We start from the raw sequence: 53,849 nt of genomic DNA on the forward strand, positions 1-53,849 counted from the left end.
ACTGGCCGCTGCCGACGCGGCCAGCGGTGCGGTCCCCACAGCGGAGGAGCCGTGCGCGCTCGCCGAACGGGTCGCCCGTGCCTCCGGTGCCACCCTCACCGCATGCACGATCCAGGCGTTCGTGGCGACCGTGGAGGCGCAGGCGGCGTACGCTGGTCTGGCTGCCGTCTCCCGCGCCCGTGCCGGGCCACCCGAGGGTCATTGACGGCCGCGCGACCTCACTCACTGTGAACGACCCCACACAGTGGTGTGTATGGTGTGCTTCGAAGAAAGGACGCCCCCTTGGCTGAAGGCAAGAAGCTCGTCATCGTCGAGTCCCCGACGAAGATGCGGTCTATTCAGGGATACCTCGGCGACGGCTATGAGGTGCTCAGCTCCGTCGGCCATATCCGTGATCTCGCCGACAAGAAGGACATCCCGGCCGCCGACAAGGAGGCCTACGGGAAGTACTCGATCGACATCGAGAACGGCTTCGACCCCTACTACGTCGTCTCCGATCGCAAGACGAAGACGGTCGCCGAACTCAAGCGCGCGCTGAAGACCGCCGACGAGCTCCTGCTCGCCACTGATGAGGACCGCGAGGGCGAGGCGATCGCCTGGCACCTTCTCGAGACCCTGAAGCCCAAGGTCCCCGTGAAGCGCATGGTCTTCCACGAGATCACCAAAGACGCGATCGAGGCCGCCGTGGGCAACACCCGCGAGCTCGATCACGACCTGGTCGACGCGCAGGAGACCCGTCGCATCCTCGACCGGCTGTACGGGTGGGACGTCTCGCCGGTGCTCTGGTACAAGGTCAAGACCGGTATCTCGGCGGGCCGCGTGCAGTCCGCCGCCACCCGTCTGATCGTCGACCGGGAACGCGAGCGCATGGCGTTCGTCTCCGCCGAGTACTGGGACGTCGACGCCGACGCCGCAGCGGCCGGCACCTCGTTCAAGATCCGCCTCGTCCGCGTCGACGGCGGGCAGCTCGCCCGCGGCACCGACTTCGACGACACCGGAAAGCTCAAGAAGGCCGTCGTCATCCTCGACGAGGCCACGGCGGCAGCCCTCGCCCAGGCGATCGACGCCGTCGGCGCCGGCAAGGTCACCAAGGTCGAGGCGAAGCCCGGCACCCGCAGCCCCTACGCGCCCTTCACGACCTCGACGATGCAGCAGGAAGCCGGCCGCAAGCTCTCCATGGGAGCGAAGCAGGCGATGGGCGTCGCGCAGCGCCTGTACGAGAAGGGCTACATCACCTATATGCGCACCGACTCCACGTCGCTGAGCACCCAGGCGGTGCAGGCGGCGCGGAGCCAGGCTGTGGCACTCTACGGCGACGCCGCCGTGCCGCTGAAGCCGCGTGTCTACAAGTCCAAGAGCAAGAACGCGCAGGAGGCGCACGAGGCGATCCGCCCCTCGGGTGACAACTTCCGCACACCGGCGTCCCTCTCCAGCGAACTCGACCGCGACGAGCAGCGCCTCTACGACCTCATCTGGAAGCGCACGGTCGCCAGCCAGATGGCCGACGCGAAGTACGAGACGACGACCGTCACGATCGCTGTCGACACCTCCGCCGAGCTCAAGGGCGAAGGAGCCGCCAAGGTCGCCGAGTTCACGGCATCCGGCACCGTCTACACGTTCAAGGGCTTCCTCGAGGCGTACGAAGAAGGTCGTGACGAGAAGCGCGGAGACGCCGACGCGGCCGAGAACCAGTCGCTCCCGGCCGTCGCCGTGGGCGACGAGCTCGCCGTGTCGGATGCCGAGGCCAAGGGCCACCGCACCACGCCGAAGCCCCGCTACACCGAGGCCTCGCTCGTCAAGGTGCTCGAGGAGAAGGGCATCGGCCGTCCGTCGACCTTCGCCTCGATCCCCGAGACGATCCTCGACCGCGGCTATGCCGTCAAGCGCGGCCAGGCGCTCGTGCCGACCTGGCTCGCCTTCAGCGTCGTGCGACTGCTCGAGGAGCACTTCGCCGACCTCGTCGACTACGACTTCACGGCCGCGCTCGAAGACGACCTCGACACCATCGCCCGCGGCGAGCAGAACCGCGTCGAATGGCTGAAGTCGTTCTACTTCGGCTCCGACTCGCGCACCGGACTGCGTCAGGTGGTCGACAACCTCGGCGAGATCGACGCGCGTGCGCTGAACTCCACGCGCATCACCGACACGGCCACCCTCCGCTTCGGAAAGTACGGTCCGTACCTCGAGATCACCGACCCGGAGAACCCCGACGCGAAGCCGCGCATCGTCAACGTGCCGGAGGATCTCGCGCCGGACGAGCTCACCCAGGCCAAGGCGCAGGAGCTCATCGACGCTCCCGTCGCCGGCGACCGCGTTCTGGGGGAGAACCCCGAGAACGGCAAGATCATCGTCGTCAAGGACGGCCGGTTCGGTCCGTACGTCCAGGAGAACGACCCGGTGTCGGAGGACGCCGCCGTCGATGAAGCGACGGGTGAGGTCGTCGAGGCGCCCAAGCCGAAGCGGGGAGCCAAGAAGGAGACGGCGCCCAAGCCGCGCACCGGGTCGCTGTTCCGGTCGATGTCCGTCGACTCGATCGATCTCGAGACCGCGCTGCAGCTGCTGAGCCTTCCCCGCGTGGTCGGCACCGACCCGGAATCCGGTGAGGAGATCACGGCCCAGAACGGCCGGTTCGGTCCCTACCTGAAGAAGGGCACGGACTCCCGGTCGCTCGAGAGCGAATCGCAGATCTTCGACGTCACCCTCGAGCAGGCGCTCGAGATCTACGCGCAGCCGAAGTACGGTGCGGGGCGTCGAGCCTCCAGCGCGCTGGTCGAATTCGATGCCGATCCGGTCAGCGGCAAGCCGATCCGCATCCGCGACGGTCGCTTCGGCGCGTATGTGACCGACAGCGAGACGAACGTCACGATCCCGCGCGGACAGAAGGTCGAAGACATCACGTTCGAGCTCGCGGTCCAGATGCTCGCCGACAAGCGCGCCAAGGGTCCTGCTCCCAAGCGCGGCGCCCGTTCGACGGCGGCCAAGAAGGCCCCGGCCAAGAAGGCCCCGGCCAAGAAGGCTCCCGCGAAGAAGCCGGCGGCGAAGACCGCCGCCTCGAAGTCCACCGCCTCGAAGACCGCGGCGAAGAAGACGGATGCCGCGACCTCTGCAGCACGCTCCGCCGCTGCGAAGAAGGCGGCGGCGACGCGTGCGGCGAACGCGGCAGCGAAGGCGGACTCGTGACCCCAGGTCGCGGTATGTGGATCACGCTCGAAGGCGGCGACGGCTCGGGCAAGACCACGCAGTCGAACCTGCTCGCGTCGTGGCTGACGGATGCCGGTCGCACCGTGCTCCGCACGCGCGAGCCGGGCGGGTCGGAGGTCGGGCAGCTGATCCGCGACATCGTTCTGCACCACCGGGGCGACATCGCCCCGCGGGCCGAGGCCCTGCTGTATGCCGCCGACCGGGCGCATCATGTCTCGACCGTGGTCCGACCGGCTCTGGCGCGGGGCGAGGTCGTGCTGCAGGATCGGTATCTCGACTCCTCCGTCGCGTACCAGGGAGCCGGGCGCGTGCTGGATGCGACCGAGATCCGCGACCTGTCGCTCTGGGCCGCCGAGGGGGCACTCCCCGACATGACGATCCTGCTCGACCTCGACCCGGGCGCAGCTCGTGTACGCCTCGACTCGGCCGACAAGCCGTTCGACCGACTCGAGGCGGAGAAGGCGGAGTTCCACGCCCGCGTCCGCGATGCGTATCTGGCTCTCGCCGACGCAGAACCCGCGCGGTTCCTGGTGGTCGACGCCGCGGCATCCGCTGACGAGATCGCCGCCGTGATCCGCGCCCGCGTCGACACCCTGCTCGCCTCCGACTGAGCGGCGAGAGCGGCGGCGCGTACGCGGTGCGGCGGGCGTCGGTGCTCCCGATTAGGCTGAGCACATGCCCCAGACTGTCGCCGCCCCCTTCCCGTGGGCCGATGTGTGGGGGCAGGACGAGGCCGTCGAGACTCTGCGCGACGCGGCGTCCGATCCGTCCGCGCTGTCCCACGCGTGGCTCATCACGGGCCCGCCCGGATCAGGGCGATCGACGCTCGCGCATGCCTTCGCCGCCGCGCTGATCGCCGATAGACCAGACGATGAGAACACGATGCGCCAGGTCCTCGCCGGCACGCATCCCGACGTCACGGCGCTGCGCACCGACAAGGTCATCATCACGATCGCCGAGGCGCGCGCTCTCGTCGAACGGTCGTATTTCGCCCCGTCCGCCGGCCGCTACCGGGTCATCATCGTCGAAGACGCCGACCGCATGGTCGAGCGCACATCGAACGTGCTGCTCAAGGCGCTCGAAGAGCCGCCGGAGCAGACGGTGTGGATCCTGTGCGCGCCGAGCGAGGCAGACCTGCTGCCGACCATCCGCTCCCGGGTGCGCTCGCTGCGGCTCCGCGAACCCGACGTGGCCGACGTCGCCCGTCTCATCAGCCTGCGCACCGGCGTCGACGAGGTCATCGCCGAACAGGCCGCCCGGCACGCGCAGCGCCACATCGGCATGGCGCAGCGCCTTGCCACCGACGACTCCGCTCGCCGCCGACGCGACGAGACGCTGCGCTCCGTCCTGGGCGTGCGCGGAGTCGGCGACGCCGTCGAGGTGGCCGGCCGGATCATCCAGGCCGCCACCGAGGATGCCAAGGCCCTCACGGCCGAACGTGACGCGACCGAGCGCGCCTCGATGCTCCGCACGGTCGGTATCGCCGAGGGTCAGTCCGTGCCGCCGGCGCTCCGTGCGCAGCTCTCCGCGCTCGAAGACGATCAGAAGAAGCGCGCGACCCGAAGCCTCCGCGACGGCATCGACCGCGTTCTCACCGATCTGCAGTCCCTGTTCCGCGACGTCGTCATGCTGCAGTTCGGCAGAGGCGACGATCTGATCAACAGCGAGCTGCGCACCGAGCTGAGCGCGCTCGCATCCGCCTGGCCCGAGACACGTACTCTTGTCGTACTTGACCACCTTGCCGAGACGCGGCAGTCGCTGGAGCGGAACGTCGCCCCGCTGCTCGCCCTGGAGAGCTTGCTCGTGACGATCACGAGCGGGAGGAAACCGTGAACAATCGATCGACTTCCCGCTTCCGCCGCGCAGCCGCGATCATCGCGGGCCTGGCCGCGGCGACCGTCGCCCTGTCGGGCTGTCTGTACGCGATGATCCCCGAGCAGGCGGCGCCGCGTCCCTCGTCGACCAACGCCCCCGACACCGAGGGCGTCGCCGAAGACCTGCTGCCGTTCTACTCGCAGACGCTGACGTGGACCGAGTGCGGCACCGGATTCGACTGCACCGACGTGCGGGCTCCGCTCGACTGGGAGAACCCGGGGGAGGGGGAGATCACCCTTTCCGTCGTCCGCCACCAGGCCGAGGGCACCGCGATCGGCTCGCTGCTCACCAACCCCGGGGGCCCCGGTGCGAGCGGGGTCGACCTGGTCCAGAACAGCCTCGACTTCGCCGTCGGCGCCGACCTCATCGAGAACTACGACGTGATCGGCTTCGACCCTCGGGGCGTCGGCGCATCGACCGCCGTCACCTGCTTCGATGCCGCGGCGATGGATGACTACCTCTACGGCATCCCGGCCGCACCGCGCGGCACGCCGGAGTGGGAGGCGGAGCTGCTCGACTCGCACAAGGCCTTCGCCGACGCGTGCGACGCGAACAGCGGCGGCATCCTGCCGTACATCACCACGATCAACGCCGCGCGCGACATGGATCTGATCCGCGCGGTGCTCGGCGACAAGCAGCTGAACTACCTCGGCTACTCCTACGGCACGTTCCTCGGGGCGACCTACGCGAAGCTCTACCCCGAGAAGGCGGGTCGGCTCGTGCTCGACGGTGCCATCGACCCCGCCGTCCCCGGGCTCGAGGTCGGCGCCACTCAAGCTCTCGGCTTCGAATCGGCGCTGCGCGCCTACATGCAGAACTGCCTCGATTCCGGCAGCTGTCCGTTCAACGGCACCGTCGACGACGCGATGGCCGACCTCGGAGCGCTTCTCGCGAGCGCCGACCGCACCCCTCTGGCGAGCGGCGACGGACGCATGCTGGGAGCGGACTCGCTGATGACGGGCATCATCGCGGCGCTGTACTCGGAAGACAACTGGGGCATCCTCACCCAGGCGCTCGAGGAAGCACTGCAGGGCGACCCGACGACGGCGTTCCTTCTCGCCGACTTCTACAACGGCCGTGAGAACGGCTCGTACATCGACAACTCCTCGGAGGCGTTCCGTGCGTACAACTGCATGGACTACCCGGTCGAAGACGACCCCGACGCCGAGGCCGCGATCGAGAAGAAGATCGCCGAGGGCGCCCCGACGATCGCCCCGTACTGGAACGGACCCGACTCCTGCTCGGTGTGGCCGTACCCGCCCACGGGCACGCGCGGCGAGATCACGGCCGAGGGTGCAGGCCCGATCGTCGTCGTCGGTACGACCAACGACCCGGCGACCCCGTACGAGTGGTCGGAGTCGCTCGCCGGTCAGCTCGAAGAGGGCGTGCTGATCACCCGCGTCGGCGAGGGCCACACCGGATACAACAAGGGCAACTCGTGCGTCGACGACGCCGTCGAAGCGTTCCTGATCGACGACGTGGTGCCCGAAGACGGCCTGCGCTGCGAGTGACGCGGGCTCGATTCGCGACCGCGGACGAGACAGGGTAATATCGGTGATCGCGCCGCTCACGCGTCGCACGCCGCTTTAGCTCAGTCGGCAGAGCATTTCACTCGTAATGAAAAGGTCGTCAGTTCGATTCTGACAAGCGGCTCCGAAGGCCCCGTGATGCGAAGAACATCACGGGGCCTTTCCCTTTCCCGTGGCGTATTCCCACGGCGTACCCTCGAACCATGAGCAGAGCACTTCTCATCGTCGATGTGCAGAACGATTTCACCGAGGGTGGCGCCCTCGCCGTCGAGGGAGGCGATGCGGTGGCTTCCGCGGTGTCGACTTTCCTGGCCTCGCACGCCGCGGATTACGCCGTGGTCATCGCGTCACGCGACTGGCATCATGCCGAGGGCGACAACGGCGGGCATTTCCACGAGAGCCCGGACTTCGTCGACACCTGGCCGGCGCACTGCGTCGCCGGCACGGAGGGTGCGGACTACGACCCCTTGCTGACGACGGATGCCGTCACGCATCACGTGCACAAGGGCCAGGGGGTTCCCGCGTATTCGATGTTCGAAGGCAAGACGGAGGACGGGTCGACCGTCGGAGCGGTGCTGACCGATGCCGGCGTCGTCACCGCCGATGTCGTGGGCATCGCGACCGACCACTGCGTGCGTGCGTCTGCGCTCGACGCGATCGCGCACGGCATCCGGGTGCGGGTGTTCACGGATCTGGTCGCCGGCGTCGGTGCGGAGTCGAGCGAGGCCGCCCTGGCGGAGCTGGCGCATGCGGGCGCGGAACTCGTCGAGAGCACCGAGGCGTGAGCCGCAGCGTTCTGCTGCTGCGGGCGGTGAACGTCAGCGGCCGCAACAAGGTGCCGATGGCGCGCCTGCGTGAAGTGCTGGACGCGGAGACCGACCTGACCGACGTATCCACGTACATCGCCAGCGGGAACATCATCTGTGCGACGCCGAAGAAGCCTGGCGCCGCGTGCAAGGCCGTCCATGCGGCGATCGTGGCGGAGTTCGGCGTCGACACCCCGGTGATCCATCGCACGCGCGCGCAGCTCGTCGCCTCGGAGAAGGCTCAGCCGTTCCCCGAGGGCGAGGAGAAGTTCGTGCACGCCATGTTCCTGGAGGGCTCGAGCAGGGCCGGCGCGGTGGAGGCGCTCGAACACCGGCTGCTTCCCGGCGAGCGGCTCGCGCTCATCGGCGACGACCTCTGGATCGACTACGGAAGCGGCGGGGTGCATTCGACCAAGCTCACCGGGGCGGTGCTGGATCGCGCACTCGGCGTCGCGGGAACGGCGCGGAACCTCCGCACCGTCCGGAAGCTCATCGAGCTGACCGCATGAGCGAAGCGGATGCCGTCGCGCTGGCGCTTCCCTTCACCGGGCGGTGGCTGGTGCAGAACAGTCCGGCATCCCGCGTACCCAGTAACGGCACCGAGCTCTACGGCACCTCTCATGCGATCGACTTCGTGCCGGTGGGCGATGACGGACGCAGCGCGCCGCGCACTCTCGCGAGCATGTTCACGACCGAGCGCCCCGACGGTTTCGCCGGCTTCGGCCGACCGATCCTCGCGCCGGTGTCCGGCGAGGTCGTCGCCGTCCTCGACGGACAGGCCGACCACGCCGCCCGTCGCTCGGCGTTCGCGCTGATCGGCTACGCGCTCACGCAGCCCTCCCGCATCCGGCGCGGCGCGTCCGCGATCGCCGGCAACCACGTCGCGATCCGCGTGGGCGACGCGCTGGTGCTGCTCGCGCATCTGCGTCAGGGGAGCGTCCGCGTGCGGCCAGGCCAACGCGTCGTCCTGGGAGAGCCGCTGGGCGAATGCGGCAACTCCGGAAACAGCACGGAGCCGCACCTGCACGTGCAGGTCTGCCCGTCCTTCGAGCGGAACGCCCGCGGCATCCCGCTCCTGTTCACGAACCGGGTCGGAGGTCGCTGGGTGCCCCGGAACGGTGAGATCGTCACCGCCTGAGCACGTCGTTCACGGCTGCGGAGCGGAGAATCCGATGCTGACGGCGGCCGGCGGCATCTGCGGATGCGGCTGCAGGTCGACGCGACGCATCGCGCACTCGGCGCACCGCACGTAGAGCACGGTGCCCTCGCTGGTCGGATGCCGCGACTCGACGAGCCACGCGTGCTCATGCGTCGTCGGCTGCGGGATGCGGGGGATGGGGAGGGTGTGCAGTGCGGTCATGGATCCAGCGTGATGTAATGCTCTTATGCATCTCAACCCTTACGGTGAATATGCAGTCCTTCTGGCGGCATCCCTCGCCAACGACTGGCCGGAAGACCGTGCCGGCATCGAGGAGCGCACGCTGCAACTCGGGATGACCCAGACCTTCCCGCCCGCCCCCGACGATCACGCGAAGATCAGAGCGATCGTCGACGACTGGCTGAAGATCGTCGACGAACCGGATGCCGATGCCCGCGCCCGACTGCTGAACGCGGAACTCGCCGCCGCGGCCGCCTATCCGCGGCTGACGAACCACGACGGCGAAGGATGGCACCTGCACTACCGCGACGACGTGAAGTCCCTGCCGTACGTTCTGAGGGCCATCATCAACCTGGGCACGTCACTGCACCTCGTCACGCGGGGGATGAGCCGATTGGGGCGCTGCCAGGCGGTTCCGTGCACCAACGTGGTGGCGGATGTGACGCGGAACGGCCGTCAGCGCTTCTGCTCGGTGCGCTGCGCGAACCGGGCCGCCGTCCGACGGCACCGGGCGCGCAGCGTCTGAGATCGGGCGTTCCGGCCGTCAGGCCGTCTGGCCGGCGTGCGTGCCTTCGCCGATCTCCTCGACGACCTTCGCGTTGAACGCGGGGAGGTCGTCCGGGGTGCGGCTGGAGACCAGGCCCTCGTCGACCACGACCTCTTCGTCGACCCAGGTCGCCCCGGCATTGCGGAGGTCGGTCTGCAGGCTGGGGTAGCTCGTGAGGGTGCGCCCGTCGACGACGCCGGCCTCGATGAGAATCCACGCGCCGTGGCAGATCACTCCCACCGGCTTGTGCTGATCGAAGAACGCGCGGGCGAGGGCGATCGAGGGCTTGTCCATGCGCAGGTGATCGGCGTTCACGACGCCGCCGGGCAGCACGAGCGCGTCGAACTGGTCCGCGGTGGCATCCGCGGCCGTGAGGTCGACCGACTGCTCGTGGCCGTTCTTGCCGGTGATGCGGCCGCTGTCGGGAGCGATCAGAGTCGCACTCGCGCCCTCGGCGGTCACCGCGTCCCACGGGCTGGTCAGCTCGCTGTCCTCGAATCCGTCTGTCGCCAGGAATGCCACTCGGCTGCCGGTGAGAGTCATCGTTCGTCCTTTCGTGGGGAGTCATGTCCCGGCGGGATCACGGGAACACGGTTCGACTCTCTCGCGGAGGGCGGAGATGGTGAAAGGGGGTGGTCGAACGCGGACGGCGGTGCTATACGCGGGTCGAGGCGGCGGGGAGCGCCTCAGGCCAGGTATCGCCCCAGCGCCTCGAGGAGGCCGCGAGTGCCCTGCTCGCGCCCGACCCCGCCCTCCCAGAACTGGTCGAAGAAGACGCCGTGCTCGATGTGCGTGAATCGGGTGCCTCCGTCGATCGCCTCGAACTCGAGAGACGCCACGGAGGTCGACATGTGCACGCCGTCGATCCACATGTCGTAGGTCGTCACGATGCGGACGTGTTCGACGATGTCGGTGTAGGTGGCTTCATAGCGCGAGGTCGGACGGTCATGGAACGCGCTCTCGGCGATGTCGCGTCCGCCGACACGGAAGTCGAAGACCCACTCGCGGGCCTTCATCGATGATCCCGCTCCCCACCAGCGGAGCTTCTCGTCTTCCACGGCGAAGGCGTCCCAGACGCGCTCGACGGGGGAGGGGTAGTCCCGGGTGAGGTCGAACCCGGAGCGGGCGAGCCGGCGCTCTGTCGTCATCGGCTCGTCCTATCGGGTCAGGGTGACGTGGATCTCGCCGCTCTCGGCGACCTCCGTCGTCACGGTGTGGGTGAGGTCGAACCCGCGCAGGTCGTCCCACAGGCGATTGCCGCGACCGAGGAAGATCGGCGCGACCATCAGGTGCAGGTCGTCGACCAGGCCGGCGCGCAGGAAGTCTCGCGCCGTGCGGTATCCGCCGCCGATGCGCACGTCGAAACCGCCCGCGGCCTCGGTGGCTTCGGCGAGCACGTCTTCGATCGCGGCGTCGCGGAAGTGGAAGGTCGTGCCCCCGTCCATGGGGATCGGTGGACGAGGAGCCGTGTGGGTGAGCACATAGACCGGAGTGCCGAACGGAGGGGTGTCTCCCCACCACCCCTTCCAGTCCGCATCGTCGGGGAAGGTGTGGAGGCCGAACATCCCCGCCCCCATGATCTCGGCGCCGATGCCGTCGAAGAACGACCTCGCGTACCTGTCGTCGACGCCGGTCGTGCCGGCGCCGCTGGTGTCGCCGAAGATCTTCTCGCGGAAGGTGCGGGTCGCTGCATACGCGGCGGTGATGCGCCCCCAGTCCTCGCCCATCGGATTCTCGGGCGTGGGCGTCGGGTCGGCAGGCGTGTAGCCGTCGAGTGACGTGAACAGGTCCATGCGAACGCGGGTCATGTCAGTTCTCCTTCGGGGTGGTGCGGGTGAGATGGATGCCGAGGCGATCGGCCTGATGCTCGGCGGGAGTCCGCTGCTCACCCAGCCACAGGTGCAGCACGTCGAGGGCGCCGGGTCGAAGGGTCACGGTGCGGACGCGTCCGTGCTTCTCCGAGGTGATGACGCCCGCGTCTTCGAGCACGCGGAGGTGCTGCATGAGCGACGGCAGCGCCATCGCGAACGGGGCCGCGAGGTCGGACACCACCGCGGGGGACTTCGCCAGCCGCTCCACGACAGCGCGACGCGTCGGATCCGCGAGAGCGCGGAGCACGGCGTCGACGTCATCCTGATAGTTAGGCATTTGCCTAACTGTACGACAAGGCGTCGATGTCGGCAAGGGGCTCGTTCATGGCGAGAGAACGCCAATTCCTTCCCATCCGCTCATAGGTCGCGATCGCATGGCAGTTCCGGCAGCGCACGTCGCACTTCTCGACCTCGGCAGCCACCAGAGGGATGTTGAAACCGTTCCGCACCAGCTGCATGACTCCGTCACGCTTGCCACTGCCCGGACGATGATCGAAATCGAGGACTCTGAGATCGCGCTCTCCGCAATCCACGCAGGGATGACGTCGCAGGTACTCGGAGATGAACGCGATACTCGCTCGTCTCTGTGCGTTCGACCTCTCACGGATCACCGCGATGTGGTGGTCTCGGTTGCGCGCATAGTAGGCGCGAGACGACGCACGGTTGCACTCTCGGCAGACCTCTTGCCGTCCGTCGGTGCGCGAAGACTTCCGATTGAAATCGGAGAACGGCTTGATCTCTCGGCAGGCGCCGCAGCGCTTCCTCGGCTCATCCGGCGCGGATGAAGACGGTGGATCCTGCATGTCGGCCCCAGCTCTCTCGCTGTGGGCACGATAGCGCGACCGTCCGACAGGCGTGAGTGTCGCGCCGGGAGATATACGGGTGGGCCCTGTGGGGATCGAACCCACAACCCGCGGATTAACTTGCCACTTCGGCTTTCGCCGCCGCCGTTACCGGCGTTCGTGGTCTGGACTGTCCCTTCACCAAGGCTCCCGCCGTAGGTGCCACCCGTCCAGTCTCTACACCTTCCGGACCGATGGTCCGGCTTGGCTCGGGATTGCCAACTGGTCTCCCAGGAAGGGTTCCCCGACTTTGAGTGGTGTCATCCTCGAGGTTTCCCCCGAGGCGCTCCTATTTTGTTGAAGTCCGCTGCTCTGCCAATTGAGCTAAAGGCCCGTGCGACAAGTCTAGTGCGCACAGAAGGGGCCGCCGGTGAACAGTGTCACCGACGGCCCCTTCTCCTTCTCACGTTCCTCCCCCGAGACGAGAGAAGGTCGCTTGCCGGGAAAGCCCCTCCCGGCAGGTTCTGTCCCTGATTACATCGGGGGCATCAGGACCGTGTCGATGAGGTACACGGTCGCGTTGGCGGTCTGGACGCCACCGCAGATGACGGTGGAGGTTCCGTTGACCATCAGGTCGTCTCCGCTGCCGGTGACCTCGAGGTCAGCGCCCTGAACGGTCGGGTGCGTGCCGACGATCTCGTCCGGAGCGATCTGGCCGGGGACCACGTGGTACGTCAGGATCGAGCTCAGCAGGGCGCTGTCGGTCTTGAGCGTCTCGATGGTGGCGGGGTCGATCTTCGCGAAGGCGTCGTCCACCGGTGCGAAGACGGTGAACTCGTCACCGTTGAGCGTGTCGACGAGGTCGACGTCGGGGTTGAGCTGACCGCTGACCGCGGCGACGAGCGTCTTCAGGAGGGGGTTGTTGGAGGCGGCCACGGCGACCGGGTCCTTCGACATGCCCTCGACGGAACCTGCGCCGTCCGGGACCTGCTCGGCGTATGCGGCGCAGCCGGCGCCGACGAGGTTCGCGGCCGGGTCCATCGCCTCTTCGCTGGGCGCTGCCGACTCGGAGGTCATCGGCTCCGACGACTCCTCTTCAGCCGGGGTGCTTCCCATCGAACAGGCGGAGAGCAGGAATGCGCTCGCCAGCGTGAGAGTGATTGCCGCAGTGACCTTCTTCTTGGTGCTGAACATCTCGAGCTCCTTCAGATTGAGCCACGGCCTCTCCGTGGCGTCGAGATGTGTTCGGAGCCCCGTCGCGATCGGATGGGGGAAATCTCGGAATCGGTTTTTTCGTCACCAATCCGTGATGTTCGCGGGCCTCGACGATCTCTCTCGCCTATAGGGGAGTATTCGCTCACGATCGGGTGACGCTGCACGAGAACGGGGGCAAGATGCGGCATGCTTGTAAGGATGGTCATCGATGGAATGGAAGTGCCCGAGGACGGGACGGCGAACGATGCCGTCGCCACCCTCCTCGTCCGCACCGCCGCCGGTGATCAGCAGGCCTTCGCGGAGCTCTACGACTCGCTCTCGTCCCGCGTCTTCGGACTCATCCTGCGCGTGCTGGTGAACCGCTCCCAGAGCGAGGAAGTGCTCCAGGAAGTTTTCCTCGAGATCTGGCAATCCGCTTCGCGCTTCGCTCCGAACAGAGGTCAAGGACGAGCGTGGGTGATGACAATCGCACACCGTCGGGCCGTGGATCGGGTGCGTGCATCCCAGTCCAGTGCGGACCGTGATGTGCGGGCGGGTCTCAGGGACATCGGTGTGGCGCACGACAGTGTGGCCGAGCAGGTGGAACTCGGGATCGACGGCGAGAAGGTCGTCGAAGCACTCACAGGACTCCCGGAGGCGCAGCGCGAAGCTCTCGTGCTCGCTTATTACGGTGGTTACAGTCAGAACGAGATTTCGGTGCTCGTGGGAGCACCATTGGGGACGATCAAGACACGCATGCGAGACGGGCTCACCCGTCTTCGAGCAGCCATGGGGGTGACAGCATGAACGAGCAGGAGTTCGCAGAACTCGCGGCAGGAGCCGCCATGAACGCATTGACGCCCGACGACGAGCGTCGCTTCCGCCATGCTCTCGTCGCCCACCCCGAGTGGCGCGGCATCGCCGAAGCCGACGTAGAGACCGCCGAGATGCTCTCCCTGTCGACTGTTCCGGAGACCCCGCCGGCCGGTATCCGGGCCGCGCTACTGGCCCAGATCGCGGAGACCCCGCAGGGCGGGATCCCGGCAGAACCGGCGGAATCTCCCGAATCCGCCGATGAGCTTCCGCGTGCCGATTCCGCGGCGTCCATCACGGCTCCGCGCCGGTGGAGCCGTGCCATCTTCGCGCTCGCCGCGTGCCTCGCGGTGCTCGTCGGTGTGGGCATCGGCGCCGTCGCACTCAACCAGCAGCTGAATCGTCCGGCATCCGTCGTCGCGCTGCAGGAGATCCAGTCCGCGCCCGACGCGCAGAAGGCCACGGTCGAGCTCGCCGACGGCGGCACAGCCACGGCGCACTGGTCGGCATCGGCCGGCGCCGCGGTGCTCGTCACCGACGGCATCCCCGCACCCGCAGACGGAAAGAGCTACGAGCTCTGGTTCGTCCGCGACGAGACGGCGGTTCCTGCCGGCGTCTTCGCGGTCGAGGACGGTCGTGCCACGGCCCAGCTCGAAGGCGACATGCACGCCGGCGATGTGATCGCCGTCACGGTCGAGCAGGCCGGAGGCTCGCCGACGGGAACGCCGACGACGGATCCGTTCATCGTGATCCCGACGGCCTGATCCCGACGGCCTGATCCCGACGGCCTGATCCGCCCGGAACGCGGGTAGCCTGGTTCGATGCCCGAGCAGCATCGCCGTCCCATCCGTCGACCGACCAGCGCCTTCGACAACATCGTCGGCGCGCACGATCCCGCCGAGGAGACGCGCGTCGCCCACGCGACGGCATCCGCTCTGCTCACCCGCGTGCGCGCGGACGAGAGCGGGGCGAGCGCCGAGCGCCTGGTCGCCTTCACGGCTGAGCACGGCATCGACGAGATCGCAGAACTCTGGTCGAAGGCGCCGTCGCGCACGCTGCCCGGAGCTCTGTGGCGGCTCTACGTGCTGCAGCTGGCGATCCACGGCGACCCGCACACGGCGGCCCTGCTGTACGAACGAGGCCGCGTCGAACTGCACTCCGCCGACATCGTCATCGCGGGTGCGCCTGTTCCGGCGGAACCGGACGAACTGGTCGCGCTCATCGACACGATCCTCCGCGGCGCGTTCCGCGGGGACTTCGCCGTCGCACTCGATCGTGCGGCTGCGTTCTGTCGAGTGCAGGCATCCGGCGCGACGCACACGGCCGACGACTACGAGCCGACCGAGCCGGCGCGGGCGAGCGAGCTCACGACGAGAGCCCTGCGTCTCAGCAGCTACGGGCAGGACCTCTCGGCTGCTGCAGTGCTCTGGCGTCTGGGTTCCCTGGCCTAACGGGAACGGGGGCACGAAAGCTCCCGCGCAGAGAAAGACCGGGCCGCAAGAACGCCTCTCGGCGGAAGGCCGCTCAAAGCGGCAAAAATTGGAGCCCGGGGTTATGCGGCCCGGCCATTCGATTATAACGCGAGACCCCGATCGGTATTCCCGGACCGTAGGCTCGGAGGATGAACCGGCGCTTCGCACTCATGATCGATCCCGTCGCGGCCGACGAGGACCGCTCCGACTTCGGCGACACCTTCACCTTGGTGGACGCCGCGGCCCCTGCCCTGAGTGTCGGGGAGCTCAGCACCCAGCGCGGTGACGGCGTCTTCGAGTCCATCGGCGTGGTGGACGGACACGCGCAGGAGGTGGTGCCGCATCTCGAGCGGCTCGCGCACTCGGCGCGACTGTGCGACCTCCCCGCACCGCATCTGCCGCAGTGGAGGCAGGCGATCGACGAGGCCGCCCGCCAGTGCGGGGAGGGCGAGGCGGTCATCAAGCTGATCCTCAGCCGCGGCGTCGAGCACGGACCGACGCCGACCGCCTGGGTCACCGCCGCGCCGGCAGCCGACTTCTCGCGCGTGCGCGCCGAGGGCGTGCGGGTCGTGACGCTCGACCGCGGGTACGACCTGGGAGCGGCGGAGCGGGCGCCCTGGCTGCTCCTCGGCGCCAAGACGCTCTCCTACGCCGTGAACATGGCCGCGCTGCGCGAGGCGCACCGTCGCGACGCGGACGACGCGATCTTCCTGTCGAGCGACGGCTTCGTGCTCGAGGCGCCGACGGCGTCGCTCATCCTCCGCTTCGGCGACCGCTTCGTGACGCCGGCGCCGAACGGCGGCATCCTGCACGGCACGACGCAGCTGAGCGTCTACGAGCACCTGTCCGCGCGCGGGTTCGAGGTCGGATACGACCGCATCCCGGCATCCGATCTCCCTCGGGCGGATGCCGCGTGGCTCGTGTCGAGCGTGCGTCTCGCAGCCGCGATCACCGCTGTCGACGGGGCCTCGCTGCCGGTCGACCAGGCCCTCACCGACGAGCTGAACGCCTACCTGCTCTCACCGCGCGACTGACGCGTCGGTGCACAGCACGGGAAAGGCCCGGAGACCGACGTCCCCGGGCCTTTCTCATGCCAGACCTCGGATCATCCGAAGCGGCCCGAGACGTAGTCCTCGGTGGCCTGCACGGACGGGGTGGTGAAGATCGACGTGGTGTCGTCGTACTCGATCAGCTTGCCGGGCTTGCCGGTGCCGGCGATGTTGAAGAACGCCGTCTTGTCGGACACGCGGCTCGCCTGCTGCATGTTGTGCGTGACGATGACGATCGTGAACTCGTTCTTCAGCTCGCCGATCAGCTCCTCGATCGCGTAGGTCGAGATCGGGTCGAGTGCCGAGCACGGCTCGTCCATCAGCAGCACCTCGGGCGATACGGCGATCGCGCGCGCGATGCACAGACGCTGCTGCTGACCGCCGGAGAGGCCGGATCCCGGGCGATCGAGACGGTCCTTGACCTCGTTCCACAGGTTCGCACCGGTGAGCGACTTCTCGACGAGGGCGTCCTGGTCGCTCTTCGACATGCGGCTGTTGTTGAGCTTCACGCCCGCGAGCACGTTCTCCTTGATGGACATCGTGGGGAACGGGTTCGGCCGCTGGAACACCATGCCGACCTGACGGCGCACCAGCACCGGGTCGACGCCGGGGCCGTAAAGGTCCTTGCCGTCGAGCAGCACCTCTCCCTCGACGCGCGCGCCGGGGATGACCTCGTGCATGCGGTTGAGGGTGCGGAGGAAGGTGGACTTGCCGCAGCCGGAGGGGCCGATGAACGCGGTCACGCTGCGGGGCTGGATGTCGAGCGATACCCCTTCGACCGCGAGGAAGCTGCTGTAGTAGACGTTGAGGTCGTTGACTTCGATGCTCTTGGACACGTGGGTTCCTGTTCTGAGTGGTCGGGCGCTCAGCGGCCGGACATCTTCGGGGCGAACAGCTTCGCGATGAGGCGTGCGAGCAGGTTCAGCACCATGACGATGAGGATGAGGGTGAGGGCGGCGGCCCAGGCGCGGGCGACGGCCGCGTCGGGGTTCGTGCCCTGGTTCATGTACTGGTTGTAGGCGAACACCGGCAGGGTCATCATCTGACCGTCGAAGATGTTCGTGTTGAGGCTCTGAGTGAAACCGGCGGTGAGCAGCAGCGGGGCCGTCTCGCCGATGACGCGCGAGATGGCGAGCATGATCGACGTCGTGATGCCGGCGATCGACGTCGGCAGCACCACCTTGAGGATGGTCAGCCACTTCGGCACGCCCAGCGCGTACGACGCCTCGCGCAGCTCGTTCGGGACGATCTTCAGCAGCTCCTCGCTGCCTCGCACGACGACCGGGGTCATCAGGACCGCAAGGGCGAGGGCGCCCATGAAGCCCATCGAGATGCCGGGCTTGATCAGGAGCGCGAACACCGCGTAGATGAACAGACCCGCGACGATCGACGGGATGCCGGTCATCACGTCGACGAAGAACGTGATCGCCTTCGCGATCTTGCCGCGACCGTACTCCACCAGGTAGATCGAGGTCATGAGTCCGATCGGGACCGAGATGACCGTCGCGGTGAGCGTGATCAGGACCGTTCCCCAGATCGCGTGCACGATGCCGCCGCCGTCACCGACGACGTTGCGCATCGAGAAGCTGAAGAACTCCGCGTCGAACCGCTCGATGCCGTTGGCGACGACGGTCCAGAGCAGCGAGATCAGGGGCAGCAGGGCGACGAGGAACGCGGTGGCGACCAGGGCGGTCATCAGGCGGTCGACGGCCTTGCGGCGGCTCTCGACGATCGAGGAGATCACGGTGATGATCACCATGTAGAGCAGGATGCCGACGATCACCGTGCCGGCGATGTTAAAGTCGGCGAGGTCCGCGCCGGCGGCGGCGACGCCGAAGACCGCGGCGGAGATCAGGAAGGATCCGCCGAGGAGGGCCCAGGGCGCCCACTTCGGCAGCTTGCCGGCGGTGAGGGCGGCCGTGTGCGGCGTGACGGGAGCGGCGGTGAGGGTGGTCATGTCAGTTCGCTCCCGAGAACTCGGCGCGGCGCGCGACGATCCAGCGCGCCAGCGCATTGACCGCGAAGGTCACGACGAAGAGGATGAGGCCGGTCGCGATGAGGGTGTTGACTCCTGTGCCGTGCGCCTCCGGGAAGGCGAGCGCGATGTTGGCCGGGATGGGTGTCGGGTTGGTCGCGGTCAGCACGAGGAAGCTCACGACCGCGGAGGGGGAGAGGACCATGGTCACTGCCATGGTCTCGCCGAGCGCGCGGCCGAGTGCCAGCATCGCGGCCGAGACCATGCCGCCGCGGGCGAAGGGGAGGACCGCCATCCGCACCATCTCCCAGCGCGTGGAGCCGAGCGCGAGCGCCGCCTCCTCGTGGAGCTTCGGCGTCTGCAGGAAGACCTCGCGGCAGATCGCCGTCATGATCGGGATGCACATGACCGAGAGCACCAGTGCCGCGGTGAGGATGGTCTTTCCGGTCGAGGAGACCTGGCCCTGGAAGAACGGCACCCAGGAGGCGTTGGTGTTCAGCCACGCGTAGATCGGCTGCAGCAGCGGGGCGAGGACGAGCCCGCCCCAGAGGCCAAAGACCACCGAGGGGACCGCGGCGAGCAGGTCGATGATGTACCCGAGGAAGGCCGCGAGGCGCCGATGGGCGTAGTGCGAGATGAAGAGAGCGATGCCGATGGCGATCGGCGCGGCGATGAGCAGGGCGATGAAGGATGCCCAGAGCGTGCCGAAGACGAGGGGCCACACGTACACCCAGAACGACTCGCCCTTGAGGATGTGGTTGCCGGTCGTGTCGAGTTCGAAGGCCGGGATGCTCTGGATGACGAGGAACGCGGCGACGAGCGCGAGGACGATGAGGATCACGATCCCCGCCCCGAGCGCGGTACCGGAGAAGACCCGGTCGCCGAGCCGCTGCTTGGCCTTGATCGGTGCGGGCGGCGCCTTGGTCGGTGCCGGTGTCGGCGCCTGCGCGGTCGTGCTCATGATCTCCCTGTTTCGGGCCGGGTCGAGGTGGAGCGGGTGGTGACCTGGCGGAGCCCCCGCGTCCGGTCGGGACGCGGGGGCACCGCCGTCAGTCGGTGGGCGCGATCAGCCGACCTGGATCAGGTCGATCGCGGCCTGGACCTGCTCGCGCAGGCTGTCCGAGATCGGGGCGCTGCCGGCGTTGTCCGCGGCGGCGTCCTGGCCCTCGGCGCTCGCGATGTACGAGAAGTACGCCTTCACGAGCTCCGCGACGTTGGTGTCCTCGTACTGCTCGCAGCCGATGAGGTAGCTGACCAGCGCGATCGGGTAGGCGCCGTCGGCAGCCGATGCCGGGTCGACGTCGAAGACGAGGTCGCCCTCACCGCGGCCCTCGGCCAGCGGCGAGCTCTCGACGAGCTTCGCGGCCGCCTCGGCGGAGTAGGCGACGAAGTCCTCGCCGACGCCGACGTGCACCTGACCGAGGTCTCCGACCTGCGACGCGTCGGCGAAGCCGATCGCACCGTTGCCGGCGGTGATGGCCTGGACGACACCGGAGGTGCCCTGAGCGGCCTCGCCGCCCTCGATCGGCCACACGTCGGCCGGCTCGTAGGTCCAGACGTCACCCGCGGTGGCGCTGAGGTACTTGGTGAAGGTCTCCTGCGTGCCCGAGGGGTCGGAGCGGTGGACCGGCGAGATCGCCAGGTCGGGGAGCTCGACGCCGTCGTTCAGGGCGGCGATCTCCGGAGCGTTCCAGTTGGTGATCGTGCCCGCGAAGATGCCCGCGATGGTGGCGGCATCCAGGTTCAGGGTGTCGACGCCCTCGAGGTTGAACGCGACGGCGACCGGCGAGATGTAGAGCGGGACCTCGACGATGTCGTCGGATGCGCAGGCGCCGAAGCCGCCGGCGGCGATCTCCTCGTCGTTGAAGGCGCGGTCGGAGCCGATGAAGTTGCTGCCGCCTTCGAGGAAGTTCTCACGACCCGTTCCGGAACCGGTGGGCTCGTAGTTGACGGTCACATCGGGGTTGGCGGTCTGGAATGCGGCGACCCAGGCCTCCTGGGCGGCGGTCTGCGACGACGCGCCGGTGGCGTCGATGGTGCCGGAGAGCGTGGACTCCGAGGGCTCCTCGCTGGAGCCGCCGGTGCCGCCTTCGTTCGCGGCGCAGCCGGCGAGTGCGAGAGCAGCGACGGCGCCGATGGCGCCGATGCGAGCGATTCGGGAGATCTTCACTGTGGATCCGTTCGATCGTGGAATGGGTAGAGGCCCGGTGCAGGGCACACAGTGACGCTAGGTGCGGCGGTTAACGAGACTCTCCCGCACAGGTGAACGGCAGGTGAACGACGGACGACTCTCTGGGGTGGACCCAGGCGATCACTGGGGACGCGGAGGCGTCAGACCTTGGGGATGTGCGTCTCGATCGAGATGATGCCGGAGCCGGGATTGGTGGCCGAGAGGTGCACGACGGAGAACGCCCCGGGCTCGAGGTCGGCGGCGCTGCTGAGGTAGGACCCCTGGATGGTGCCGGTGGCGAGGGCGATCTCGGAGAGCAGGCCGGGCAGGACCGGCCCATGGCTGCAGAGCACGGCCGGCTTGCCCGCGCGGACTCGGCGTCCGACGACCGCGCGCAGGTCGGACGTGCCGTCCTCCCAGGCGTCCTGGCTGATCTTCGAGGTCTTCACGATCTTGCGGTCGAGTTCCCGGGCGAGCGGCGTGACCGTCTCGACGCACCGCACGGCGTCGCTGGTGACGATCTTGCGCGCGCCGAAGGCCCGCAGGGGACCCACGATCGACCGCGCCTGATTCCGCCCGCGCACGGCCAGCGGACGTGCGGCGTCCGCGCCGTCCCATTCCGAGCGGGAGAGCGCCTTCGCGTGCCGCAGGGCGATGACGGGGAACGTGCGCAGCACGCCGTCGTCGACGAGGTTCGTGAAGAAGTCGAGGATCTCCAGATCGACGGGGTAGCTGAGGCGCTCACGGGCCTTCTTGGCGCTCACCCATTCGACGGCGGCGATCTCGCGGTTCGGCACGAACGTGGATGCGCGGATCGCGTCATCGGTCGCCTCGGCCGCCCAGTAGTGCACGACCTTCTGCTTCTGCGAGGCGAGGTGGTAGCGGCTCACGCCGACCGGAACGCCGAGGGAGACCCGGATGCCGGTCTCCTCGTGCACTTCGCGCACAGCCGTCTCGGCGAGCATCTCGCCCGGATCGACCTTGCCCTTGGGCAGCGTGACGTCGCGGTACTTCGTGCGGTGGATCAGCAGGATCCGGAGCTTCCCGTCGACGAGGCGCCAGACGACGGCCCCCGCGGCGTAGACCGCCTTGTCGTTCCACTTGGAGGCGGGCGGCGGCGTGCGCGCTGCGCGGGCGTGCTGCTCCTGACGGACGGTCATCGCACCGCCCGTGCGCGACGGCGGCGCTGGATCAACCCCATGGTCTTATCCTGCAGGTCGACGAGCGGCTTGCCCTCGGCATCCTCGGCGTGCCGCGTCCACACGCCCTCGGCTCCGAGATGCCATGAGGTGGTCCCCGCATCCATCGCGAGGTCGAAGAACGACAGGAGCTCCTTCAGGTGAGCCGGGTCCGAGACGCGTACCAGTGCCTCGACGCGGCGGTCGAGGTTGCGGTGCATCATGTCGGCGCTGCCGATGTACACCTGCGGGTCGCCGTCGTTCTCGAAGGCGAAGATGCGGGAGTGCTCCAGGTAGCGGCCGAGGATGCTGCGCACCGTGATGTTGTCGCTGATCCCGTCGAGGTCGGTGCGCAGGCTGCAGATGCCGCGCACCCACACCTCGACCTTCACGCCGGCGGCGCTGGCACGGTAGAGCGCGTCGATGATCTCCTCGTCGACCATCGAGTTGACCTTGATGCGGATGTGCGCGGGTCTGCCGGCCTCGGCGTTCTTGCGTTCGGCGTCGATCTGGCGCACCAGGCCCTTGCGGAGGTGCAGCGGCGCGACGAGGAGGCGCTTGAACTTCTTCTCGATCGCGTAGCCGCTGAGCTCGTTGAACAGGCGCGTGAGGTCTTTGCCGACCTGCGCATCGGCGGTGAACAGCCCGAAGTCCTCGTAGATGCGGCTGGTCTTCGGGTTGTAGTTGCCGGTGCCGACGTGCGAGTAGTGCTGCAGCTTGCCGTCCTCCTCGCGGATGACGAGGGCGAGCTTGCAATGGGTCTTCAGCCCGACCAGGCCGTAGACGACGTGCACGCCGGCCTTCTCGAGCTTGCGCGCCCAGACGATGTTGTTCGCCTCGTCGAACCGGGCCTTCACCTCGACGAGCGCGAGCACCTGCTTGCCGGCCTCGGCGGCGTCGATGAGCGCCTGCACGACGGGGCTGTCGCCCGAGGTGCGATACAGCGTCTGCTTGATCGCGAGCACGTGCGGGTCGCGGGCGGCCTGCTCGAGGAACGCCTGCACGCTCGTCGTGAACGACTCGTAGGGGTGGTGCACGAGCACGTCGGACTTGCGGATCGCCTTGAAGATGTCGGCGCGGCTGTTCGATCCCGTCGGCTGGAAGGCGACGGCGGTGGTCGGCAGATGCGGCGGGTAGCGCAGGTCGGGCCGGTCGATGCGGGAGAGGTCGAACAGGCCGCGCAGGTCGAGCAGGCCGGGGAGCCGGTAGACCTCCAGGTCGGTGATGTCGAGCTCGCGCACGAGCAGGTCCATCGTGACCTCGTCCATGTCGTCGGTGATCTCGAGGCGGATCGGCGGGCCGAACCGACGACGCAGGAGCTCGGCCTCGAGCGCCTGGATGAGGTTCTCGCTCTCGTCCTCCTCGATCTCGACGTCTTCGTTGCGGGTGAGCCGGAACGCATGGTGGTCGAGCACCTCCATGCCGGGGAAGAGGTCGCCGAGGTGGTTGGCGATCAGTTCCTCCAGACGCAGGAACCGCTTGATCTCGCCGTGGCCGGGCACCTCGACGAAGCGCGGGAGCATGGGCGGCACCTTGAGGCGCGCGAACTCCTGGCGACCCGTGCGGGCATTGCGGATGCGGATCGCGAGGTTCAGCGAGAGGCCCGAGATGTACGGGAAGGGGTGGGCGGGGTCGACCGCCAGCGGCATCAGCACGGGGAAGACCTGGGCGCCGAAGTAGTCCGAGAGGGCGGAGCGCTCCTCATCGGTGAGCTCGGACCAGTCGGTGATCTCGATGCCGGCATCCGCCAGGGCGGGACGCACCAGATCGGTCCAGGCGGCGGCGTGACGCAGCTGCAGGGCGTGGGCCTCGCGCGAGATGTCGGCGAGGGCGTCGACGGGGGAGCGCCCGATGTTCGTGGGCACCGCAAGGCCGGTCATGATGCGGCGCTTCAGTCCGGCGACGCGGACCATGAAGAACTCGTCGAGGTTGCTCGCGAAGATCGCCAGGAAGTTCGCCCGCTCGAGCTCCGGCAGCGACGGGTCCTCCGCCAGTTCCAGCACGCGCTGGTTGAACGCCAGCCAGCTCAGCTCACGATCGAGGTACCGGTGGTCGGGAAGCTGGGCATCGGGCGACTCGATGGCATCGAAGTCGTCGTCTTCGGCATCACCGAGACCGGCGTCGGTGAGAGCGGGATCGATCATGGCTACATCTAAGCACCGAGAGGTGACGCGCGTGTGAACGGACCCGATCCGTTACCGCGCTGCGGCTGTCGCCGAGACGGTCTCTTCCTCGTACACGTTGAACCGGTAGCCGACGTTGCGCACCGTGCCGATGATTTGCTCCTGGTCGCCCAGCTTCGCCCGCAGCCGGCGCACGTGCACGTCGACCGTGCGGGTGCCGCCGAAGTAGTCGTACCCCCACACCTCGCTGAGGAGCTGCTCGCGGGTGAACACGCGCGAGGGGTGCGTCGCGAGGAAGTGCAGCAGCTGGAACTCCTTGTACGTGAGATCCAGGGGCTTGCCCCGCAGTTTCGCGGAGTACGACTGCTCGTCGATCGTCACGCCGGACGCCTGCACCCGCGAGGGCTCTGCGACCTCGTCGCGCCGGGCGAGCCCGAGGCGGACGCGCGCGTCGATCTCGGCCGGTCCGGCCGTGGAGAGCAGGACGTCGTCGATGCCCCAGTCTCCCGAGAGCGCACTCATGCCGCCCTCGGTGACGACGAGCAGCAGCGGTGCATCCTGCCCGGTCGCCCGGAGAAGTCGGCACAGCGACTTCGCGCCGACCAGGTCGTGGCGGCCGTCGACGACCACGACGTCGTAGTCCGGAGCGCTGACGAGCTGAGCGGGTTCCGCCGGGATCTGGCGGACGCGATGGCTCAGCAACTCGAGCGCGGGAAGGACCTGCTCCGAGAGCGGAGCGTTGGTCAGAACCAGCACCAGGGCCACGCGCACTCCTCACCGGCGCGGAGGTCGACGCCGTGCCGCCATGATACCGGCAGCGGATGCGCAACAATGGTGTCATGTCCGAACCAGCACTCGCACCGCGTAATGCCTTCGTCGGCGTGATCGTCGTGTGGGCCACGGCATTCGTCGCGACCGTGGCCGTCGGCATCTTCGTGGCCGAGGAGTGGCGGGTGCCCTGGATGCTCGTCGCGTTCGGATGCGTCGTGCTGCTCTCCTTCGCCGTGCAGCTCTGGTACGGACGGACCCAGGGGTTCATCTTCCGCGTGGCCGGCAGCGTCGTCGGGTCGCTGCTGCTGATGGGGCTGATCTCCATCGGATTCGGCATCGCCGCACTGCTCCCCTCGTAGGCCGGAGCGCCTCACCCGGCGGTAAGGTGGAGGCATGGATCTCATCGCGCTCGAAATCTTCTACATCGGCCTGCTGGGCCTCGCGAGCCTCGCCATCGTCTTCGTCGCGGCCGTGGTTCTGCGCAACCTCTTCCGCGGCCAGCGCTGACGCACCGTGATAGAGCTGCCCACAGACCTCCCCGCGGAGCTCGTCCCGCTCTCGTGGCTCATCGGCGTGTGGGAGGGGACCGGCGTCATCGACTATCCCTTCGGTGACGAACGGCTGCAGGGCGAGTTCACCCAGCGGGTGAGCTTCAGTCACGACGGCGGTCCGTTCCTCAACTACTCCGCCACCGCGACGTTCACGGGCGACGACCACGCGGTGTCGATCCCGCTGACGGCCGAGACCGGATTCTGGCGTCTGGCGCGTCCGGCGTCGGCGGCGGATGCCGGTCCGGCGCTGCTGCCCCCGCAGGAACCGACCGTCACCCGCACCGTCGACGACGTGGAGAGTCTGCGGGCCGCGAACGGGGGCTTCCCGATCGAGGTCTCGCTCGCCCACTCCGACGGTCTGCTCGAGTTCTACGTCGGCGAGATCAACGGCCCGCGCGTCGACATCGCCTCCGATGCCGTGGTCCGCGCGTCAGGCGCCAAGGAATACGGCGCCGCATCCCGCATGTACGGCCTGGTCGACGGCCACCTGCTCTGGGCGTGGGACATCGCCGCCCTCGGCACGCCGCTGCGCGCGCACGCGTCCGCGCGACTGGCCAAGGTCTGAGACGGACGGCATCCGACATGAGCGTGTTCCAGAGTCTTCCCGGGGCCGTCGCCGACGAGCACGGCATCGCACATTTCGGTGATCCCTTCCGCGAGCAGCGTCGGCTCGCCGCCGGCGACGCCGTGGTCGCCCTCGACGATCGCACCGTCATCGAGGTGGCCGGTCCTGAGCGGCTCGGCTGGCTCGACTCGATCACCTCGCAGTCCGTCGGACGGCTGAGCGCCGGCGACAGCACCGAGCTCCTGGTGCTCGATCCGCAGGGCCGCGTCGAGCACGCCGCGGGCGTCGTCGACGACGGCACCTCGACCTGGCTGATCGCCGACGCAGCGGATGCCGATGCTCTCGCGACCTGGCTGACCCGGATGAAGTTCCGCACGCAGGCGACCGTCGACGTGCGCCCCGAGCTGGTGCTCGTCGGTTTCGTCGACGGAGGCGCCGCCGCGCGGTCCGTGCATGCCGCGGCCGCTGCCGAAGACCGCGTCCCGCTCGTGTGGGAGGACCCCTGGCAGCATGTCGCGCTCGGCGGACACCAGTACGCCGAGGTCGTCGATCACCCCGGTGCGGCCCTCGCCTGGCGCGTCGCCATCCTCTCGCCCGAGGCCGCCGACGCGCTCGCCGCAGGCCTGGATCCCGAAGCGGCCGCGGGTCTGCTCGCGGCCGAGGCGCTCCGCATCGCGGCCTGGCGTCCTCGATGGGCGGCCGAGGTCGATGACAGATCCCTCCCGCACGAGTCCGACTGGATCCGCACGGCCGTGCACCTGAACAAGGGGTGCTACCGCGGTCAGGAGACCGTCGCCAAGGTGCACAACCTCGGCCATCCGCCGAGGCGGCTCGCCGCCCTTCAGCTCGACGGCAGCGACGCCGTGCTGCCGGAGCCCGGAGCTCCGGTGTTCGCCGGCGACGACGAGATCGGCCACGTGACCTCGGTCGCGCGTCACCACGAAGACGGACCGATCGCGCTCGCGATCCTCGCGCGGCGCGCTCCGATCGGCGACCTGCTCGTGCGTGCGGAGGGCATCGACATCGCCGCGTCGCAGCAGGTGATCGTGCCCGCGGATGCCGGAGCGACGGCAGACATCCCTCGCCTCACTCGGCTGTCCCGCCGTCCCTCCGCACCGGACCCGCGCAGCGCCTAGCCCCCGCAGAGAATCAGGGCGTGAGCCTGTGCAGGTCGCGCGGGAAGAGTGTCACCTCGCGGATGTTCGACGCTTCGAGCAGCCGTGCGACCCACCGCTCGAGGCCGATCGCGAATCCCCCGTGCGGCGGCATCCCCTGTGCGAACGCGTCGAGGTATCCCGCGTACGCGGAAGGTGATTCGCCGCGCGCCTCGATGGCCGAGACGTAGTCGGAGTGGCGGTGAAGACGCTGCCCTCCGGTGACGAGTTCGAGGCCGCGGAAGAGCAGGTCGAAACTGTTGCTCCACCGGTCGTCGTCGGGCTGCGGATGCGTGTAGAACGGGCGCTTGCGCATCGGGTACCCCTCGACGGCGAGCACGTCGCTGCCGTGCTTCTCGAGGGCCCACTCCCCGAGCGCGCGCTCGTGCACGGGCGCGAGGTCCGGTTCCTCGTCGGGGGCGCCGACGATGCGAAGAGCGTCCGTGAAATGGATCACGGGGATCTCGTCCGGGATCACCGGCATGTCGACACCGAGCAGGTCCACGGCGGCGGCGCTCTCGGTCCGCACGCACTCGAGCATCCCGGCGAGGACCTCGTGGAGCTGGGCGAGGACGTCGCGATGGTCTCGGATGAAGCCGAACTCGACGTCGAGCGAGACGTACTCGGCCAGATGACGGACCGTGTCGTGCGGCTCGGCGCGGAAGACCGGTCCGACCTCGTAGACGCGCTCGAAGACGCCCACGAGCTGCTGCTTGTAGAACTGCGGACTCTGCGCGAGGAAGGCGGTCCTGCCGAAGTAGTCGACCGGGAACACGTTCGCCCCGGACTCCGTGATCGTGTCGACGATCTTGGGGGTGTGGATCTCCGTGAACCCTGAGGAGTCGAGCGTACGGCGGAATCCGCGCAGACTCGCGGCCGTCAGCTCCCACTTCGCCCGCTGCGAGGGGTGGCGCCACGTCACGGCGGCGTGGTCGAGCAGGGTGGGGAGCGCCGCGTCGAGCGTCGGGCGCCAGAGTTCCACGACCGGCGTGCGCGCCGGTTCGGAGAGCAGCTCGATCACGGGGGAGACCACCTCGACCCCGCCCGGGGCCTGCGTGTTGGCCGCCACCGTGCCGGTGACCCGCACGACGGTCTCTTCGCTGGGGATGCCGTCGACCGGGATGTCCTGCGGCCGCAGCACGATCTGGGCGAGCCCCGAGCGGTCGCGCAGGATCAGGAAAGACACCTTCGACAGCTCTCGACGGCGGTGGACGTGCCCCTCGAGCATGATGCGACGGCCGAGAGAAGCCTCGGCGAGTTCGGCGGCGAGGGTGCGGGCGGGGTCGGGTGATCTCATGATTCCTCCAGGATGTGGAAGCCCTGGAGGTGCGGGCGGGGGCTAGATCGCGGTGCCACCACACCTTCGCCGATGATCACCGGCCTCTCGTCGATCCGCTGGACGCGCGGGCCTCGCCTTCCCGAGGGGCGGGGGCGTCACTCCCCGGCGATGGCCGATGTCAGTGTATCGCCTCGCTCGATCATGGACCGGCGACGGGCGCGACGGCCTCCCACGGCAGCGTGAGCTCGCCGAGGCGCCAGCGGGTGCGCCCGCCGAGCACCGGCCAGCCCTGCTCGCGCAGCGCCGAGACCGTGGCCAGGAATCGCTGCGTGGCGCCGAAGGTCGACAGCGACGCCGCGCGGTCCCACTCGCGGTCGAGGTCGGTCAGCAGCGCATGGATCCGTTCGCCGGGCACGTTGCGGTGGATCAGCGCCTTGGGCAGTCGTTCGGCGACGATGCTCGGGTGCTCGAGCCCGGCCAGGCGCAGCGAGATCGTGAATCGCAGGGGCGAGCCGTCCGGCCGCACGTCGACCCAGCTCGCCACCCGGCCGATCTCGTCGCAGGTGCCCTCCACGAGCAGGCCGTCGGGAGCGAGGCGCGTGGCCATCGTCCGCCAGGCCGCCGCCACGTCCTCCTCGTCGTACTGCCGCAGCACGTTCATCGCCCGGATGACGGCGGGCCGTCGCCCGTCGGCCAGCGGCACCTCGAAGCCGCCGCGCGCGAACGACACCCGGAGATCGCGGGGGAAGGGCGTGCGGCCGGCGCGGACCTCGGCGAGCTGGGCGTCGGCGGTCGCGACGCGCACCGGATCGATCTCGAGGCCGCGCACCTCGGCATCCGCTCTGGTGCGGCGCAGCCGTGCGGTCAGCTCGAAGGCGGTGACGCCGCTGGCTCCATAGCCGAGGTCGACCACGAGCGGGTCGTCGGCTCGGCGGAACGCCGCGCTCGCCGCGATCCATCGGTCGTTGCGGCGCAGTCGGTTCGTCCCGGTCGTGCCGCGCGTGGGCCGGCCGAGGGGAGATGACGCCATGCGTCAATCCTCGCGCCTCGATGCGCCTCGGGACCAATCCGGAGCGGCCGGCGCGGATAAACTGGCGGCATGACTGCGACCCGCACTTTGATCCTGCTCCGCCACGGCCAGAGCGAGTGGAACGAACTGAACCTCTTCACCGGCTGGGTGGACGTCCGCCTGACCGAGCAGGGCAAGGGCGAGGCCCGCCGAGGCGGCGAGCTGCTCGCCGAGGCCGGCATCCTCCCCGACGTCCTGCACACGTCGCTGCTGAGCCGTGCGATCCAGACCGCGAACATCGCGCTCGACGCCGCCGATCGCCTGTGGATCCCGGTGACCCGGTCGTGGCGCCTGAACGAGCGCCACTACGGGGCGCTGCAGGGCAAGGACAAGGCGCAGACGCTCGAGGAGTTCGGTCCCGAGCAGTTCCAGCTGTGGCGCCGCTCGTTCGACGTGCCCCCGCCCCCGCTCGACGACGCCAGCGAGTTCAGCCAGGTCGGCGACGCCCGCTACGCCGACATCGACGGCGAGGTGCCGCGCACGGAGTCGCTCAAGCTCGTGATCGACCGTCTGCTTCCGTACTGGGACAGCGCGATCGTGCCCGACCTCGAGGCCGGCAAGACCGTGCTCGTCACGGCGCACGGCAACTCGCTGCGCGGCCTCGTCAAGCACCTGGAGGGTATCGGCGACGACGACATCGCCGAGCTGAACATCCCCACCGGCATTCCGCTGGTCTACGAACTCGACGAGAACAACGCGCCCACCGGCCCCGGCCGCTACCTCGACCCCGAGGCTGCTGCCGCCGGTGCCGCCGCGGTCGCCGCGCAGGGCAAGAAGTAGGTCCTCGGACCGATACGAGAAGGGGCGGATGCCGACAGCATCCGCCCCTTCTTCCGTGTGAAGGGCTCAGGCGTGCCCGAGCTCCTGCTGCTGCTCGACCGCGAGAGCGATCTCGGCCTCGGAGACCTGCCAGTCGCCCGTCGTGAGGTAGACCATCTTTTTCGCGATCGCGACCGCGTGGTCCGCGAAGCGCTCGTGGTACCGGCTGGCGAGCGTGGCATCGACCGTGGCGGTCGTCTCACCCTTCCAGTTGTCGCTGAGGACCTTCTCGAACACGTTGGCGTGCAGCTCGTCGACGTCGTCGTCCGCATTGCGGATCGCGTCGGCGAAGCGCAGGTCGCCCGTGCGCAGCAGTTCGGAGAGCGTGCGTGAGATCTCGACATCCAGCTCGCCCATCTTCACGAACGTGCCCTTGAGGCCCTTCGGGATGGCGCGCTCCGGGAAGCGGAGCCGAGCCAGCTGGGAGATGTGCTCGGCCATGTCGCCCATCCGCTCCAGCGACGCGCTCACGCGCAGCGCCGTCACGACGATGCGCAGGTCGCGGGCGACCGGCTGCTGGCGGGCGAGGATCTCGATCGCCTGCTCGTCGAGCGTGACGGCCAACGCGTCGATCTTGGCGTCATCGGCGATGACCTCCTCGGCCAGGGCGACATCGCTGGTGGCGAAGGAGCGGGTGGCCTTGTCGATCGCGACCGTGACGAGGTCCGCGATCTCCACGAGCTGGGACTGCAGGTCCTCGAGGGACTGGTGGAAGACTTCGCGCATGGTGGGGCGCAACCTTTCATTCGGATCTCGGCTGTGTGCACGGCACGAGACGGCGGTTCGTCCGCACGGGAGCGGGTCTGCGCTCCCGCGCAGGCCCGAAGAGATTGTGTGCTCCGAAGGTTAACGAACGGTGCCCAGCACGTGAATAGTACTTCTCGCGTTGCCGCCAGGGCGCAGAAACCCGCCGGATGGGCGGTGAACGCACTCTACGCTGGTGTCATGACCTTGCCGCAGCTCGCGCTGTCTTCGCTCGCCATCGGGCTGGTGATCGGCATCGGCCTCTCCCTCCTGGTGGTGTGGGCGTACCGGGCACGCGCCAGGGCCGAGGAGGAGACCTCGCTCGAGATCCCGGCCGGCATCAACGACGTCCTCGGCAGCATGGACGACGCGGCCTGCGTCGTGGATTCATCCGGACTCGTCCTTGCGGCATCTCACGCGGCGACGCGCTTCGGCATCGAGGTGGGGTCCACTCTCGACAATCCGGAGCTGCGTCAGCTCGTGCGCGGGGTGAAGGCGGCCGGCGGTTCGCGGACCGAGTCGTTCCGGATCACCCGCGGCGGTCTGAGCCTGGACCCGCGGCTCGTCTCTGCCCGCGCGAGCGTGATCGCCGCACGGCTGGTGCTGCTGATCATCCGCGACGTCACCGAGCAGGAGCGCCTCGACCAGATGCGGCGCGACTTCGTGGCGAACACCAGTCATGAGCTGAAGACGCCGGTCGGCGCGGTCAGCCTCCTCGCGGAGGCCATCGAATCCGCCGCCGACGATCCCGCGCAGGTGCGCATCTTCGCCGCGCGGATCTCTGCCGAAGCCGGACGCCTCGGGCAGCTCACCGGACGGATCATGAGCCTTTCGCGCCTGCAGGCCGAGGACGGACTCACCGAGGTCGCGCCCCTGGCCATCGACGAGGTGATCGCCTCGTCGATCGAGGCGCACGTGGTGCAGGCCGATTCGGCGGGGGTCGAACTCGCCCGAGGCGGCGATCGCGGCGTCTGGGTGCGCGGCGACGCCCAGATCCTCGTCGAGGCGGTCGGCAACCTCATCGCCAACGCCATCGTGTACTCGCCTCGCGGATCGCGCGTGGGTGTCGGCGTCAAGGTCGACGGAGAGATCGTCGAGATCGCCGTGTCCGATCAGGGCATCGGCATCGCAGAAGGCGACCGGGAGCGCATCTTCGAACGCTTCTACCGCGCCGATGAGGCCCGCTCACGACGCACCGGCGGCACCGGCCTCGGGTTGTCGATCGTCAAGCACGCCACGCAGCGACACGGCGGCGAGGTGCGCCTGTGGTCGCGTCCCGGCCGCGGCTCGACGTTCACCATCCGGCTTCCCCGGATCGAGACTCCCGGGCACGTCGACTCGGACAAGAAGAGCAAGAAGAAGCGCGCACGGAAGGCGGCCAAGGCCGCAGCATCCGCCCGCGTTCGAAACGGAGAGAGAGCATGACCCGCATCCTTCTGGTCGAGGACGAGCCCGACCTCGCCGACCCGCTCGCCTATCTGCTCCGCCGCGAGGGATACGACGTGGAGATCGCCGAGGACGGCCCCGGGGCGCTCACGGCGTTCCGCGAGCGCGGCGCCGACATCGTCCTCCTCGACCTCATGCTCCCCGGGATGCCGGGCACCGAGGTGTGCCGTCAGATCCGATCGACGTCGGCCGTGCCGATCATCATGCTCACGGCCAAGGACTCCGAGGTCGACATCGTGGTGGGACTCGAGCTCGGGGCCGACGACTACATCACCAAGCCGTACTCCTCGCGTGAGCTGCTCGCCCGGATGCGGGCCGTGCTCCGTCGCGTCGTGCAGGCCGACAGCGAGCTCGACGAGCGCGTGCTCGACGGCGGACGCGTGTCCCTCGACATCGACCGGCACACCGTCTCGGTCGCGGGCGCGCAGATCAACATGCCGCTCAAGGAATTCGAGCTGCTCGAGGTGCTGATGCGCAACTCGGGTCGCGTCCTGACCCGCGGGCAGCTGATCGACCGGGTGTGGGGGAGCGACTACTTCGGAGACACGAAGACGCTCGACGTGCACATCAAGCGCATCCGCTCCCGCATCGAGGAGAACCCGAGCGAGCCGGTGATGCTCGTCACCGTGCGCGGCCTGGGGTACCGCTTCGAGGGCTGAGTCCCCCTGAGGACGAGAGAGGCCGGCACCCCGTGGATGCCGGCCTCGTCGTCTGCGTCAGCGACGGATCACTCCGCGGGTGCGGGTGCCGCGGTGTCGGTCGGGGTGGGCTCCGGCGTCGGCTGCGATGCGCGCTCGCTGACGTCGGGGACCAGGTCCGCGTAGTAGGGGAGGGCGCCGTCGAGGACGGGCACCTGCGTCTTGACGCCGGTGGAGTCGCCCGACTGGAAGTGGACCTCGATGGTCGCACCCGGCTTCGTGTCGAGGTCGACGACGCGCAGCGGCTCGGCGTCGGCGCCGAGGCTGACGGTCTCGCCGGCCGGCACCGTGACGGTGAACGAGTCGATGCCGTCGACCGAGAGCGTCAGCGTGGCCTTCTCGTCGGTCGGGTTCACGATCGCGGCGATGAAGTTGCCCACGGAGCCGTCTTCGGTGGCGACGATGAACGCGTTGCGGATGTCGAGCGGCCCGTCGGCGTCGGAGACGTTCACTCCGTCGGACGCGGGGTACTCGATCTGCGTCGACTGCGGGGTGATGAACGTGCACCCGGTCGCACCGAGCAGAACGAGGGCGCTGAGCGCGGCAGACGCAACAAGGCGCGATTTCACGGGTCCTCCTGAGGTCCGGCGGGGTATCCGCATCCATTCTACGGGTAAGCGGCGACGGCCTCCGAGCCTCCGAGGCGCGAACCTTAGCGCATATTCCCTGTGGTATCCTTGAGGTTGCCGAAAGGACACGTTTTTATGCTTTTTGAGGTTGGCGAGACTGTCGTCTATCCGCACCATGGCGCTGCGACCATCATCGAGGTCAAGGAACGCATCATCAAAGGTGAGACGAAGAAATATCTGAAGCTCAACGTCACGCAGGGTGATCTCATCATCGAGGTCCCGGCTGAGAATGTCGACCTCGTCGGCGTTCGCGACGTGATCGGCAAGGAGGGCCTCGACCACGTGTTCGAGGTTCTGCGTGCGCCGTTCACGGAGGAGCCGACCAACTGGTCGCGTCGTTACAAGGCGAACCTCGAGAAGCTCGCCTCCGGCGATGTCATCAAGGTCAGCGAGGTCGTGCGCGACCTGTGGCGTCGTGATCAGGACCGTGGCCTCTCCGCAGGAGAGAAGCGGATGCTGGCGAAGGCTCGTCAGATCCTCATCTCCGAGCTCGCGCTCGCGGAGAAGACCGACGAAGACAAGGCGGGCGCTCTGCTCGACGAGGTCCTCGCGTCCTGAGTGCTTTTCACGAAGGGGCGGATGCTGCGGCATCCGCCCCTTCGTCGTCCCCGCCCACGCGGTAGCGTGAGACGGTGACCCTGCTCCCTGTCCCCGACACCGCGATCATCGTCGTCGCCGCAGGCTCCGGCACCCGTCTCGACGCCGGAGCACCCAAGGCGCTGGTCGGCATCGACGCGCATTCGATCCTCCGGCACGCGCTCGACGGCGTCTTCGCGGCCGCCCCGGCCCAGGTGATCGTGGTCGCCCCGGCCGGACACGAGGGCGACGCGGAGGCCGAACTCGAAGCGGCGGCCGGTGAGCGCCGGGATCTCGGTCGTGTCGTCACCGGCGGTGCGACCCGCCAGCAGTCCGTCGCCGCAGGGCTCGCGGCGCTCTGGGGCGATGTGACGACCGTTCTCGTGCACGATGCGGCCCGTGCCCTGACGCCGCCCGCTCAGATCGATGCCGTCGCCGCCGCGGTGACGGCGGACACGGGTGTCATCCCCGCGCTCCCCGTCGTGGACACTCTCAAGCGGGTCGAGGCCGACGCGGTCGTCGGTCCGGTCGACCGCGCAGAGCTGGCCGCGGCGCAGACTCCGCAGGGATTCCCCCGGGGTCTCCTCGAGGAGGCGTATGCGGCGGCCCTCGGCTCCGGCATCGAGTACACCGACGATGCAGCGCTGTTCGCGGCATCCGGTCATCCCGTGCGACACGTCGACGGTTCCGAGCTGGCGTTCAAGATCACGACGCCCGCCGACCTCGAACGCGCGCGGCACCTGCTGACAGCATCCGGCGGCGCGACACCCGCGCCCTCCGAAGCTCGACCCCGCATCACCGGGCTGCCGCGGGTCGGCCTCGGCACCGATGTGCACGCCTTCGGAGGCGAGGGCCACCTCTGGCTCGCCGGTCTGGAGTGGCCGGGGGAGCCGCCGCTGTCGGGTCACTCCGACGGGGACGCGGTCGCGCACGCCATCGTGGATGCCCTGCTCGGCGCCGCCGGTCTCGGCGACATCGGCGAGCACTTCGGCACCGCGCATCCGGAGTACGCGGGGGCGCACGCCGAGGTCTTCCTGGCCCGCACCAGAGAACTGCTCGATGCCGCGGGGTTCGTGATCGGCAACGTGTCGGCGCAGTTCCAGGGGAACCGGCCGCGATTCAGTGCCCGCCGGGCCGAGGCCGAGGCGGTGCTGTCGAGGGCTCTCGGCGGGGCACCCGTGTCGGTCACGGCCACGACGACCGACGGCCTCGGTTTCCCGGGACGGGGCGAGGGCATCTCGGTCACGGCGGTCGCCCTGGTCGTGCCCGACGAATCACGGAGAGTGTGACGTTTCGCGGAGGATTTCGCCCGATCGGTCCGTGATTCGTCACATCGTCCGCGATTCGTCACCCGGCGGCGGGCGTTCAGCCGTGCCCGAGTAGGCTTGAGCGGTGACACTCCGCCTCTACGACACCCGCGCTGCGACCCTGCGCGACTTCGTGCCTCTCGACTCCGAGAACATCACGATGTACGTCTGCGGACCCACCGTCCAGTCGGGCCCGCACATCGGGCACATCCGCGGCGCTCTGAGCTTCGACCTGCTGCGCCGGTGGCTCGCGCACCGGTACGGCCGCGTGACCTTCGTCCGCAATGTCACCGACATCGACGACAAGGTGCTCGCCAACGCGAAGGATGCCGAGCCGTGGTGGGCTCTGGCGTATCGGATGGAGCAGGAGTTCACCGCGGCATATGCCGGTATCGGCATCCTCCCTCCGACGTACGAGCCGCGCGCCACGGCATCCGTCCCTCAGATGCAGGAGCTGATCGCGCTGCTCATCGAGCGGGGGCATGCGTACCCGGCTCCGGACGGCTCGGGCGACGTCTACTTCGACGTGCGGTCCTGGTCGGAGTACGGCGCGCTCACCCACCAGTCGATCGACGCCATGGAGCCGGCAGAGGACGCCGACCCGCGCGGCAAGCGCAACCCGCAGGACTTCGCCCTCTGGAAGGGGGCCAAGCCCAACGAGCCGGCCGACGCGATCTGGACGTCTCCGTGGGGGGCCGGTCGCCCCGGATGGCACATCGAGTGCTCCGCCATGTCGAAGCGGTATCTCGGCGCGGACTTCGACATCCACGGCGGAGGCCTCGACCTGCGCTTCCCGCACCACGAGAACGAACTCGCGCAGTCGACCGCCGCAGGCGACGGCTTCGCCCGCTACTGGGTGCACAACGGCCTGGTGACGGTGAACGGGCAGAAGATGTCAAAATCGCTCGGCAACTTCACGCTCGCCGCCGATGTGCTGGCCGCGCACGACCCGCTCGTCGTGCGCTACGCCCTCGCCGCAGCGCACTACCGCTCCAGCCTCGACCTCTCGGAGTCGTCGTGGGCGGAGGCGGAGGCGGCGCTCGGGCGCATCAGCACGTTCCTGCAGCGTGCCGCGCGCACCGCCGGAGGCGGCATCGGGTTCTTCGCCTCGCAGAGCCTCCCCGAGGCGTTCACCGCCGCGATGGACGACGATCTCGGTGTGCCGCAGGCGCTCGCCGTGCTGCACGAGACGGTGCGCGCGGGCAACTCCGCGCTCGACGCAGGGGAGACGGATGCCGCGCTCGACGCGCTGCGAGCCGTGCTGGCGATGACCTCTGTGCTCGGCCTCACCCCCGCATCGGATGCGAACGCCGGCGCCGAGGCATCCGCTCTGGACTCCCTCGTCCAGACGATGATCACTCAGCGCGCCCAGGCGCGGGCTGACAAGGACTGGGCGGCGGCGGATCGCATCCGTGACGCGATCGCCGCCGCAGGAATCACGCTGGAGGACTCTCCGGCCGGAACTCATTGGAGTATCGATGGCTAAGCCAGGGCGCCCCGGCGCGAGCAAGGGAAACAAGAAGGGCCCGACCAAGGGCACCGGAGGACTCGGACGCAAGGCCCTCGAGGGTCGCGGACCGACCCCGAAGGCGGAGGACCGCGCCTGGCACCCCGCCGGCAAGCGCAAGGCCGCGGCCGAGCGCTACGCGGCATCCGGCGGGAAGGGCAAGCCGAACCAGCGCCAGGCGTCGGGCGGCAACCCCAACCGCTCTGCGCGCGCGAAGGACAACACGTCCGAGGCCGAGACGGTCACCGGCCGCAACTCGGTGCTCGAGGCGCTCCGCGCCAAGATCCCGGCGACCGCGTTCCACATCGCGCAGCGAGTCGAGATGGACGACCGCGTCAAGGAGATGTTGTCGATCGCGACCCACCGCGGCATCCCGGTGCTGGAGGTCACCCGCCAGGAGCTCGACCGCATGGCGGGCTTCGACGGCGTGCACCAGGGCGTCGCCATCAAGGTGCCGCCCTACGAGTACGCGCACCCGCAGGACCTGCTCGAGCAGGCGATCGATCGCGGCCAGGTGCCGCTGTTCGTCGCCCTCGACGGCATCACCGATCCGCGCAACCTCGGGGCCGTCATCCGCTCGGCGGCGGCATTCGGCGCCCACGGCGTGATCCTGCCGCAGCGTCGCTCGGCCGGCGTCAACTCCGCGGTGTGGAAGACGAGCGCCGGTGCGGTCGCGCGCACGCCCGTCGCGCTCGCGACGAACCTCACGACGCAGCTCAAGGAGTTCAAGAAGCAGGGCGTCTTCATCCTCGGGCTCGCCGGCGACGGCGACGTCTCGCTGCCGGACCTGCAGCTCGCCGATCGGCCCGTGGTCATCGTCGCCGGCTCCGAGGGCAAGGGGCTCTCCCGCCTCGTCCGCGAGACGTGCGACCAGATCGTCTCGATCCCGATCTCGGCGTCGACCGAGTCGCTGAACGCGGGTATCGCGACGTCCGTCGCGCTGTACCAGGTCGCGACCGTCCGCGGCGCGAAGAAGAAGTCCTAGGAGGACGCGCATGGCTCGCATCACGGTTCTCGGAGGCACCGGCTATGCCGGACGTCACATCGTCGCGGAAGCCGTGGCCCGCGGGCACGCGGTGATCGCGGTCTCGCGTTCCGAGCCCTCCGACCCGGTGGCCGGTGCGGCGTACGTGCAGCGTTCCGTGCTCGATGTCGACGACGTCGTGGCGACCTTCGACGGAGCGGATGCCGTCGTGTGGGCGCTGTCGCCGCGCGGCGACATGGAGGACAAGGTTCTCGGGGCGCTGCAGAGCGTCGCCGGGGCGCTTGTCGGCACAGAGACCCGCCTCGGAGTGATCGGCGGTGCCGGCGGCAGCCTCGTCGCTCCCGGCGGTCCGCGGCTGTTCGACCAGGGCTTCCCCGAGGAGTACAAGGCCGAGGCGCAGGTCGGCATCGACTCGCTCGCCTTCCTGGAGAGCACGGATACCGGCCTCGACTGGTTCTTCGTGCACCCGGCGGAGGAGTTCGGGGCGTGGGCCGAGGGCGAGCGCACCGGTCACTACCGCGACGGCGGTGACGTGATCGTGCGGGATGCCGAGGGCAGGTCGCGGATCTCCGGCGCCGACCTCGCGGTCGCGGTCGTCGACGAGATCGAACAGGGCAGACACCACCGCGAGCGGTTCACCGTCGGCTACTGAGGCCGGCCGCGGTCACACCAGATCGCGCCAGTCGACCTCGTCTTCGTCGTCGGCGAGCGACAGATTGCCGGTGATGACCGGCAGGCTCATGGTCTCGGTGGGCGGGCCCATGATCGTGGCCTCGTCGCGCCGGTGACGCAGCACCTCGTTGATGTAGCTCGTCAGCACCTCGGCGAGGGGCACGGAGCGCCCCTGAGCCTGTGACAGGTACCAGCGGTGCTCGAGCACCTGGTGGAAGACCTCGGCCGGCTCGAGCTTGGTGCGCAGCTCGTAGGGGATGGCGCGCACGACCGGCTCGAAGACGCGCGTCAGCCACTCGTGCGCGTACATCTCCTCGTCGGCCCACTGCTTGGTGGAACGGGCGCGGAACTCGTCGAGGTCGTTGAGCAGACGCCGCGCCTGGTTCTCCTCGACATCGAGGCCGGTGAGACGGATGAGGCGGCGCTGGTGATGCCCGGCGTCGACGACCTTCGGCTGGATCTCGACCTCCGTGCCGTCCGCGGTGGTCGACATCGACATCTCGTCGATGTCGAAGCCGAGAGCGTTGAGGCGCTCGACCCGCTCGGTGATGCGCCAGGTCTCCGCGGTCGAGAACGACTCCTGGGCGGTCAGCTCCGCCCACAGCGAGCGGTACGACGACACGATGCCGTCGGCGATCGCCACGGCATCCACGCCGTGCTCCAATCGTCCGCCGGCGGCGAGGTCCATGATCTCGCCGGCGATGTTGGTGCGGGCGAGGTCGAGGTCGTAGGCGCGCTGGCCGTCGGTCAGCCCCTCCTCGTGCAGTTCGCCGGTCTCGGCATCCACCAGATAGGCGGCGAAGGCGCCCGCATCGCGACGGAAGAGGGTGTTGGAGAGCGACACGTCGCCCCAGTAGAACCCCACGTTGTGCAGACGCACCAGCAGCAGCGCGAGGGCGTCGACCAGTCGGGTGGCCGTGTCGGGGCGCAGCACCCGGGTGAACAGGGCGCGGTAGGGCATCGAGAAGCGCAGGTGCGACGTGACCAGGGCTGCGGGCAGCGGTTCGCCCGCGGCGTCCGTCCGTCCGGCGATCACCGCCACCCGGTCGACGCAGGGAACGTCGAGGCGCGCGAGGTTGCCGAGCATGTCGTACTCCCGCTGGGCCATCTCGGCGGTCGTCTCCTTCACGGCGATGACGCGGCCCGACAGGTCCGCGAAGCGGACCAGATGGCGGGAGAGCCCCTTCGGAAGCGACACGATGTGCTCGGAGGGCCATTTCGCCAGGGTCGTCGACCAGGGGAGCGACAGCAGCCCGGGGTCGACCTTGCTGGCGGTGATGCGGAGGGAATCCTGCATGGCGCTCCAGGGGCAGTCGGCGGGAAAGCAGAAGCGGCGCGGGCGACCCGAAGGTCGACCCGCGCCGCATCTCGTGGAATTACGAGGCCGAGACGACCGGCTTGTCGTTCAGGCGCTCGCCCGACTCGATGTCGAAGGCGTGCACGTGACCGGCCGACGCGGCGAGCGTGACCGTCTCGCCGGCGTTGGGGTGGTTGCGGCCGTCGACGCGAGCGACGAGGTCGGCGCGCTTTCCGTTGATCTCGGTGTGGCCGTAGAGGTAGCCGTCAGCGCCGAGCTCCTCGACGAGGTCGACCGTGACCGTGAGGCCCTTGCCGTCGGCGGGGCCGACGACGATGTCCTCCGGACGGACGCCGACCGTGACCTGCGAGCCATTGGCACGACCCACGGTGTCGCGGTCGAGCGGGACGACCTCGCTGCCGAAGCGGATGCCGCCCTCGGCGAGGTCCGCCGAGAACAGGTTCATCGCAGGCGAGCCGATGAAGCCGGCGACGAACACGTTGTTCGGCTTCTCGTAGAGGTCGCGAGGCGTTCCGACCTGCTGGAGCAGACCGTCCTTGAGGACCGCGATGCGGTCGCCCATGGTGAGGGCCTCGGTCTGGTCGTGCGTGACGTAGACCGTGGTGACGCCGAGACGACGCTGCAGCGACGCGATCTGCGTACGCGTCTGCACGCGCAGCTTGGCGTCGAGGTTCGACAGCGGCTCGTCCATGAGGAACACCTGCGGCTGACGGACGATCGCGCGGCCCATCGCGACGCGCTGACGCTGACCACCCGAGAGGGCCTTCGGCTTGCGGGTCAGGTAGTCCTCGAGGTCGAGGAGCTTGGCGGCCTCGAGAACGCGGGTGGCGCGCTCCTCCTTGTTGACGCCGGCGATCTTGAGCGCGAAGCCCATGTTCTCGGCGACCGTCATGTGCGGGTACAGCGCGTAGTTCTGGAAGACCATCGCGATGTCGCGGTCCTTCGGCGGCACGTCGGTGACGTCGCGATCGCCGATGAGGATGCGGCCGGCGTTGACCTCTTCGAGGCCGGCGAGCATGCGGAGCGAGGTGGACTTACCGCAACCCGAGGGGCCGACCAGGACGAGGAACTCGCCGTCTCCGACCTCGAGGTTGAGCTTGTCGACTGCAGGACGCGTTCCGCCGGGGTACAGGCGGGTCGCGTCGTCGAAAGTGACAGATGCCATTTTTGTTTCTCCTCACCGGCAGGTACGTGCCGGACGATCCGTAGTGATGGAAGTGGCGGAACAGGCCGCCATGACCCGTCTTTGGGTCGGGATCAGTATGACACGAACCCCGGCACCTGGGTATTTCTCAGCCTGGCTGGTTAACATCGAACTTGGCCGCGCATCGCGGCGATCGTCGCCCCGAGCGATGGTCGGGGCCAACCCGGACCCCCTCAGACTTTCAAGAGGAACGATGTCGAGCGACGAAACGCCGAACGTCCCCACGCCTCGCAATTCCCGCGAGGCCGTGCGGGAGAAGGCCCAGCAGGTGCACGCGCAGCAGTCCAGGGCGCGACTCATGCGACGGATCATCATCGGCGCCGTCGCGGTCGTGGCCGTGGGTGCGATCGGCACAGCGGTCACCCTCGCCGTCTCCGCGCAGGTGTCCAAGCCGCAGCTCACCCCGACGGGGATGGAGTCGGACGGTGTGGTCGTCAACGACATCGCCGCCGTCGCCGCTGCCGGTGACGCGCTCACCACTCCGAGCCCCGAGCCCACCGAGGCCGGCGCGACCGAGACCCCGGCACCGGAGCCGACGGCGCCCGAGCGCGTCGAGATCCATGTGTACGTCGACTACCTCTCGCCCGACGCGGGAGAGTTCGAGCGTGCGAACTCGCGCCAGCTGGCGAGCTGGATCAGCGAAGGAGCCGTCTCGGTGAGCTATCACCCGGTCGCCCTGCTGACGGCCAGCTCGAACGGCACCAAGTACTCGCTGCGTGCGGCGGCCGCGGCGGCATGCGTCGCGACGCACTCGCCCGACAAGTTCTACGCGTTCAACCACGATCTGCTCGACAACCAGCCCAAGGTCGGCAGCGACGGTCTCTCCGACGCGCAGCTGGCGAATGCGGCCGCAGCCGTCGGCGTGGACAACGCCAAGGCGGTGCGCTCCTGCATCGAGGGCGGCGACTTCGTGACCTGGGCGAAGGATGCGACGACGCGTGCGCTCGACGGTCCTCTCGCCGGATCCGACGACCTGGTGCTGTCCTCGGCGCCGATGATCGTCGCGAACGGCGAGGCCTACGTGGGTGCGCTCGACGACCCGCAGGAGTTCTCGCAGTTCGTGCTCACCGTCGACAACGACGCCTCGCAGCAGTCGAACGAGACCCCGACGCCGTCCGCCAGCCCCACCGCGACGCCCACCCCGTAGTTCGTCGTGGGGATGATGCCATCGGTAAGCTGGTGGCGTCCGCCGACTTGGCGCAATTGGTAGCGCACCGTACTTGTAATACGGGGGTTACGGGTTCGAGTCCCGTAGTCGGCTCCGTACACGAAGGCCCTGCATCCGCATGATTCCGCGGGTGCAGGGCCTTCGTCGTGTTCAGGCGAGGAGGGCTGCCCACGTTCTGCCCACACTCTGCGCGCGGGCGGCCTCCTCCAGCTTGCTCGAGACGGCGCTCAGGTCGTCATCGAACAGGTCAGCATAGACGTCGAGGGTGATGGCTGCGGACTCGTGGCCAAGCATCCGCTGCAGCGCTTTCACGTTCGCGCCAGACGCGATGGCGAGGGATGCCGCGGTGTGACGAAGGTCGTGCGCGGTGATGCGTGGGAAGCTCGGGTCGGCGCTCTGAACCCGCGAGACTGCACCCTCGAACCATCCGTTGCCGAAGCGCGGCGGTCGTAGGTGCTGGATGCCGTCGCCGAAGAGGAGATCGTCGGGCCCTTTCCCGCGTGCCGAGCGCTCGAGCAGCGGCGCGATGAACTTCGGGAACGGCACCGAGCGGATCTGCCAGGTCTTCGGGGTGCCGACGTGTATCACGCCGTCGACCTGCACGGCGTTCTCTTCGACGTGCAGGCGTTGGCGGAGGAGGTTGACGTTCCGTACGCGGAGCGCTGCCGCCTCGCCCCAGCGCAGGCCGGTGTAGGCAAGCGTGAGCACGAGCTCAGGTCGGGCGGACTCGGCCGCGAGCGTGTGCACCTGATCATGGGAGAGATAGACGCGCCCGGCCTTCCGCTTCGGCTTCCGCGGAAGGTTCTTGATGCCGCGAGCGGGGTTACGCGCGATGCGCCGATCGTCGACGGCGGAATCGAGGATGCCGGCGAGCACGCCGAGCGCGCGCAGGGCGACGGTAGCGCTGCGGCCCTTCGTGCCGTCGGGCTTGTCCTGGGTCAGCTCCATCACCCACGCCTTCACCTCGGAGGGGACGATGCCGCCGACTTCGCGCTCGCCCCATTGAGGCTCGACGTGAAGACGCCAAGCGATCGGCAGCTGCGCGAGTGCGGACGGCTTCAGTGAGGCCTTCCCCGCGATCCACGTTGCGTACAGCTGGCCGACGGTGACACGTGCGAGCGACGGGTCGAGGTACTCCCCGCGGGCCTTCGACACGGTGACTGAGGCGAGGAACAGCTCCGCCTCTTTCTTCGTGCGGAAGCCGCGCTTATCCGTCTGCGACTTGTCCGGCTTCCGGTAGCGGACTCGATACCGCTTGCCGCCGGCGGTCTCGTAGGCGCTGACGGTTCCGCTCATCAGTGCACCTCGACGCGATGGGCGAACTGTCCGCTTCCCATACGGGGATCGACGTAGACCGCGGTGTCTGTGCGCAGGAGCGTGCTGCGATAGACGACGACGAGCTCGTCAGGCACGTTCAGGTCGATCGCCATGGCGGTCACGTGACCGTCGCGGTGCCGCTCGGCCTCGGCGTAGGCATCCGGAGTGATGAGCGTCTGCGCCGCCCAGATGTTCGCCGCGGCCTCCTGGCGCTTCCGGATGAGACCGAACTCGGTCGGGCGGTGTCCGAGCACGTGGTGGCCGATTTCGTGACACATGACGCCGCGGAGGATGCGGCCGCGCATCCCCGGCGTGAGTTCGATGTGGCTCGAGCCAGGAGCGTAGCCGCTCCGGTGAGTGCCGCGGTGCTCGCGGACTGTCAGGCCTAGATCGGCTGCGAGATTCCAGATGTCCATGCGGTACCCCCTCGGTGAAGCATGGTTATGCGTTGTCAAAGTCTGTGTCGTGGCCGGCGGGGAACTCATCGATTGACTCGTTGGCGACCAGGTCGTAATCCTGCTGCCGACGTGCGACATAGTCGGCTCGCTGGATGAGTTCGATCTCGGAGATTCCGAGAGCCTTCGCGATGGACGAGATGTCCCAGACGTTGAGGATGACGCGGCGCCCTGTCTTCGTGTTGCCGCCGTCGAGCCGGTCGGACATGTACTGGGACGACTTGCCGATGAGTCGCCCGAGGCCGCGGGACGACAACGATTGGCGTCCCATCTCGGCCTTGATCTCAGATACAAGGGCGGCAGAGAAGAGCTCGGCGAACTCGGTTTCGGTCATGGGGCAATCATGGCAGAATGCATGAATTTTGCACAAGTCGCATGACGAGGTTGACAGTGCATGGATTTCCATGCGACGTTAACTGCATGGAACTTCATGCATCTACTCCCGAGGATGCGAACACAGCTCGACGCTTCGCCGATGAAGTCCGCGCTGAACTCGCTCGCCAACGTCGAACCTTCGCGGAACTCGCGCTCGCTCTCGGCACGACACCGCAGACCGTCGGTCGTCGACTGAACGGAGACACCCCGTTCAACGCGATCGAGATGGCGCTCGCGGCTCGCTTCCTCGGCATCGGCCTGCCGGTGCTGTGGGAGCGCGCGACCGCCCCGCAACCAGAGGCGGTGGCTTCGTGAGCAACGTCACGGCCATGAAGCCGCGCACCGCGCCGGCACCGGCCGAGTGGCTTTCGCCCTCGCAGGTATGTGACGTCATTCCCGGTATGACGGTGACGCTGCTGCAGCGGATGCGCGATGCCGGCAAGGGCCCGCGCTACGCGAAGCCGTCCGCGAAAACCGTCGTCTACTCCCGGTCCGACGTCGACGCGTGGGTGCGCTCGACGCTCGTGACGACGAGGGCGCAGTCATGAACTCCCGGTCTGGGGACCGGGTGCCCGCTGGGGTATCGGGCCAGGCGGGTCGGGGCACCGTGGGGACGGATGCCCCGACCGCTCGGAGCGGCGTGGCGTTGTTCAGCCCTGTGCTGCGCGCTGTCGCCGCAGGGTACGCCGTTCTCCGCATCGCCCTCATCTGGGTGTCACTGCTGCTCGCCCCGTGGGGTCTCCTGATTCTCCTGCTGGCGTTCGGGGCGCTGCTGGCCGCGGCGATGTGCGCCTTCATGGCAGCCGGGATCTCCGAGCTCGAGGCGGCCGAGTCATGAGCGTGCTCGAGGTGTTCCACTACGCCGACCGCGAAGTCCGCACGGTCACGATCGACGGCGAGGTGTGGTTCGTGCTCGCCGACGTGTGTCGCGTCCTCGAGATCGCGAACGTCGGCAACGTGTCCGCCCGCCTCGACGAGGCTGACATCCGTCAGACGGACATCAGCTCCGGCGGTCAGCGCCGCGCAGTCACCATCGTCTCCGAGTCCGGCATGTACGAGGTCGTGATCCGGTCCGACAAGCCCGAGGCTCGACAGTTCCGCTGGTGGGTGACGCACGAGGTGATCCCGGTGATCCGCCGCACCGGCACCTATGCCGTCGAGACTCCCGAACAACTGATGGCGCGCGCCGTCGTGCAGGCGCAGGAGATCATCGCGCGGAGGGACGAGCAGATCGCGGTGCTCGCGCCTCGCGCGGAGGCGTGGGACGAGATCGCCGACGCCGGGACGGACTACGCGGTGCGCGACGTCGCGCCGATGCTCTCCCGCGCCGGCATCGAGACCGGACCGCAGCGCCTGTTCGATTCCCTGAGCGCGCTCAACTGGATCTACCGCGGCGAGAAGCAGCGCTGGACGCCGTACGCCCGCGTCGTCGACGCCGGATACCTGAAGGTCCGCGCGATGCCCCCATACCGCGATCGCGACACCGGCGAGCTGAAGCCCGCCGCCCCGCAGGTGCGGATCACCCCGCGCGGTGTCGAGCGCCTCCGAATCGTCCTCGGCGCCGGCACGCTCACCCACTGACCCCACACACGAAAGCAGGGCGCCCGCTGCCACGGACGCCCCGCCAGAAAAGAAAGGCAAGCACATGCCTCAGACACAGGATAGCGACGAGAACGTCGCTCCGCTGGGCGACTTCGCCCCGCGGGCCGCGGACACGCATCTCAGCGTGATCATCCGCACCGCGCCGGTCGTCCCTGAGAGGTCGACCATCTGGCCGCTCGCACCCTGGCGGATGACCCTCATCGCCGTCGCGATCTTCATCGCGATCCCGTGCGGCATTGCGGCCGCCCAACCTCCGATCAACGGCGCCGAACTCGGCTGCCTCATCAGCCTGGCGATGTTCGTCGCCGCGTTCACCCCTGGGAAGGACTGATCATGACCGTGAAGCTGTCGGCCACGCTGCCGAAGGAGTTCGATGCCAACGGGATGGAGCGACTGCACTCGCAGCTCGTGAAGCACCCCGAGCGCCGCCACGTCGTCGTTATGGTCGTCGACTGCGTCCGCACGACCGTCGACCACAACGGCGACGAGGACCACTACACACCGACGGTCGGCGCGCTGTTCGTCGAGCCGATCGCCGACGCCGAAGACGTCGAGACGATCACCGACATCATGGGCCGCGTCCGCGCCGAGCGCATCGGCGACGGCACCCTCGACTTCGACTTCGGCGTAGCGCAGCCCTCCGGGCCGGTCGCGTTCGGCATCCGGAAGGAGGACGTGTCGTGAGCCAGTCGCTCGACGTCATCACCGCGCTCGTCGCCGAGGGCATCCGGAAGCAGATGGCCGCGAACAAGCAGCGCTACATCGTGCCGCGCGATCGCCGGGAGATCGCGGAGGACGCAGCCGCCGTTGCGATCGCTGTGCTCGTCGACGTCACCGGCGGATACGACCACATCGTGCGCGCCGAGGGCGACACGTTCACTCTGCAGCACCCGCTCGCCGAGCGCCTCACCGGCGACCTCTTCGACTGCGAGATCCACCAGCACATCGCAGCCGGCGAACCGCTCGAGTCCGGCCGCTACAAGGTCGTGCCCGCCGACTCCCAGACATTCGACCTCATCCCCGTGAAGGACCAGCCATGACCCCTCAGATCACCGAGGCACGCGTCGTCGTGCCCGAGGACGCACCCCGCACCGTCTGGATGATGGAACGCGGCGAGGGCGTCACCGCGTCCGAGGCATGGGCCGTCGCCCGTGCCGGCATCCGAGCCCGCCGCCGCATCGTCGAGTCGAAGATGAACGGATCGACGTTCAAGGGCAGCAAGGCGACCAACGCCGGTCACGCCCGTGAGGCCGCGCTGCTCGACGAGGCCGCCGAGCGCATGGCGACCCTCACCCCGAACGGAGCGCTCTGGGCATCGGTCGACAACGACCTGCACCGCGCGACCCCGGACGCGATCGCCATCGACCCCGACGGCGCGCTCGTCGTCGTCGAGGTGAAGTCCCACGAGACCGGATGGAAGAACGACGACATCCCGATCGAGCACCTCGCACAGATGCAGTGGCAGATCCACGTGCTCGGCGCCGACTACGCCCTCTACGGCTTCGAGGTCCGCGACGACGACGACATGCCTCCCGTCGATGGCGCGACCTGGATCCCCGTCCCGCGCGACGCCGAGATGATCGCTTGGCTCGTCGAACGTGCCGACGACTTCATCGCATGGCGCGACGCCGGATGCCCCGTTATCGACCTCCTCCCGGACTACGTGCACGCCGCACTCGCCGAATGGGCTCCTCTGAAGCGCGCGCTCGACGCCGCCACCGCCGCGGAGAAGCCCGCGAAGGAGAAGCTCGCCGCGGCGATCGCCGAGATCCCGCACGCGAACCGCTTCGGCGCGGTCGGGATGAGCGAGCACGGCGGCTTCCAGGCCACGGTCTCCGAGACCGTCTCGATCGACGAGGCCGCGTGGAAGGCCGACGCCCCCGAGGTGCACGCCAGCGTGCAGCAGCTGCGCGCCGACCTCGCCATCCTCGAGGCCGCCGCCAAGAAGGTCTACCCGCTGACGATCCGTAAGGCACCCGCGCTGCGCTTCCAGGAGGCCGAGAATGTCTGACCCCATCACGGTTCCCGAGGTGAAGACGATCGCCGAGGTCGAGCGCATCGTCAACGGTTCCGGCCTCTGGGACGGCACCGGCGTCATCGAGTTCTCCGATGACGGTGTCACGTGGACTCCGGCATGGTCCCCGACCGACGAGATCGCACACCCGCAGTTCGCGCGGGTCGCGGTGCACCGCAAGGACGTGCGGATCCCGACGACGGCGATCATCCGCTGGGATGAGCAGTTCCCGCAGGCGTCAGAGGAGTGGGCGGGGAAGTGGTTGCGCTCGCCGATGCGTCACTTCGGCCGCACGGTCCGGATGGTCGCCTATCGGCAGACGTTCCGCGAGCTCCTCGGTGACGTCCGCATCGAGGACGAAGCCGACGACCGCACCCTGCCCGCCGAGGTGACGGATGCCGTGCCGGCCGCAGAGCGCGACTGGGCGGCCGAGATCGCCGCCGTGCAGTCCGTGCCCCTGCTCGATGCCATCGACCGCGAAGCACGTGCCGCCCGCGTCTTCACCCCCGACGCGAATGGCACCGCACTGCACCGCGCGCTCCGCACCCGCCGCACGGAGCTGCTCGCCCGTACGTGGGATGCCCCGCCCGCCGAGGCATCCGCGCCTGCGATCGTCGACGAGGTCGCCCCGACGCGCGCCGAGCCCAAGGACTACCTGCCGCCGCAGAACCGCGCCGAGCGTCGCAAGGCCGCCCGCAAGAAGGGTGGCAAGCGATGAACGTCGACCCCGTCACCGGCGAGGTTGACGACGATGAGACAGGCACGGACATCGAACTCGTCCCGCTGAACCTCGCGGACCTCTCCGAAGACGAGCTGATCAGGATGCTCCCGACGCCGATCCAGTGCGCCGGCGCCCTGCAGTACGCACGCCAGGTCACCGCGCGCGCCCCGAAGGCACTGAACCGCCTCCGCAACTCGCTCACCGAGCGCGAACGCGAACTGACGATCGCTGTCGCTCTCGGCGCCCGCGACATGCTCTCCGAGTACCCGCGCCTCCCGATGAGCGAGCGCCGCGACCTCGCCCGAGCCACCGACGACCGCGTCAAGGCCGCACAGGAAGCCCGCGACACCGCCTGGCTGCTCCTCGAGTACGCCCGCGACTACGACCGCGCCATCGGCCGCGACATCGACATCCTGCGTTCCCTTAACGCCAACTTCCGAGGAGAGCACCGATGAAGCGGACGCTACAGCTCTGCAGTGAACGAATCGACGTCCCTGTCTCCGCGCTGCCAGTTCAGAAGTTCCTGAGCGGCATCTGCCGCGATCTTCGCAGCTTGCGAACGGAATCGTCCGACTCCTGCGGATCCGGTGACCTCACCACTTGCGCGGTCGACTGCGTCCTGAACCATCTCTCGCTGCTGACCGACCCACCGCACGACGTCGTGTTCTTCCGGGGGGAGCAGCGCATACGCCCGGATGAACTCTTCTCCGTTGGCGAACCGGAGGAAGGCCCGCTGCATCCACAGGTCCAGGTCGCGAGAGAGCTCAACCTCCCTGTACAGCATCCGAGTGAGCGCCATTACGGCATCCGCTCTACGGTCCGCCGCGCGGTGAAAGTCCGTCTGCTGGAGTCGCGACTCGGCAGCCGTTGCCTGGCGAGTGGCGGAGGAAGCGGCGTCAACAGCGGCGCCCGCTTGCACCTCGGCTGCACCCGCTTGCACCTCTGCGGCACTCGCTTGCTGCTTCGCGGCTTTGGCGGACTTCTTCGCTGCCTTGAGAGCGCCCTTCGCTCCCGTTTCGGCATCGCGAGCAGCGACTGCTTGCCGAACGGCGGCGGCGGCTGCGACTCCAGTGAGGATCAGCAGGCCGATCTGCACCGTGAGCATCAGGGGATCTTCCATGCGCGCACTCTATCGGGGGTGACCCGATGAACGCCGAGGTCGGCTACGCGAAGCCCGACGTGGCCTGGAACGGACTCACGGTGACGGACCTGTTCTGCGGTGCTGGTGGATCATCTTCGGGACTGGTCGAAGTCGGGTACCGCGTCGTCATCGCAGCGAACCACTGGGCCCTCGCGATCGAGTCGCACCAGATCAACCACCCCGAGACCGACCACTCGCAGGCGGACATCTCGCAGGTCAACCCCGCCTACTTCCCGAAAACCCACGTGCTCTGGGGATCGCCCGAATGCACGAACCACTCGATCGCGAAGGGCATCAAGCGTCAGCGCCAGCAGGACCAGGCGCTGTTCGAGATCGACGGCACCCGTCCGCTGCCCGACGAGGCCGCCAACCGGTCCCGCGCGACGATGTGGGACATCCCGCGATTCGCCGAGCACCACCGCTACATGGCGATCATCCTTGAGAACGTCGTCGACGCATACCGGTGGGATCAGTTCGAGGCGTGGCAGATGGCGATGCGTTCGCTCGGCTACCGGATGCAGTTCGTGTGGCTGAACAGCATGCACGCACAGATCGGCGGTCTCCCGGCGCCGCAGTCCCGCGACCGCATGTACATCGTGATGTGGCGTGAGGATCTCGCGACGAAGGAGCTGCAGGGTCCGAACGTCTCAAAGTGGACGAGCCCGATGGCGGTCTGCCAGGAGCACGGCGAGGTGCAGGCGGTCCAGGCGTTCAAGAAGGCCGAGCATTGGGGCCGCTACCGTGCCCAGTACCTCTACCGGTGCCCGAAGTGCTTCCAGGTCATCGAGCCCGGCTGGCTGGCCGCCGAGTCGATCATCGACTGGTCGCTGCCTGCGCAGCGGATCGGCGATCGTGCGAAGCCGCTCGCCGAGAAGACTCGTGAGCGGATCCGTCGCGGCATCGAACGCCACTGGGCGCCAATCATCGCGAAGGCCGCCGGCAACACGTACGACGGTGTAACGACGGGATCGAACTACCTGCGGGTGTCGGACCTCGATTCGCCGATGCCGGCGCAGATGGGCACCGCCGAGCACGGTCTCGCGATCCCGCCGTTCCTCGCGCAGTTCCGTCAGCGTGAGCGGACGCAGACTCTCGACGACGCGCTGCCGACGGTCGTGGCGGACGGCGCGAACCACGCGCTGATCGTGAACAACCTCAGCGGCAACGACGAGTCCCGGTCGAGGCCCGTGGCCGACGTGCTGCCGTCGATCGTCGCGGGCGGCCTGCATGCTTCGCTACTCGTGCCCGTCGAGGGCCGCGAAGGGAAGAGCGCAGCATCCGTCGCTGACCCGATGCGCACCCAGTCAACGCGCAACGAGACCGGGCTGCTCGTGCCGCTGCGAAACCACGGCGTCGCGAAGCCGACCTCGCATCCGATCGACACGGTCAGCGCCGAGGGCAACCATCACGCGCTCGTCATGCGGAACAACACCGCACGCGGCGACGGCGGGCAGATGTCGACGCCCGTGCACGAACCGCTGCGGGCGCTCACCACGGCCGGGCATCAGTCCCTCATCGGGGCGCCCGAACCGCTCAGCCTCGACGTCGACGACGCCGGATTCCGGATGCTAGAGCCGCACGAGATCCAGGCGGGCATGGGCTTCGCTCGCGACTACGTGCTGCGCGGATCGAAGCGCGACAAGGTGAAGCAGGCAGGCAACGCGGTCACACCACCAGCTGCGCGCGACCTCGGTCATGCGGTCGCAGAGTTCCTGCTCGCGGTGGCATCGTGACCGCGCCGACGGACGAGGTGCGCGGCGGCGTGTACCTCCGCGACGGATACCGCTGCGTGATGTGCGGCGCACTCGAGAAGACGTTCCAGCACCGCCGCGCAGTGGGCATGGGCGGATCTCGCAACGTGCCGACCGCCGTCGACGGACTGACCCTGTGTCTGACCTGCAACGGTGCATGCGAGGCCGAGCTACAGACGAAGGCGCTCGCCAACGGGTGGAAGGTGCGCCGCTGGGTGACCTCGCCCGAACGCGTACCGGTCTACTTCCCGCACGAGTTCGCCTGGTACCGCCTCGACGGCACGCGCCGTATCCGAATCTCGGCCGCGGTCGCGATGGAGATGGGCTGCTCGGTCTACGGAGACGAGTGGATGCAGTGGCGACTCCAGGCAATCGGAGGTGCACGATGAGTGACACGAAGGAGACCATGGGAGCGGTCGCCAGGGCCGAACTCGATCGAGCGATCACCGACCTTCGACACGCGGTCGACACCCTCGAGAATCCGTTCGCGGTCGACTTCTACGGCGACGCGGTTGTGCGCTTCGACGCCGTCGACGCCGACCAGCTACGCGAGGCCATCCTCGTCGCGATCTCTCACCTCGAGGTGATCTCGTGAAGCGCCCTGCGTTCGGCACGGTTTACGCCGTGTACTGGCCTGCCGAGCAGGTGCTGAAGGTCGGCATCATGTGGCGCGACTCCCGCATCCGGTACATGGTCGAGACCGGCGGCGAGGTGCTCATGATGATGCGCGATAGCCCCGCCGCCTGGGAGCCGTACGCGCTCCGCGAACTCGCGAAAACCTGGCCGCGCGCCTTCGCCACCGCCGACGACTCCGAGATCATCCTGCGCCGCGGCCGCGGGTACACCGAGTGCTACCGGGTGCAGCTCAACGAGCTCCCCGCAGCAGTAGACGCAATTCTGAGGGGCACGATTCGCCATGACGCTGACCAGACCAAGATCGATGACGGTCGAGGCGTTCCAGCAGATCCGACGGCTGCCGCCGGCGCTGAGAGCGACCGCCGAGGGACTGCGGATGCATGCCGACGACCACGGCCGCGGCCGCGTCGAGCTGCGACAGATCCTCGCCGACGTGTACCCGGAGCAGTCCGACGTGACGGAGTCCGTGCTGGTGGATCATCTGCTCGAGCTGGACGACGCGGGTGTGCTGGTGCTCTACGAGGTCCGAGGGATCTCGCTCTACGAATTCACGCAATGGGGACGAATCGACCGCCCCACACGCTCGGAACTCCCGGAACCGCCCCCGCCACTCGCGAGTCGCTCGCGAGTCACTCGCGAGTCACGCCTGGCGGGGGAGAGAGAGGGCGAGCGGGAGAGCGAAAGCGGGGGAGCGAGCGAGAGTGCGGGCGAGCGCGAGACTCCATCCGCCCGGATGTCGCGAGAAGTGCTCCCACCGAATCCATTCTGCGAAGACCACGACGGGGGAGTGCTGGAACCGTGCATCGCCTGCCAGAACGCACGCCTCCGGAACAAGCAATTCCTGGATCTCCGGCGCTGGGAAATGAGACAGGACGGGGAGGTCTGGGGCAATGAATTCTGAAAACCTGAGCGGGCCGGTCACCCGGGGGCGGGCCGTGTTCATCCCTGAAGCCATCTGGGGCCGACTGGCAACCGTCGCGGACGATCGCGGCGTGACCGTGGAAGACATCCTGGTCGCCGCGATCACCGACATCACCTCCCCGGCCACCGTCGAGGAGCGCATCGTGCAGCTGGTTCGTTCCGGCCTCACAGACGCCACCATCGCCGGGCGCACGGGAGAAATGCTCCCCCGAGTCAGGGCCGTGCGTCGAGCGGCGCACCTTCCCGCGAACCGATTCATCCGTGGAGCGATCCACGACCACGAGAGGAAGACAGCATGAGCACAATCAAGGAGCTGCAGCAGCAGATCGGCGAGATCAACGCCGCGAACGGCTGGCGCACGACGAACGAGGCCGACCTCGACGCCAAGGCGCGGGTGAACGCGCAGATCACTCGTCTCGCACTCATCACCACGGAGGTGGCCGAGGCGATCGAGGAGATCCGAAACGGCCGAGACGCAGATGAGAGGTACT

The 53,849-nt window shown here is 68.6% G+C and carries 64 protein-coding genes, 2 tRNA genes and 1 pseudogene (1 of these 67 running past the window's edge); 43 read left to right on the plus strand and 24 right to left on the minus strand.

The features are described 5' to 3' along the window. From DW306_RS14230 to DW306_RS14270, 9 genes and pseudogenes are all read left to right on the plus strand, one after another. Positions 1–205: pseudogene (locus tag DW306_RS14230) on the plus strand (helicase); the annotation flags it as partial. A 77-nt stretch (positions 206–282) separates the two neighbouring features. After that, a complete protein-coding gene (topA, locus tag DW306_RS14235; RefSeq protein ID WP_136056255.1) occupies positions 283–3,180 on the plus strand; it encodes a type I DNA topoisomerase in 2,898 nt (965 codons plus the stop codon). A gap of 14 nt (positions 3,181–3,194) precedes the next feature. Beyond that, positions 3,195–3,812 (plus strand): dTMP kinase, encoded by a 618-nt coding sequence (gene tmk, locus DW306_RS14240; RefSeq protein WP_136056256.1) that lies wholly within the window; start codon positions 3,195–3,197, stop codon positions 3,810–3,812. Between the two features lie 64 nt (positions 3,813–3,876). After that, on the plus strand, positions 3,877–5,034 hold the full coding sequence (locus DW306_RS14245) for a DNA polymerase III subunit delta' (protein ID WP_136056257.1): 1,158 nt from the start codon (positions 3,877–3,879) through the stop codon (positions 5,032–5,034). Further along, entirely contained in the window at positions 5,031–6,587 is a 1,557-nt protein-coding gene (locus DW306_RS14250) for an alpha/beta hydrolase (protein ID WP_136056258.1), read from the plus strand. Before DW306_RS14245 ends, DW306_RS14250 begins: the two co-directional genes overlap by 4 nt. A 69-nt stretch (positions 6,588–6,656) precedes the next feature. Then, positions 6,657–6,729, plus strand: a tRNA-Thr gene (locus tag DW306_RS14255). A 79-nt stretch (positions 6,730–6,808) separates the two neighbouring features. Then, a complete protein-coding gene (locus DW306_RS14260) occupies positions 6,809–7,390 on the plus strand; it encodes an isochorismatase family protein (RefSeq protein ID WP_136056259.1) in 582 nt (193 codons plus the stop codon). After that, a complete protein-coding gene (locus DW306_RS14265; protein WP_136056260.1) occupies positions 7,387–7,920 on the plus strand; it encodes a DUF1697 domain-containing protein in 534 nt (177 codons plus the stop codon). The genes DW306_RS14260 and DW306_RS14265 overlap by 4 nt, the downstream gene beginning before the upstream one ends. Continuing rightward, the gene (locus DW306_RS14270; protein WP_136056261.1) at positions 7,917–8,549 is read left to right on the plus strand and encodes a M23 family metallopeptidase; all 633 of its coding nucleotides are present in this window, start codon (positions 7,917–7,919) and stop codon (positions 8,547–8,549) included. The genes DW306_RS14265 and DW306_RS14270 overlap by 4 nt, the downstream gene beginning before the upstream one ends. A 9-nt stretch (positions 8,550–8,558) precedes the next feature. Here DW306_RS14270 and DW306_RS14275 read toward each other — a convergent pair whose 3' ends face one another. Continuing rightward, entirely contained in the window at positions 8,559–8,771 is a 213-nt protein-coding gene (locus DW306_RS14275; protein WP_136056262.1) for a hypothetical protein, read from the minus strand. 25 nt (positions 8,772–8,796) lie between these two features. Here DW306_RS14275 and DW306_RS14280 point away from each other — a divergent pair, with 25 nt between their 5' ends. Next, the gene (locus tag DW306_RS14280; RefSeq protein ID WP_136056263.1) at positions 8,797–9,315 is read left to right on the plus strand and encodes a CGNR zinc finger domain-containing protein; all 519 of its coding nucleotides are present in this window, start codon (positions 8,797–8,799) and stop codon (positions 9,313–9,315) included. A gap of 18 nt (positions 9,316–9,333) precedes the next feature. On the opposite strand, the gene DW306_RS14285 is transcribed toward DW306_RS14280, so the two are convergent. From DW306_RS14285 to DW306_RS14310, 6 genes are all read right to left on the minus strand, one after another. Beyond that, the gene (locus tag DW306_RS14285; RefSeq protein WP_136056264.1) at positions 9,334–9,879 is read right to left on the minus strand and encodes a type 1 glutamine amidotransferase domain-containing protein; all 546 of its coding nucleotides are present in this window, start codon (positions 9,877–9,879) and stop codon (positions 9,334–9,336) included. 143 nt (positions 9,880–10,022) lie between these two features. Then, on the minus strand, positions 10,023–10,484 hold the full coding sequence (locus tag DW306_RS14290; protein ID WP_136056265.1) for an SRPBCC domain-containing protein: 462 nt from the start codon (positions 10,482–10,484) through the stop codon (positions 10,023–10,025). A gap of 9 nt (positions 10,485–10,493) precedes the next feature. After that, complete coding sequence (locus DW306_RS14295; protein WP_136056266.1) at positions 10,494–11,144, minus strand: dihydrofolate reductase family protein; 651 nt, start codon at positions 11,142–11,144, stop codon at positions 10,494–10,496. A gap of 1 nt (position 11,145) precedes the next feature. Then, positions 11,146–11,484, minus strand: a complete 339-nt coding sequence (locus DW306_RS14300) for a metalloregulator ArsR/SmtB family transcription factor (protein WP_136056267.1) — start codon at positions 11,482–11,484, stop codon at positions 11,146–11,148. Positions 11,485–11,488: 4 nt separating this feature from the next. Continuing rightward, the gene (locus tag DW306_RS14305) at positions 11,489–12,010 is read right to left on the minus strand and encodes a hypothetical protein (RefSeq protein WP_136056268.1); all 522 of its coding nucleotides are present in this window, start codon (positions 12,008–12,010) and stop codon (positions 11,489–11,491) included. Positions 12,011–12,523: 513 nt separating this feature from the next. Continuing rightward, entirely contained in the window at positions 12,524–13,183 is a 660-nt protein-coding gene (locus DW306_RS14310) for a fasciclin domain-containing protein (protein ID WP_136056269.1), read from the minus strand. A gap of 207 nt (positions 13,184–13,390) precedes the next feature. Here DW306_RS14310 and sigK point away from each other — a divergent pair, with 207 nt between their 5' ends. The 4 genes from sigK to DW306_RS14330 all read left to right on the plus strand — a co-directional run bounded on the left by sigK (position 13,391) and on the right by DW306_RS14330 (position 16,502). After that, positions 13,391–13,990, plus strand: coding sequence for an ECF RNA polymerase sigma factor SigK (sigK, locus tag DW306_RS14315; RefSeq protein WP_205814187.1), 600 nt, complete (start codon positions 13,391–13,393; stop codon positions 13,988–13,990). Next, the gene (locus DW306_RS14320) at positions 13,987–14,760 is read left to right on the plus strand and encodes an anti-sigma factor (protein WP_136056271.1); all 774 of its coding nucleotides are present in this window, start codon (positions 13,987–13,989) and stop codon (positions 14,758–14,760) included. Before sigK ends, DW306_RS14320 begins: the two co-directional genes overlap by 4 nt. A gap of 57 nt (positions 14,761–14,817) precedes the next feature. Then, positions 14,818–15,447 carry a DNA-directed RNA polymerase subunit beta gene (locus DW306_RS14325; protein ID WP_136056272.1) on the plus strand — a complete coding sequence of 210 codons (630 nt, stop codon included), beginning with the start codon at positions 14,818–14,820 and terminating at the stop codon, positions 15,445–15,447. Positions 15,448–15,617: 170 nt separating this feature from the next. Next, on the plus strand, positions 15,618–16,502 hold the full coding sequence (locus DW306_RS14330) for an aminodeoxychorismate lyase (protein WP_136056273.1): 885 nt from the start codon (positions 15,618–15,620) through the stop codon (positions 16,500–16,502). A 71-nt stretch (positions 16,503–16,573) separates the two neighbouring features. On the opposite strand, the gene pstB is transcribed toward DW306_RS14330, so the two are convergent. The 7 genes from pstB to DW306_RS14365 all read right to left on the minus strand — a co-directional run bounded on the left by pstB (position 16,574) and on the right by DW306_RS14365 (position 24,728). After that, complete coding sequence (gene pstB, locus DW306_RS14335; RefSeq protein ID WP_116635803.1) at positions 16,574–17,353, minus strand: phosphate ABC transporter ATP-binding protein PstB; 780 nt, start codon at positions 17,351–17,353, stop codon at positions 16,574–16,576. Positions 17,354–17,382: 29 nt separating this feature from the next. Further along, the gene (gene pstA / locus DW306_RS14340; RefSeq protein ID WP_136056274.1) at positions 17,383–18,474 is read right to left on the minus strand and encodes a phosphate ABC transporter permease PstA; all 1,092 of its coding nucleotides are present in this window, start codon (positions 18,472–18,474) and stop codon (positions 17,383–17,385) included. A 1-nt stretch (position 18,475) separates the two neighbouring features. Next, the gene (gene pstC, locus DW306_RS14345; RefSeq protein WP_136056275.1) at positions 18,476–19,453 is read right to left on the minus strand and encodes a phosphate ABC transporter permease subunit PstC; all 978 of its coding nucleotides are present in this window, start codon (positions 19,451–19,453) and stop codon (positions 18,476–18,478) included. A gap of 105 nt (positions 19,454–19,558) precedes the next feature. Further along, a complete protein-coding gene (locus tag DW306_RS14350; protein WP_136056276.1) occupies positions 19,559–20,662 on the minus strand; it encodes a phosphate ABC transporter substrate-binding protein PstS in 1,104 nt (367 codons plus the stop codon). Positions 20,663–20,823: 161 nt separating this feature from the next. Further along, positions 20,824–21,822 carry an NUDIX domain-containing protein gene (locus tag DW306_RS14355; protein WP_136056277.1) on the minus strand — a complete coding sequence of 333 codons (999 nt, stop codon included), beginning with the start codon at positions 21,820–21,822 and terminating at the stop codon, positions 20,824–20,826. Continuing rightward, positions 21,819–23,984 carry an RNA degradosome polyphosphate kinase gene (locus tag DW306_RS14360; RefSeq protein WP_136056278.1) on the minus strand — a complete coding sequence of 722 codons (2,166 nt, stop codon included), beginning with the start codon at positions 23,982–23,984 and terminating at the stop codon, positions 21,819–21,821. The genes DW306_RS14355 and DW306_RS14360 overlap by 4 nt, the downstream gene beginning before the upstream one ends. 51 nt (positions 23,985–24,035) lie before the next feature. Then, positions 24,036–24,728, minus strand: coding sequence for a response regulator transcription factor (locus DW306_RS14365; protein ID WP_136056279.1), 693 nt, complete (start codon positions 24,726–24,728; stop codon positions 24,036–24,038). A gap of 74 nt (positions 24,729–24,802) precedes the next feature. Here DW306_RS14365 and DW306_RS14370 point away from each other — a divergent pair, with 74 nt between their 5' ends. From DW306_RS14370 to DW306_RS14380, 3 genes are all read left to right on the plus strand, one after another. Further along, complete coding sequence (locus tag DW306_RS14370; RefSeq protein WP_168429342.1) at positions 24,803–25,093, plus strand: hypothetical protein; 291 nt, start codon at positions 24,803–24,805, stop codon at positions 25,091–25,093. 154 nt (positions 25,094–25,247) lie between these two features. Next, positions 25,248–25,850 (plus strand): FABP family protein, encoded by a 603-nt coding sequence (locus tag DW306_RS14375; protein ID WP_136056281.1) that lies wholly within the window; start codon positions 25,248–25,250, stop codon positions 25,848–25,850. 17 nt (positions 25,851–25,867) lie between these two features. Further along, positions 25,868–26,986, plus strand: coding sequence for a glycine cleavage T C-terminal barrel domain-containing protein (locus DW306_RS14380; protein WP_136056282.1), 1,119 nt, complete (start codon positions 25,868–25,870; stop codon positions 26,984–26,986). Between the two features lie 13 nt (positions 26,987–26,999). Here DW306_RS14380 and aspS read toward each other — a convergent pair whose 3' ends face one another. After that, positions 27,000–28,301: an aspartate--tRNA(Asn) ligase gene (aspS, locus tag DW306_RS14385; RefSeq protein WP_136056283.1), complete on the minus strand. Its 1,302-nt coding sequence runs from the start codon at positions 28,299–28,301 to the stop codon at positions 27,000–27,002. 181 nt (positions 28,302–28,482) lie between these two features. Continuing rightward, entirely contained in the window at positions 28,483–29,313 is an 831-nt protein-coding gene (locus DW306_RS14390) for a class I SAM-dependent methyltransferase (RefSeq protein WP_136056284.1), read from the minus strand. Between the two features lie 69 nt (positions 29,314–29,382). Here DW306_RS14390 and DW306_RS14395 point away from each other — a divergent pair, with 69 nt between their 5' ends. Next, positions 29,383–30,132 (plus strand): phosphoglyceromutase, encoded by a 750-nt coding sequence (locus DW306_RS14395; protein ID WP_136056285.1) that lies wholly within the window; start codon positions 29,383–29,385, stop codon positions 30,130–30,132. A gap of 66 nt (positions 30,133–30,198) precedes the next feature. Here the strand turns inward: DW306_RS14395 and phoU are convergent, their stop codons facing one another. Beyond that, positions 30,199–30,897, minus strand: a complete 699-nt coding sequence (gene phoU / locus DW306_RS14400) for a phosphate signaling complex protein PhoU (protein WP_136056286.1) — start codon at positions 30,895–30,897, stop codon at positions 30,199–30,201. Positions 30,898–31,116: 219 nt separating this feature from the next. Between phoU and DW306_RS14405 the strand changes: the two genes are divergently transcribed. Beyond that, positions 31,117–32,340 (plus strand): ATP-binding protein, encoded by a 1,224-nt coding sequence (locus DW306_RS14405; protein WP_136056287.1) that lies wholly within the window; start codon positions 31,117–31,119, stop codon positions 32,338–32,340. Further along, a complete protein-coding gene (locus DW306_RS14410) occupies positions 32,337–33,020 on the plus strand; it encodes a response regulator transcription factor (RefSeq protein WP_136056288.1) in 684 nt (227 codons plus the stop codon). The genes DW306_RS14405 and DW306_RS14410 overlap by 4 nt, the downstream gene beginning before the upstream one ends. Positions 33,021–33,088: 68 nt before the next feature. Here DW306_RS14410 and DW306_RS14415 read toward each other — a convergent pair whose 3' ends face one another. Next, on the minus strand, positions 33,089–33,628 hold the full coding sequence (locus tag DW306_RS14415) for a DNA modification methylase (RefSeq protein ID WP_136056289.1): 540 nt from the start codon (positions 33,626–33,628) through the stop codon (positions 33,089–33,091). A 135-nt stretch (positions 33,629–33,763) separates the two neighbouring features. On the opposite strand from DW306_RS14415, the gene DW306_RS14420 reads away from it, so the two are divergent. The 5 genes from DW306_RS14420 to DW306_RS14440 all read left to right on the plus strand — a co-directional run bounded on the left by DW306_RS14420 (position 33,764) and on the right by DW306_RS14440 (position 38,715). Further along, on the plus strand, positions 33,764–34,246 hold the full coding sequence (locus DW306_RS14420; RefSeq protein ID WP_136056290.1) for a CarD family transcriptional regulator: 483 nt from the start codon (positions 33,764–33,766) through the stop codon (positions 34,244–34,246). Between the two features lie 74 nt (positions 34,247–34,320). Then, positions 34,321–35,553, plus strand: a complete 1,233-nt coding sequence (gene ispD, locus DW306_RS14425; RefSeq protein ID WP_136056291.1) for a 2-C-methyl-D-erythritol 4-phosphate cytidylyltransferase — start codon at positions 34,321–34,323, stop codon at positions 35,551–35,553. Positions 35,554–35,656: 103 nt separating this feature from the next. Continuing rightward, positions 35,657–37,057, plus strand: coding sequence for a cysteine--tRNA ligase (gene cysS, locus DW306_RS14430; protein ID WP_136056292.1), 1,401 nt, complete (start codon positions 35,657–35,659; stop codon positions 37,055–37,057). Further along, positions 37,050–38,063 carry a 23S rRNA (guanosine(2251)-2'-O)-methyltransferase RlmB gene (gene rlmB, locus DW306_RS14435; protein ID WP_136056293.1) on the plus strand — a complete coding sequence of 338 codons (1,014 nt, stop codon included), beginning with the start codon at positions 37,050–37,052 and terminating at the stop codon, positions 38,061–38,063. Before cysS ends, rlmB begins: the two co-directional genes overlap by 8 nt. Before the next feature lie 10 nt (positions 38,064–38,073). Next, positions 38,074–38,715, plus strand: a complete 642-nt coding sequence (locus DW306_RS14440) for an NAD(P)H-binding protein (protein WP_136056294.1) — start codon at positions 38,074–38,076, stop codon at positions 38,713–38,715. Positions 38,716–38,727: 12 nt separating this feature from the next. On the opposite strand, the gene DW306_RS14445 is transcribed toward DW306_RS14440, so the two are convergent. Beyond that, complete coding sequence (locus DW306_RS14445; protein ID WP_136056295.1) at positions 38,728–40,032, minus strand: DUF4032 domain-containing protein; 1,305 nt, start codon at positions 40,030–40,032, stop codon at positions 38,728–38,730. 79 nt (positions 40,033–40,111) lie between these two features. Then, positions 40,112–41,218, minus strand: a complete 1,107-nt coding sequence (gene ugpC / locus DW306_RS14450; protein WP_136056296.1) for a sn-glycerol-3-phosphate ABC transporter ATP-binding protein UgpC — start codon at positions 41,216–41,218, stop codon at positions 40,112–40,114. A gap of 232 nt (positions 41,219–41,450) precedes the next feature. Here ugpC and DW306_RS14455 point away from each other — a divergent pair, with 232 nt between their 5' ends. Both DW306_RS14455 and DW306_RS14460 read left to right on the plus strand, forming a co-directional pair. After that, a complete protein-coding gene (locus DW306_RS14455) occupies positions 41,451–42,404 on the plus strand; it encodes a thioredoxin domain-containing protein (RefSeq protein WP_136056297.1) in 954 nt (317 codons plus the stop codon). Between the two features lie 41 nt (positions 42,405–42,445). Continuing rightward, positions 42,446–42,518, plus strand: a tRNA-Thr gene (locus DW306_RS14460). Between the two features lie 57 nt (positions 42,519–42,575). On the opposite strand, the gene DW306_RS14465 is transcribed toward DW306_RS14460, so the two are convergent. From DW306_RS14465 to DW306_RS14475, 3 genes are read right to left on the minus strand one after another with little or no spacing between them, the layout of a single operon-like run. Beyond that, positions 42,576–43,721: a site-specific integrase gene (locus DW306_RS14465; RefSeq protein ID WP_136056298.1), complete on the minus strand. Its 1,146-nt coding sequence runs from the start codon at positions 43,719–43,721 to the stop codon at positions 42,576–42,578. After that, on the minus strand, positions 43,721–44,158 hold the full coding sequence (locus DW306_RS14470) for an ImmA/IrrE family metallo-endopeptidase (RefSeq protein ID WP_136056299.1): 438 nt from the start codon (positions 44,156–44,158) through the stop codon (positions 43,721–43,723). The genes DW306_RS14465 and DW306_RS14470 overlap by 1 nt, the downstream gene beginning before the upstream one ends. A 25-nt stretch (positions 44,159–44,183) precedes the next feature. Continuing rightward, complete coding sequence (locus tag DW306_RS14475; protein WP_136056300.1) at positions 44,184–44,531, minus strand: hypothetical protein; 348 nt, start codon at positions 44,529–44,531, stop codon at positions 44,184–44,186. 86 nt (positions 44,532–44,617) lie between these two features. Between DW306_RS14475 and DW306_RS14480 the strand changes: the two genes are divergently transcribed. The 10 genes from DW306_RS14480 to DW306_RS14525 all read left to right on the plus strand — a co-directional run bounded on the left by DW306_RS14480 (position 44,618) and on the right by DW306_RS14525 (position 49,364). Beyond that, a complete protein-coding gene (locus DW306_RS14480) occupies positions 44,618–44,887 on the plus strand; it encodes a helix-turn-helix transcriptional regulator (protein WP_136056301.1) in 270 nt (89 codons plus the stop codon). Then, complete coding sequence (locus DW306_RS14485; RefSeq protein ID WP_136056302.1) at positions 44,884–45,120, plus strand: helix-turn-helix domain-containing protein; 237 nt, start codon at positions 44,884–44,886, stop codon at positions 45,118–45,120. The genes DW306_RS14480 and DW306_RS14485 overlap by 4 nt, the downstream gene beginning before the upstream one ends. Next, entirely contained in the window at positions 45,117–45,410 is a 294-nt protein-coding gene (locus DW306_RS14490; RefSeq protein WP_136056303.1) for a hypothetical protein, read from the plus strand. Before DW306_RS14485 ends, DW306_RS14490 begins: the two co-directional genes overlap by 4 nt. Then, positions 45,407–46,153, plus strand: a complete 747-nt coding sequence (locus DW306_RS14495) for a phage antirepressor KilAC domain-containing protein (protein WP_136056304.1) — start codon at positions 45,407–45,409, stop codon at positions 46,151–46,153. Before DW306_RS14490 ends, DW306_RS14495 begins: the two co-directional genes overlap by 4 nt. Positions 46,154–46,217: 64 nt before the next feature. Then, entirely contained in the window at positions 46,218–46,505 is a 288-nt protein-coding gene (locus DW306_RS14500; protein ID WP_136056305.1) for a hypothetical protein, read from the plus strand. A gap of 2 nt (positions 46,506–46,507) precedes the next feature. Continuing rightward, entirely contained in the window at positions 46,508–46,858 is a 351-nt protein-coding gene (locus tag DW306_RS14505) for a hypothetical protein (protein ID WP_136056306.1), read from the plus strand. Next, positions 46,855–47,214, plus strand: a complete 360-nt coding sequence (locus DW306_RS14510; RefSeq protein WP_136056307.1) for a DUF6085 family protein — start codon at positions 46,855–46,857, stop codon at positions 47,212–47,214. The genes DW306_RS14505 and DW306_RS14510 overlap by 4 nt, the downstream gene beginning before the upstream one ends. Beyond that, positions 47,211–48,185: a YqaJ viral recombinase family protein gene (locus tag DW306_RS14515; protein WP_136056308.1), complete on the plus strand. Its 975-nt coding sequence runs from the start codon at positions 47,211–47,213 to the stop codon at positions 48,183–48,185. Before DW306_RS14510 ends, DW306_RS14515 begins: the two co-directional genes overlap by 4 nt. Next, complete coding sequence (locus tag DW306_RS14520) at positions 48,178–48,906, plus strand: hypothetical protein (protein WP_136056309.1); 729 nt, start codon at positions 48,178–48,180, stop codon at positions 48,904–48,906. Before DW306_RS14515 ends, DW306_RS14520 begins: the two co-directional genes overlap by 8 nt. Further along, positions 48,903–49,364, plus strand: a complete 462-nt coding sequence (locus DW306_RS14525; protein ID WP_136056310.1) for a hypothetical protein — start codon at positions 48,903–48,905, stop codon at positions 49,362–49,364. Before DW306_RS14520 ends, DW306_RS14525 begins: the two co-directional genes overlap by 4 nt. Before the next feature lie 8 nt (positions 49,365–49,372). On the opposite strand, the gene DW306_RS14530 is transcribed toward DW306_RS14525, so the two are convergent. Further along, on the minus strand, positions 49,373–50,029 hold the full coding sequence (locus DW306_RS14530; protein ID WP_136056311.1) for a hypothetical protein: 657 nt from the start codon (positions 50,027–50,029) through the stop codon (positions 49,373–49,375). 26 nt (positions 50,030–50,055) lie between these two features. Here DW306_RS14530 and DW306_RS14535 point away from each other — a divergent pair, with 26 nt between their 5' ends. From DW306_RS14535 to DW306_RS14560, 6 genes are all read left to right on the plus strand, one after another. Beyond that, complete coding sequence (locus tag DW306_RS14535) at positions 50,056–51,783, plus strand: DNA cytosine methyltransferase (RefSeq protein ID WP_136056312.1); 1,728 nt, start codon at positions 50,056–50,058, stop codon at positions 51,781–51,783. Next, positions 51,780–52,190: a hypothetical protein gene (locus DW306_RS14540; RefSeq protein ID WP_136056313.1), complete on the plus strand. Its 411-nt coding sequence runs from the start codon at positions 51,780–51,782 to the stop codon at positions 52,188–52,190. Before DW306_RS14535 ends, DW306_RS14540 begins: the two co-directional genes overlap by 4 nt. After that, positions 52,187–52,396, plus strand: a complete 210-nt coding sequence (locus DW306_RS14545) for a hypothetical protein (RefSeq protein WP_136056314.1) — start codon at positions 52,187–52,189, stop codon at positions 52,394–52,396. The genes DW306_RS14540 and DW306_RS14545 overlap by 4 nt, the downstream gene beginning before the upstream one ends. Positions 52,397–52,741: 345 nt before the next feature. Beyond that, positions 52,742–53,338, plus strand: a complete 597-nt coding sequence (locus DW306_RS14550) for a hypothetical protein (protein WP_136056315.1) — start codon at positions 52,742–52,744, stop codon at positions 53,336–53,338. Positions 53,339–53,429: 91 nt separating this feature from the next. Further along, positions 53,430–53,657: a hypothetical protein gene (locus DW306_RS14555; RefSeq protein WP_136056316.1), complete on the plus strand. Its 228-nt coding sequence runs from the start codon at positions 53,430–53,432 to the stop codon at positions 53,655–53,657. Continuing rightward, positions 53,654–53,849: the 5' end (the start) of a hypothetical protein gene (locus tag DW306_RS14560; RefSeq protein ID WP_136056317.1), read on the plus strand. 227 nt of this gene lie beyond the right edge of the window; only the first 196 of its 423 coding nucleotides appear in the window; its start codon is at positions 53,654–53,656; its stop codon lies beyond the right edge, outside the window. The genes DW306_RS14555 and DW306_RS14560 overlap by 4 nt, the downstream gene beginning before the upstream one ends.

The sequence above is a fragment of the Microbacterium sp. K24 genome (assembly GCF_004794465.1).
GTDB lineage: Bacteria > Actinomycetota > Actinomycetes > Actinomycetales > Microbacteriaceae > Microbacterium.

Excerpts from the sequence above, each read along its gene's own strand:
- tmk (WP_136056256.1), top strand. The coding sequence starts at position 3,195 with ATGTGGATCACGCTCGAAGGCGGCGACGGCTCGGGCAAGACCACGCAG.
- DW306_RS14275 (WP_136056262.1), bottom strand. The coding sequence starts at position 8,771 with ATGACCGCACTGCACACCCTCCCCATCCCCCGCATCCCGCAGCCGACG.
- aspS (WP_136056283.1), bottom strand. The coding sequence starts at position 28,301 with ATGAGATCACCCGACCCCGCCCGCACCCTCGCCGCCGAACTCGCCGAG.
- DW306_RS14500 (WP_136056305.1), top strand. The coding sequence starts at position 46,218 with ATGCCTCAGACACAGGATAGCGACGAGAACGTCGCTCCGCTGGGCGAC.
- pstC (WP_136056275.1), bottom strand. The coding sequence starts at position 19,453 with ATGAGCACGACCGCGCAGGCGCCGACACCGGCACCGACCAAGGCGCCG.
- DW306_RS14285 (WP_136056264.1), bottom strand. The coding sequence starts at position 9,879 with ATGACTCTCACCGGCAGCCGAGTGGCATTCCTGGCGACAGACGGATTC.
- DW306_RS14535 (WP_136056312.1), top strand. The coding sequence starts at position 50,056 with ATGAACGCCGAGGTCGGCTACGCGAAGCCCGACGTGGCCTGGAACGGA.
- DW306_RS14280 (WP_136056263.1), top strand. The coding sequence starts at position 8,797 with ATGCATCTCAACCCTTACGGTGAATATGCAGTCCTTCTGGCGGCATCC.
- DW306_RS14290 (WP_136056265.1), bottom strand. The coding sequence starts at position 10,484 with ATGACGACAGAGCGCCGGCTCGCCCGCTCCGGGTTCGACCTCACCCGG.
- DW306_RS14490 (WP_136056303.1), top strand. The coding sequence starts at position 45,117 with ATGAACTCCCGGTCTGGGGACCGGGTGCCCGCTGGGGTATCGGGCCAG.
- DW306_RS14245 (WP_136056257.1), top strand. The coding sequence starts at position 3,877 with ATGCCCCAGACTGTCGCCGCCCCCTTCCCGTGGGCCGATGTGTGGGGG.
- DW306_RS14480 (WP_136056301.1), top strand. The coding sequence starts at position 44,618 with ATGGAACTTCATGCATCTACTCCCGAGGATGCGAACACAGCTCGACGC.
- DW306_RS14325 (WP_136056272.1), top strand. The coding sequence starts at position 14,818 with ATGCCCGAGCAGCATCGCCGTCCCATCCGTCGACCGACCAGCGCCTTC.
- DW306_RS14515 (WP_136056308.1), top strand. The coding sequence starts at position 47,211 with ATGACCCCTCAGATCACCGAGGCACGCGTCGTCGTGCCCGAGGACGCA.
- DW306_RS14300 (WP_136056267.1), bottom strand. The coding sequence starts at position 11,484 with ATGCCTAACTATCAGGATGACGTCGACGCCGTGCTCCGCGCTCTCGCG.
- DW306_RS14310 (WP_136056269.1), bottom strand. The coding sequence starts at position 13,183 with ATGTTCAGCACCAAGAAGAAGGTCACTGCGGCAATCACTCTCACGCTG.
- DW306_RS14295 (WP_136056266.1), bottom strand. The coding sequence starts at position 11,144 with ATGACCCGCGTTCGCATGGACCTGTTCACGTCACTCGACGGCTACACG.
- DW306_RS14505 (WP_136056306.1), top strand. The coding sequence starts at position 46,508 with ATGACCGTGAAGCTGTCGGCCACGCTGCCGAAGGAGTTCGATGCCAAC.
- pstA (WP_136056274.1), bottom strand. The coding sequence starts at position 18,474 with ATGACCACCCTCACCGCCGCTCCCGTCACGCCGCACACGGCCGCCCTC.
- DW306_RS14495 (WP_136056304.1), top strand. The coding sequence starts at position 45,407 with ATGAGCGTGCTCGAGGTGTTCCACTACGCCGACCGCGAAGTCCGCACG.
- DW306_RS14470 (WP_136056299.1), bottom strand. The coding sequence starts at position 44,158 with ATGGACATCTGGAATCTCGCAGCCGATCTAGGCCTGACAGTCCGCGAG.
- DW306_RS14320 (WP_136056271.1), top strand. The coding sequence starts at position 13,987 with ATGAACGAGCAGGAGTTCGCAGAACTCGCGGCAGGAGCCGCCATGAAC.
- DW306_RS14475 (WP_136056300.1), bottom strand. The coding sequence starts at position 44,531 with ATGACCGAAACCGAGTTCGCCGAGCTCTTCTCTGCCGCCCTTGTATCT.
- DW306_RS14380 (WP_136056282.1), top strand. The coding sequence starts at position 25,868 with ATGAGCGTGTTCCAGAGTCTTCCCGGGGCCGTCGCCGACGAGCACGGC.
- DW306_RS14270 (WP_136056261.1), top strand. The coding sequence starts at position 7,917 with ATGAGCGAAGCGGATGCCGTCGCGCTGGCGCTTCCCTTCACCGGGCGG.
- DW306_RS14305 (WP_136056268.1), bottom strand. The coding sequence starts at position 12,010 with ATGCAGGATCCACCGTCTTCATCCGCGCCGGATGAGCCGAGGAAGCGC.
- DW306_RS14545 (WP_136056314.1), top strand. The coding sequence starts at position 52,187 with ATGAGTGACACGAAGGAGACCATGGGAGCGGTCGCCAGGGCCGAACTC.
- DW306_RS14330 (WP_136056273.1), top strand. The coding sequence starts at position 15,618 with ATGAACCGGCGCTTCGCACTCATGATCGATCCCGTCGCGGCCGACGAG.
- DW306_RS14390 (WP_136056284.1), bottom strand. The coding sequence starts at position 29,313 with ATGGCGTCATCTCCCCTCGGCCGGCCCACGCGCGGCACGACCGGGACG.
- DW306_RS14420 (WP_136056290.1), top strand. The coding sequence starts at position 33,764 with ATGCTTTTTGAGGTTGGCGAGACTGTCGTCTATCCGCACCATGGCGCT.
- DW306_RS14465 (WP_136056298.1), bottom strand. The coding sequence starts at position 43,721 with ATGAGCGGAACCGTCAGCGCCTACGAGACCGCCGGCGGCAAGCGGTAT.
- phoU (WP_136056286.1), bottom strand. The coding sequence starts at position 30,897 with ATGCGCGAAGTCTTCCACCAGTCCCTCGAGGACCTGCAGTCCCAGCTC.
- DW306_RS14405 (WP_136056287.1), top strand. The coding sequence starts at position 31,117 with ATGACCTTGCCGCAGCTCGCGCTGTCTTCGCTCGCCATCGGGCTGGTG.
- sigK (WP_205814187.1), top strand. The coding sequence starts at position 13,391 with ATGCTTGTAAGGATGGTCATCGATGGAATGGAAGTGCCCGAGGACGGG.
- DW306_RS14440 (WP_136056294.1), top strand. The coding sequence starts at position 38,074 with ATGGCTCGCATCACGGTTCTCGGAGGCACCGGCTATGCCGGACGTCAC.
- DW306_RS14355 (WP_136056277.1), bottom strand. The coding sequence starts at position 21,822 with ATGACCGTCCGTCAGGAGCAGCACGCCCGCGCAGCGCGCACGCCGCCG.
- DW306_RS14455 (WP_136056297.1), top strand. The coding sequence starts at position 41,451 with ATGTCGAGCGACGAAACGCCGAACGTCCCCACGCCTCGCAATTCCCGC.
- DW306_RS14260 (WP_136056259.1), top strand. The coding sequence starts at position 6,809 with ATGAGCAGAGCACTTCTCATCGTCGATGTGCAGAACGATTTCACCGAG.
- DW306_RS14410 (WP_136056288.1), top strand. The coding sequence starts at position 32,337 with ATGACCCGCATCCTTCTGGTCGAGGACGAGCCCGACCTCGCCGACCCG.
- DW306_RS14520 (WP_136056309.1), top strand. The coding sequence starts at position 48,178 with ATGTCTGACCCCATCACGGTTCCCGAGGTGAAGACGATCGCCGAGGTC.
- DW306_RS14360 (WP_136056278.1), bottom strand. The coding sequence starts at position 23,984 with ATGATCGATCCCGCTCTCACCGACGCCGGTCTCGGTGATGCCGAAGAC.
- ugpC (WP_136056296.1), bottom strand. The coding sequence starts at position 41,218 with ATGGCATCTGTCACTTTCGACGACGCGACCCGCCTGTACCCCGGCGGA.
- DW306_RS14525 (WP_136056310.1), top strand. The coding sequence starts at position 48,903 with ATGAACGTCGACCCCGTCACCGGCGAGGTTGACGACGATGAGACAGGC.
- DW306_RS14395 (WP_136056285.1), top strand. The coding sequence starts at position 29,383 with ATGACTGCGACCCGCACTTTGATCCTGCTCCGCCACGGCCAGAGCGAG.
- DW306_RS14530 (WP_136056311.1), bottom strand. The coding sequence starts at position 50,029 with ATGGAAGATCCCCTGATGCTCACGGTGCAGATCGGCCTGCTGATCCTC.
- DW306_RS14550 (WP_136056315.1), top strand. The coding sequence starts at position 52,742 with ATGACGGTCGAGGCGTTCCAGCAGATCCGACGGCTGCCGCCGGCGCTG.
- DW306_RS14370 (WP_168429342.1), top strand. The coding sequence starts at position 24,803 with ATGTCCGAACCAGCACTCGCACCGCGTAATGCCTTCGTCGGCGTGATC.
- DW306_RS14445 (WP_136056295.1), bottom strand. The coding sequence starts at position 40,032 with ATGCAGGATTCCCTCCGCATCACCGCCAGCAAGGTCGACCCCGGGCTG.
- rlmB (WP_136056293.1), top strand. The coding sequence starts at position 37,050 with ATGGCTAAGCCAGGGCGCCCCGGCGCGAGCAAGGGAAACAAGAAGGGC.